The sequence below is a fragment of the Bacillus sp. BML-BC051 genome, from assembly GCF_019656175.1.
Classification (GTDB): domain Bacteria; phylum Bacillota; class Bacilli; order Bacillales; family Bacillaceae_G; genus Bacillus_A; species Bacillus_A mobilis.
The window spans coordinates 230,686-287,383 of sequence record NZ_BPLI01000018.1 but is presented as its reverse complement, the minus strand read 5'-3'; the positions used below and the strand labels follow the sequence as shown (position 1 = coordinate 287,383).

The 56,698-nt window shown below is 35.6% G+C and carries 65 protein-coding genes (1 of these 65 cut by a window edge); 46 read left to right on the top strand and 19 right to left on the bottom strand.

What is annotated here, in order from left to right:
- The 5 genes from K5S59_RS11005 to K5S59_RS10985 form a co-directional block, all read left to right on the top strand.
- Positions 1-727 carry the 3' portion of a transcriptional regulator CcpC gene (locus tag K5S59_RS11005; RefSeq protein WP_002072868.1) on the top strand. 158 nt of this gene lie to the left of the window's left edge, so the window shows 727 of its 885 coding nt (coding positions 159-885); its start codon lies beyond the left edge, outside the window; the stop codon is at positions 725-727.
- A gap of 71 nt (positions 728-798) precedes the next feature.
- Positions 799-1,521, top strand: coding sequence for a 2,3,4,5-tetrahydropyridine-2,6-dicarboxylate N-acetyltransferase (gene dapD, locus K5S59_RS11000; protein WP_000783251.1), 723 nt, complete (start codon positions 799-801; stop codon positions 1,519-1,521).
- Positions 1,522-1,582: 61 nt separating this feature from the next.
- Positions 1,583-2,713: an N-acetyldiaminopimelate deacetylase gene (locus K5S59_RS10995; RefSeq protein WP_120450833.1), complete on the top strand. Its 1,131-nt coding sequence runs from the start codon at positions 1,583-1,585 to the stop codon at positions 2,711-2,713.
- 254 nt (positions 2,714-2,967) lie between these two features.
- Entirely contained in the window at positions 2,968-3,834 is an 867-nt protein-coding gene (locus K5S59_RS10990; RefSeq protein ID WP_001167331.1) for a hypothetical protein, read from the top strand.
- Between the two features lie 83 nt (positions 3,835-3,917).
- Complete coding sequence (locus tag K5S59_RS10985) at positions 3,918-4,583, top strand: potassium channel family protein (RefSeq protein ID WP_000504032.1); 666 nt, start codon at positions 3,918-3,920, stop codon at positions 4,581-4,583.
- Between the two features lie 38 nt (positions 4,584-4,621).
- Here the strand turns inward: K5S59_RS10985 and rnjA are convergent, their stop codons facing one another.
- A complete protein-coding gene (gene rnjA, locus K5S59_RS10980; RefSeq protein WP_000670371.1) occupies positions 4,622-6,289 on the bottom strand; it encodes a ribonuclease J1 in 1,668 nt (555 codons plus the stop codon).
- A 4-nt stretch (positions 6,290-6,293) separates the two neighbouring features.
- A complete protein-coding gene (locus K5S59_RS10975) occupies positions 6,294-6,506 on the bottom strand; it encodes a DNA-dependent RNA polymerase subunit epsilon (protein WP_000576434.1) in 213 nt (70 codons plus the stop codon).
- 547 nt (positions 6,507-7,053) lie between these two features.
- Between K5S59_RS10975 and K5S59_RS10970 the strand changes: the two genes are divergently transcribed.
- Positions 7,054-7,827: a Cof-type HAD-IIB family hydrolase gene (locus tag K5S59_RS10970; protein WP_000998282.1), complete on the top strand. Its 774-nt coding sequence runs from the start codon at positions 7,054-7,056 to the stop codon at positions 7,825-7,827.
- Positions 7,828-7,883: 56 nt separating this feature from the next.
- Here K5S59_RS10970 and def read toward each other — a convergent pair whose 3' ends face one another.
- Entirely contained in the window at positions 7,884-8,438 is a 555-nt protein-coding gene (def, locus tag K5S59_RS10965) for a peptide deformylase (protein WP_000957053.1), read from the bottom strand.
- A gap of 150 nt (positions 8,439-8,588) precedes the next feature.
- Positions 8,589-8,735 (bottom strand): YjcZ family sporulation protein, encoded by a 147-nt coding sequence (locus K5S59_RS10960; protein WP_000274562.1) that lies wholly within the window; start codon positions 8,733-8,735, stop codon positions 8,589-8,591.
- Positions 8,736-9,248: 513 nt separating this feature from the next.
- Here K5S59_RS10960 and pdhA point away from each other — a divergent pair.
- From pdhA to lpdA, 4 genes are all read left to right on the top strand, one after another.
- Complete coding sequence (pdhA, locus tag K5S59_RS10955; protein WP_000536893.1) at positions 9,249-10,364, top strand: pyruvate dehydrogenase E1 component subunit alpha; 1,116 nt, start codon at positions 9,249-9,251, stop codon at positions 10,362-10,364.
- Between the two features lie 3 nt (positions 10,365-10,367).
- Positions 10,368-11,345, top strand: coding sequence for a pyruvate dehydrogenase complex E1 component subunit beta (gene pdhB / locus K5S59_RS10950; RefSeq protein WP_000068162.1), 978 nt, complete (start codon positions 10,368-10,370; stop codon positions 11,343-11,345).
- Between the two features lie 93 nt (positions 11,346-11,438).
- Positions 11,439-12,728 carry a pyruvate dehydrogenase complex dihydrolipoyllysine-residue acetyltransferase gene (gene pdhC, locus K5S59_RS10945; RefSeq protein WP_220784051.1) on the top strand — a complete coding sequence of 430 codons (1,290 nt, stop codon included), beginning with the start codon at positions 11,439-11,441 and terminating at the stop codon, positions 12,726-12,728.
- Positions 12,729-12,733: 5 nt separating this feature from the next.
- Positions 12,734-14,146: a dihydrolipoyl dehydrogenase gene (gene lpdA / locus K5S59_RS10940; RefSeq protein WP_000260106.1), complete on the top strand. Its 1,413-nt coding sequence runs from the start codon at positions 12,734-12,736 to the stop codon at positions 14,144-14,146.
- 94 nt (positions 14,147-14,240) lie between these two features.
- On the opposite strand, the gene K5S59_RS10935 is transcribed toward lpdA, so the two are convergent.
- Both K5S59_RS10935 and K5S59_RS10930 read right to left on the bottom strand, forming a co-directional pair.
- The gene (locus K5S59_RS10935; protein ID WP_097844178.1) at positions 14,241-15,458 is read right to left on the bottom strand and encodes a DHHW family protein; all 1,218 of its coding nucleotides are present in this window, start codon (positions 15,456-15,458) and stop codon (positions 14,241-14,243) included.
- 13 nt (positions 15,459-15,471) lie between these two features.
- Positions 15,472-16,866 (bottom strand): MBOAT family O-acyltransferase, encoded by a 1,395-nt coding sequence (locus tag K5S59_RS10930; RefSeq protein ID WP_000232070.1) that lies wholly within the window; start codon positions 16,864-16,866, stop codon positions 15,472-15,474.
- Positions 16,867-17,114: 248 nt separating this feature from the next.
- On the opposite strand from K5S59_RS10930, the gene K5S59_RS10925 reads away from it, so the two are divergent.
- Positions 17,115-17,342 (top strand): hypothetical protein, encoded by a 228-nt coding sequence (locus tag K5S59_RS10925; RefSeq protein ID WP_000705128.1) that lies wholly within the window; start codon positions 17,115-17,117, stop codon positions 17,340-17,342.
- 1 nt (position 17,343) lies between these two features.
- Here K5S59_RS10925 and K5S59_RS10920 read toward each other — a convergent pair whose 3' ends face one another.
- The gene (locus K5S59_RS10920) at positions 17,344-17,736 is read right to left on the bottom strand and encodes a DUF1885 family protein (protein ID WP_001163312.1); all 393 of its coding nucleotides are present in this window, start codon (positions 17,734-17,736) and stop codon (positions 17,344-17,346) included.
- Positions 17,737-17,863: 127 nt separating this feature from the next.
- Between K5S59_RS10920 and K5S59_RS10915 the strand changes: the two genes are divergently transcribed.
- From K5S59_RS10915 to K5S59_RS10900, 4 genes are all read left to right on the top strand, one after another.
- A complete protein-coding gene (locus tag K5S59_RS10915; protein WP_033656384.1) occupies positions 17,864-18,160 on the top strand; it encodes a DUF3055 domain-containing protein in 297 nt (98 codons plus the stop codon).
- Positions 18,161-18,354: 194 nt separating this feature from the next.
- Positions 18,355-18,483 (top strand): GapA-binding peptide SR1P, encoded by a 129-nt coding sequence (locus K5S59_RS10910; RefSeq protein ID WP_000536778.1) that lies wholly within the window; start codon positions 18,355-18,357, stop codon positions 18,481-18,483.
- 59 nt (positions 18,484-18,542) lie between these two features.
- Positions 18,543-18,671, top strand: coding sequence for a GapA-binding peptide SR1P (locus K5S59_RS10905; RefSeq protein ID WP_000536800.1), 129 nt, complete (start codon positions 18,543-18,545; stop codon positions 18,669-18,671).
- A 45-nt stretch (positions 18,672-18,716) separates the two neighbouring features.
- The gene (locus tag K5S59_RS10900; protein ID WP_000536796.1) at positions 18,717-18,845 is read left to right on the top strand and encodes a GapA-binding peptide SR1P; all 129 of its coding nucleotides are present in this window, start codon (positions 18,717-18,719) and stop codon (positions 18,843-18,845) included.
- Between the two features lie 40 nt (positions 18,846-18,885).
- Here K5S59_RS10900 and K5S59_RS10895 read toward each other — a convergent pair whose 3' ends face one another.
- Positions 18,886-19,716, bottom strand: a complete 831-nt coding sequence (locus K5S59_RS10895) for a protein-glutamine gamma-glutamyltransferase (protein WP_000635326.1) — start codon at positions 19,714-19,716, stop codon at positions 18,886-18,888.
- A 75-nt stretch (positions 19,717-19,791) separates the two neighbouring features.
- Positions 19,792-21,264 (bottom strand): arginine decarboxylase, encoded by a 1,473-nt coding sequence (gene speA / locus K5S59_RS10890; protein ID WP_000084900.1) that lies wholly within the window; start codon positions 21,262-21,264, stop codon positions 19,792-19,794.
- 367 nt (positions 21,265-21,631) lie between these two features.
- Here speA and K5S59_RS10885 point away from each other — a divergent pair, with 367 nt between their 5' ends.
- Entirely contained in the window at positions 21,632-21,901 is a 270-nt protein-coding gene (locus tag K5S59_RS10885; RefSeq protein ID WP_000456541.1) for a UPF0223 family protein, read from the top strand.
- A gap of 80 nt (positions 21,902-21,981) precedes the next feature.
- Here K5S59_RS10885 and K5S59_RS10880 read toward each other — a convergent pair whose 3' ends face one another.
- A complete protein-coding gene (locus tag K5S59_RS10880) occupies positions 21,982-22,608 on the bottom strand; it encodes a YktB family protein (protein WP_000175088.1) in 627 nt (208 codons plus the stop codon).
- A 207-nt stretch (positions 22,609-22,815) separates the two neighbouring features.
- Here K5S59_RS10880 and K5S59_RS10875 point away from each other — a divergent pair, with 207 nt between their 5' ends.
- Both K5S59_RS10875 and K5S59_RS10870 read left to right on the top strand, forming a co-directional pair.
- The gene (locus tag K5S59_RS10875; RefSeq protein ID WP_001250166.1) at positions 22,816-23,004 is read left to right on the top strand and encodes a hypothetical protein; all 189 of its coding nucleotides are present in this window, start codon (positions 22,816-22,818) and stop codon (positions 23,002-23,004) included.
- An 88-nt stretch (positions 23,005-23,092) separates the two neighbouring features.
- Positions 23,093-23,884, top strand: coding sequence for an inositol monophosphatase family protein (locus K5S59_RS10870; protein WP_073516258.1), 792 nt, complete (start codon positions 23,093-23,095; stop codon positions 23,882-23,884).
- 44 nt (positions 23,885-23,928) lie between these two features.
- Here K5S59_RS10870 and K5S59_RS10865 read toward each other — a convergent pair whose 3' ends face one another.
- Positions 23,929-24,108 (bottom strand): DUF5325 family protein, encoded by a 180-nt coding sequence (locus tag K5S59_RS10865; protein ID WP_000400130.1) that lies wholly within the window; start codon positions 24,106-24,108, stop codon positions 23,929-23,931.
- A 140-nt stretch (positions 24,109-24,248) separates the two neighbouring features.
- Between K5S59_RS10865 and typA the strand changes: the two genes are divergently transcribed.
- From typA to K5S59_RS10850, 3 genes are all read left to right on the top strand, one after another.
- Positions 24,249-26,093, top strand: coding sequence for a translational GTPase TypA (gene typA / locus K5S59_RS10860; protein ID WP_000914755.1), 1,845 nt, complete (start codon positions 24,249-24,251; stop codon positions 26,091-26,093).
- A gap of 155 nt (positions 26,094-26,248) precedes the next feature.
- Complete coding sequence (locus K5S59_RS10855) at positions 26,249-26,551, top strand: YlaH-like family protein (RefSeq protein ID WP_000893660.1); 303 nt, start codon at positions 26,249-26,251, stop codon at positions 26,549-26,551.
- A 13-nt stretch (positions 26,552-26,564) separates the two neighbouring features.
- Positions 26,565-26,840, top strand: coding sequence for a hypothetical protein (locus tag K5S59_RS10850; RefSeq protein ID WP_098872132.1), 276 nt, complete (start codon positions 26,565-26,567; stop codon positions 26,838-26,840).
- Positions 26,841-26,875: 35 nt separating this feature from the next.
- On the opposite strand, the gene K5S59_RS10845 is transcribed toward K5S59_RS10850, so the two are convergent.
- Positions 26,876-27,076 (bottom strand): YlaI family protein, encoded by a 201-nt coding sequence (locus K5S59_RS10845; protein WP_001995040.1) that lies wholly within the window; start codon positions 27,074-27,076, stop codon positions 26,876-26,878.
- Positions 27,077-27,221: 145 nt separating this feature from the next.
- Between K5S59_RS10845 and K5S59_RS10840 the strand changes: the two genes are divergently transcribed.
- Together K5S59_RS10840 and K5S59_RS10835 are read left to right on the top strand one after the other, a co-directional pair.
- On the top strand, positions 27,222-27,677 hold the full coding sequence (locus K5S59_RS10840; protein ID WP_098258193.1) for a pyridoxamine 5'-phosphate oxidase family protein: 456 nt from the start codon (positions 27,222-27,224) through the stop codon (positions 27,675-27,677).
- A 246-nt stretch (positions 27,678-27,923) separates the two neighbouring features.
- Positions 27,924-29,252 (top strand): PhoH family protein, encoded by a 1,329-nt coding sequence (locus K5S59_RS10835; protein WP_000358079.1) that lies wholly within the window; start codon positions 27,924-27,926, stop codon positions 29,250-29,252.
- 45 nt (positions 29,253-29,297) lie between these two features.
- Here K5S59_RS10835 and K5S59_RS10830 read toward each other — a convergent pair whose 3' ends face one another.
- Positions 29,298-29,795: a hypothetical protein gene (locus tag K5S59_RS10830; RefSeq protein WP_001289798.1), complete on the bottom strand. Its 498-nt coding sequence runs from the start codon at positions 29,793-29,795 to the stop codon at positions 29,298-29,300.
- 150 nt (positions 29,796-29,945) lie between these two features.
- On the opposite strand from K5S59_RS10830, the gene K5S59_RS10825 reads away from it, so the two are divergent.
- The 3 genes from K5S59_RS10825 to pyc all read left to right on the top strand — a co-directional run bounded on the left by K5S59_RS10825 (position 29,946) and on the right by pyc (position 35,322).
- Positions 29,946-30,233 (top strand): Fpa/YlaN family protein, encoded by a 288-nt coding sequence (locus K5S59_RS10825; protein WP_000135698.1) that lies wholly within the window; start codon positions 29,946-29,948, stop codon positions 30,231-30,233.
- A gap of 125 nt (positions 30,234-30,358) precedes the next feature.
- Complete coding sequence (locus K5S59_RS10820) at positions 30,359-31,540, top strand: FtsW/RodA/SpoVE family cell cycle protein (protein WP_000832784.1); 1,182 nt, start codon at positions 30,359-30,361, stop codon at positions 31,538-31,540.
- Between the two features lie 335 nt (positions 31,541-31,875).
- Positions 31,876-35,322 carry a pyruvate carboxylase gene (pyc, locus tag K5S59_RS10815; protein WP_098258678.1) on the top strand — a complete coding sequence of 1,149 codons (3,447 nt, stop codon included), beginning with the start codon at positions 31,876-31,878 and terminating at the stop codon, positions 35,320-35,322.
- A 134-nt stretch (positions 35,323-35,456) separates the two neighbouring features.
- Here pyc and ctaA read toward each other — a convergent pair whose 3' ends face one another.
- Complete coding sequence (gene ctaA / locus K5S59_RS10810; RefSeq protein ID WP_001188731.1) at positions 35,457-36,392, bottom strand: heme A synthase; 936 nt, start codon at positions 36,390-36,392, stop codon at positions 35,457-35,459.
- A gap of 497 nt (positions 36,393-36,889) precedes the next feature.
- Between ctaA and ctaB the strand changes: the two genes are divergently transcribed.
- From ctaB to ctaG, 6 genes are all read left to right on the top strand, one after another.
- Positions 36,890-37,813: a protoheme IX farnesyltransferase gene (ctaB, locus tag K5S59_RS10805; RefSeq protein ID WP_001015057.1), complete on the top strand. Its 924-nt coding sequence runs from the start codon at positions 36,890-36,892 to the stop codon at positions 37,811-37,813.
- A gap of 93 nt (positions 37,814-37,906) precedes the next feature.
- Positions 37,907-38,956, top strand: a complete 1,050-nt coding sequence (coxB, locus tag K5S59_RS10800) for a cytochrome c oxidase subunit II (protein WP_000745278.1) — start codon at positions 37,907-37,909, stop codon at positions 38,954-38,956.
- Positions 38,957-39,016: 60 nt separating this feature from the next.
- Positions 39,017-40,852 (top strand): cytochrome c oxidase subunit I, encoded by a 1,836-nt coding sequence (gene ctaD / locus K5S59_RS10795; RefSeq protein WP_170955056.1) that lies wholly within the window; start codon positions 39,017-39,019, stop codon positions 40,850-40,852.
- Positions 40,852-41,475, top strand: a complete 624-nt coding sequence (gene ctaE / locus K5S59_RS10790) for a cytochrome c oxidase subunit III (protein ID WP_000557861.1) — start codon at positions 40,852-40,854, stop codon at positions 41,473-41,475. The genes ctaD and ctaE overlap by 1 nt, the downstream gene beginning before the upstream one ends.
- A gap of 3 nt (positions 41,476-41,478) precedes the next feature.
- Complete coding sequence (ctaF, locus tag K5S59_RS10785) at positions 41,479-41,811, top strand: cytochrome c oxidase subunit IVB (RefSeq protein WP_000985699.1); 333 nt, start codon at positions 41,479-41,481, stop codon at positions 41,809-41,811.
- An 85-nt stretch (positions 41,812-41,896) separates the two neighbouring features.
- Positions 41,897-42,802, top strand: a complete 906-nt coding sequence (ctaG, locus tag K5S59_RS10780) for a cytochrome c oxidase assembly factor CtaG (RefSeq protein ID WP_000069034.1) — start codon at positions 41,897-41,899, stop codon at positions 42,800-42,802.
- Between the two features lie 36 nt (positions 42,803-42,838).
- Here the strand turns inward: ctaG and K5S59_RS10775 are convergent, their stop codons facing one another.
- On the bottom strand, positions 42,839-43,204 hold the full coding sequence (locus K5S59_RS10775) for a YugN family protein (protein ID WP_120450832.1): 366 nt from the start codon (positions 43,202-43,204) through the stop codon (positions 42,839-42,841).
- 206 nt (positions 43,205-43,410) lie between these two features.
- Between K5S59_RS10775 and K5S59_RS10770 the strand changes: the two genes are divergently transcribed.
- The 6 genes from K5S59_RS10770 to K5S59_RS10745 all read left to right on the top strand — a co-directional run bounded on the left by K5S59_RS10770 (position 43,411) and on the right by K5S59_RS10745 (position 46,940).
- Positions 43,411-44,445 (top strand): CAP domain-containing protein, encoded by a 1,035-nt coding sequence (locus K5S59_RS10770; RefSeq protein ID WP_120450831.1) that lies wholly within the window; start codon positions 43,411-43,413, stop codon positions 44,443-44,445.
- Positions 44,446-44,631: 186 nt separating this feature from the next.
- On the top strand, positions 44,632-45,069 hold the full coding sequence (ylbD, locus tag K5S59_RS10765; RefSeq protein ID WP_001143347.1) for a YlbD family protein: 438 nt from the start codon (positions 44,632-44,634) through the stop codon (positions 45,067-45,069).
- An 11-nt stretch (positions 45,070-45,080) separates the two neighbouring features.
- Positions 45,081-45,326 carry a YlbE-like family protein gene (locus K5S59_RS10760; protein ID WP_001200989.1) on the top strand — a complete coding sequence of 82 codons (246 nt, stop codon included), beginning with the start codon at positions 45,081-45,083 and terminating at the stop codon, positions 45,324-45,326.
- An 82-nt stretch (positions 45,327-45,408) separates the two neighbouring features.
- The gene (locus tag K5S59_RS10755) at positions 45,409-45,981 is read left to right on the top strand and encodes a histidine phosphatase family protein (RefSeq protein ID WP_002072779.1); all 573 of its coding nucleotides are present in this window, start codon (positions 45,409-45,411) and stop codon (positions 45,979-45,981) included.
- Between the two features lie 116 nt (positions 45,982-46,097).
- The gene (locus K5S59_RS10750; protein WP_097816891.1) at positions 46,098-46,547 is read left to right on the top strand and encodes a YlbF/YmcA family competence regulator; all 450 of its coding nucleotides are present in this window, start codon (positions 46,098-46,100) and stop codon (positions 46,545-46,547) included.
- A gap of 126 nt (positions 46,548-46,673) precedes the next feature.
- Positions 46,674-46,940: a YlbG family protein gene (locus tag K5S59_RS10745; protein WP_002080814.1), complete on the top strand. Its 267-nt coding sequence runs from the start codon at positions 46,674-46,676 to the stop codon at positions 46,938-46,940.
- A gap of 54 nt (positions 46,941-46,994) precedes the next feature.
- On the opposite strand, the gene K5S59_RS10740 is transcribed toward K5S59_RS10745, so the two are convergent.
- On the bottom strand, positions 46,995-47,384 hold the full coding sequence (locus K5S59_RS10740) for a DUF7147 family protein (protein ID WP_000616014.1): 390 nt from the start codon (positions 47,382-47,384) through the stop codon (positions 46,995-46,997).
- 507 nt (positions 47,385-47,891) lie between these two features.
- On the opposite strand from K5S59_RS10740, the gene rsmD reads away from it, so the two are divergent.
- Complete coding sequence (gene rsmD, locus K5S59_RS10735) at positions 47,892-48,458, top strand: 16S rRNA (guanine(966)-N(2))-methyltransferase RsmD (protein WP_001266982.1); 567 nt, start codon at positions 47,892-47,894, stop codon at positions 48,456-48,458.
- Complete coding sequence (gene coaD / locus K5S59_RS10730) at positions 48,455-48,946, top strand: pantetheine-phosphate adenylyltransferase (protein WP_000200597.1); 492 nt, start codon at positions 48,455-48,457, stop codon at positions 48,944-48,946. Before rsmD ends, coaD begins: the two co-directional genes overlap by 4 nt.
- Here the strand turns inward: coaD and ylbJ are convergent.
- The gene (gene ylbJ, locus K5S59_RS10725) at positions 48,938-50,164 is read right to left on the bottom strand and encodes a sporulation integral membrane protein YlbJ (protein WP_120450830.1); all 1,227 of its coding nucleotides are present in this window, start codon (positions 50,162-50,164) and stop codon (positions 48,938-48,940) included. The two genes, coaD and ylbJ, sit on opposite strands and share 9 nt — an antisense overlap.
- Before the next feature lie 114 nt (positions 50,165-50,278).
- Between ylbJ and K5S59_RS10720 the strand changes: the two genes are divergently transcribed.
- Entirely contained in the window at positions 50,279-51,070 is a 792-nt protein-coding gene (locus K5S59_RS10720; RefSeq protein WP_000662601.1) for a patatin-like phospholipase family protein, read from the top strand.
- The gene (locus K5S59_RS10715; RefSeq protein ID WP_000476313.1) at positions 51,063-52,088 is read left to right on the top strand and encodes a SepM family pheromone-processing serine protease; all 1,026 of its coding nucleotides are present in this window, start codon (positions 51,063-51,065) and stop codon (positions 52,086-52,088) included. The genes K5S59_RS10720 and K5S59_RS10715 overlap by 8 nt, the downstream gene beginning before the upstream one ends.
- 25 nt (positions 52,089-52,113) lie before the next feature.
- Here the strand turns inward: K5S59_RS10715 and K5S59_RS10710 are convergent, their stop codons facing one another.
- Positions 52,114-53,355 carry a nucleotidyltransferase gene (locus tag K5S59_RS10710; protein ID WP_162937155.1) on the bottom strand — a complete coding sequence of 414 codons (1,242 nt, stop codon included), beginning with the start codon at positions 53,353-53,355 and terminating at the stop codon, positions 52,114-52,116.
- 153 nt (positions 53,356-53,508) lie between these two features.
- Between K5S59_RS10710 and K5S59_RS10705 the strand changes: the two genes are divergently transcribed.
- From K5S59_RS10705 to K5S59_RS10695, 3 genes are all read left to right on the top strand, one after another.
- A complete protein-coding gene (locus K5S59_RS10705) occupies positions 53,509-54,009 on the top strand; it encodes a YceD family protein (RefSeq protein WP_000872150.1) in 501 nt (166 codons plus the stop codon).
- A gap of 61 nt (positions 54,010-54,070) precedes the next feature.
- Positions 54,071-54,244, top strand: coding sequence for a 50S ribosomal protein L32 (rpmF, locus tag K5S59_RS10700; RefSeq protein ID WP_001984764.1), 174 nt, complete (start codon positions 54,071-54,073; stop codon positions 54,242-54,244).
- Positions 54,245-54,372: 128 nt separating this feature from the next.
- Positions 54,373-54,879 carry an RsfA family transcriptional regulator gene (locus K5S59_RS10695; RefSeq protein ID WP_000246462.1) on the top strand — a complete coding sequence of 169 codons (507 nt, stop codon included), beginning with the start codon at positions 54,373-54,375 and terminating at the stop codon, positions 54,877-54,879.
- A gap of 34 nt (positions 54,880-54,913) precedes the next feature.
- Here K5S59_RS10695 and K5S59_RS10690 read toward each other — a convergent pair whose 3' ends face one another.
- Positions 54,914-55,387 carry an N-acetyltransferase gene (locus tag K5S59_RS10690; RefSeq protein ID WP_000506704.1) on the bottom strand — a complete coding sequence of 158 codons (474 nt, stop codon included), beginning with the start codon at positions 55,385-55,387 and terminating at the stop codon, positions 54,914-54,916.
- Between the two features lie 381 nt (positions 55,388-55,768).
- Between K5S59_RS10690 and panE the strand changes: the two genes are divergently transcribed.
- Positions 55,769-56,653, top strand: a complete 885-nt coding sequence (gene panE / locus K5S59_RS10685) for a 2-dehydropantoate 2-reductase (RefSeq protein ID WP_033656386.1) — start codon at positions 55,769-55,771, stop codon at positions 56,651-56,653.
- Positions 56,654-56,698 lie beyond the last annotated feature (45 nt).

Genomic DNA, 56,698 nt, shown 5'->3' with positions numbered 1-56,698 from the left:
AATGAAGTTTTTTATTCGCTCACAAAAAGGATTGACAATTACACCTGAAGGGGAAAAAGTCGCAAATTATGCAAAAGAGATGTTACAAAAAGAAGAGGATATTAAAAGTGAGCTAGCTATTTTTAGAACAGAAACTCACGGAACGTTAAAAATAGCTGTTGCATCAGTTATTGGTCAATATTGGCTTCCTCCTGTTTTGAAGAAGTTTGTACATAAATACCCTTCTGTGAAAATATCGCTGTTTACTGGCTGGAGTAGTGAAGTACAAAAGCAATTTTATGAAGGAGACGTTCATGTTGCTATATTGAGAGGCACACAAGAATATAAAGGTCAGAAACAACAATTATTTGAAGATGAACTTTATTTAGTGGATAAAGAAATAAAAGATATTTCGATGTTAAAAGAAACAAATAGACCATTTATTCAATTTAAAAGTGATTCGACTTATTATGGACAAATACAAAATTGGTGGTATGGTTTATTTTCTAATCCGCCTAAGAGAACAATTGTGGTTGATCAAATTGAGACTTGCAAACAACTCGTTTTAAATGGTATAGGTTATGCTCTGTTACCTTCTACTGTTTTAAAAGAAGTACAGGAAAATATGTATAAAACACCTGTTCAATTAACGAGAGAGACATGGTTATTGACGAGTGAATCGGCCAGACAATTAAAGCAAGTACGGGCATTTTTAGAAATTATAGAAGAAATTCAAATGGAAAAATAGGATTATTATCTTGCTACTCGCTCTATCGTTTGGTAGAGTAACATTATAAATGGATTTAGGAGGCAACAAGAATGAAAATGATGGACGCTAACGAAATTATTTCGTTTATTCAAAAAAGTGAAAAGAAAACTCCTGTAAAGGTATACATAAAAGGGGATTTAAAAGAAGTAACATTCCCTGAAACGGTACAAGCATTTGTAAATAAAAAGTCTGGTGTATTATTTGGAGAATGGTCTGAAATTAAGACAATTCTTGGTGAAAATAGCAAGCACATTGTTGATTACGTTGTTGAAAATGACCGTCGTAATTCTGCAATTCCAATGCTTGATTTAAAAGGTATTAAAGCTCGTATTGAGCCAGGCGCGATTATTCGTGATCACGTTGAAATCGGCGACAACGCTGTTATTATGATGAATGCGACAATTAATATCGGTGCTGTAATTGGTGAAGGTTCTATGATCGACATGAACGCGGTACTTGGTGGACGTGCAACTGTTGGTAAGAACTGTCACGTAGGTGCAGGTGCAGTACTTGCAGGTGTTATTGAGCCGCCTTCAGCAAAACCAGTTATCGTTGAAGATGATGTTGTAATTGGTGCTAACGTAGTTGTGTTAGAGGGAGTTACAGTAGGTAAAGGTGCAGTTGTAGCAGCAGGAGCTGTTGTAACAGAAGATGTACCTCCATATACAGTTGTTGCGGGTACTCCAGCACGTGTAATTAAAGAGATTGATGAGAAGACAAAAGCAAAAACTGAAATTAAACAAGAGCTTCGTCAATTAAACCCAGAGAAATAAAAACAAAAAAAGCGTAAGGGCATAACAGGCTCTTACGCTTTTTATAGATAGAGGTGCAAAAATGGAAGTAAGCAAATTCGTTCAAATTCGTAGAGACTTACACAAAATACCGGAAATTGGATTTAAAGAGTGGAAAACACAACAGTATATTTTAGATTACATAGGAACGCTTTCGAATGAATATGTGGAAGTGAAAGTATGGAAAACAGGTGTCATTGTTAAAGTAAATGGGAAAAATCCAGAAAAAATTATCGGTTATCGCGCAGATATAGACGGTTTACCAATTACCGAAGAAACTGGATATGAGTTTGCTTCTACTCATGAAGGAATGATGCATGCATGTGGACACGATTTGCATACAACCATCGGTTTAGGCCTTCTAACAGCAGCTGTAACAGAAAGAATAGATGATGACCTTGTGTTTCTATTCCAACCAGCTGAAGAAGGTCCAGGAGGGGCTCTTCCTATGTTAGAGAGTGAAGAGTTAAAAGAATGGAAGCCGAATATAATTTTGGGTCTTCATATTGCACCTGAATACGCTGTAGGAACAATTGCAACCAAAGAGGGGCTATTATTTGCGAATACATCAGAGTTATATGTTGATTTAAAAGGGAAAGGTGGACATGCAGCCTACCCGCATACTGCAAATGATATGGTTGTTGCAGCAAGTTACCTTGTTACACAACTTCAATCGGTTATTAGTCGTAATGTGAATCCCCTTGATAGTGCTGTAATTACAATCGGAAAAATAACAGGTGGTACGGTTCAAAATATCATAGCAGAAAAGTCTCGGTTAGAAGGAACAATCCGAACGTTATCAGTGGAATCAATGAGTCGTGTTAAAAGTAGGATTGAGGCAATTGTTGCAGGTATAGAAGCTTCCTTTCAATGTGAAGCGGTCATTGACTACGGAGCGATGTATCATCAAGTATATAACCATGAAGTATTAACGAGAGAGTTTATGCAGTTTGTTAGTGAACAAACTGATATGAATGTAATTACATGTACTGAGGCAATGACAGGGGAAGATTTTGGTTATATGCTTCAAGAGATTCCTGGATTTATGTTTTGGCTTGGGGTAAATTCAGAATATGGTTTACACCACGCAAAATTAAAACCAGATGAAGAGGCTATTGAGAAAGCTATCGCATTTTTAGATCAATATGTGAAGTGGAAAGGAACTAGAAAGTAAACTTGCTCGCCAAATTTGCAAAACTTTAAAGTGAGTACTTGTTAGTTCTAAGACGAAAACATCTTTCATATTTGTTTTGGATAGACATCGGCATACAAATGGATAAAGTAATGAGCAGTGGTTTTGAGCCGCTGCTCATTATTCATTATCACTTATTGAGAAGATGATTAGTTAACTAGCTTATATATGTTTACATTTCGTGTAGAAAGTGTGTAAAATCAATGTGAAACATAGAAAAAAGGGTGGGGAATTACGTGCAAATTAGCAGTGCAATGTTGTGTTTCGTCTTATATGCGTATGTTATTATTGCGGCGGTGTATTTTGGGATAAGTTTTTATGCCTACCGTTTAGTAGATAATCATGAATATGACGAAACATATAAATGGGTGAAGAGATATTTATCACCTGTATTAGAAATTATGAATGGGTTTGTGCTCTTTTTATTTATTGGATTGATTGCTTTCTCAACGAGTTTAGTAGGGAATAAAACGACATTATTTGTACTAGGTATCATTATTTTTATGTTGTTAGGGATACGGATTGGTAACACGGTGTTTTGGAATGAAAGAAAGGTAGATGGTTGGACTGGGATGCTAATCCCGTGTATGTTAGCGGCTATCGTGACAAACATAGAGCATGAGTATTATCAATTACATTTTTGGCTTATTATCGTTTTAACAATTCTTTCAGTTTTGTATATAAGTACGGTAGTACTAACATACATTGCGCATGAAAAAGGTGACGTTAAAGGAACTCTCTTCTTTAGAGGACGAGCATTATTTTGGAGTGTGCCAACGATGGCGGTTATAGGAATTATTGCGATATTAGTAAATGGATATCAATTTAATAATTGGCAACTATTTTTAGAAAATTGGTGGATTTTCATCATTTCGTTTATCGCTTTTTTAGGGGCAACACACTATTTATTCCATCAACATCATTATATATTGGCATTGCTATTCGCATTTACACAACTATTATTTGCTTTCTTTGGACAAGAAACGTTATTATTCGTTTTTGAAACATTTAGTTCATTTGGAAATATATTTGTATTTGGTATGTTAATTTTCAGTATCGCATTTTATTTACAACAGTATTTTTATATGCAAAAACAAAAATAAGAATGATATACAGGTTTTTGTAGCAAATCTAAAGTATGTTACAATAAAAATACATAGTATTCGATGTTATTGGAGGAATTCCTGTGGGTGAAAAAGAGAAAGAATTTGCTGTCATTGGGCTTGGACGTTTTGGTGGAAGTATTTGCCGGGAACTCGCTCAATTAGGTATGGAAGTAATGGCAATTGATTCAGATGAGGATAAAATTAATGAGTTTGCAAATATAGCTTCGCATGCTGTAATTGCAGATTCGACAGATGAGATGGTATTAAAAAGTCTTGGTATTCGTAATTTTGACCATGTAGTCGTTGCTATTGGAGACAATTTAAATTCAAGTATTTTAACAACATTAATTCTGAAAGAGTTAGGTGTAAAAAATATTACTGTAAAAGCTCAAAATGATTACCATGAAAAAGTGTTAAGTAAAATAGGGGCAGATCACATTGTACACCCAGAGCGTGATATGGGAAAAAGGATTGCTAATAATATTGCATCAAGTAATGTATTAGACTATCTTGAGCTTTCAGATGAGCATAGTATTGTAGAGATTATTGCAAATAAAAAAATTGATGGTCATTCTTTAATCGAATTAGATATTCGTGCGAAGTTTGGATTGAATATTGTAGCGATTAAACGTGGTAAAGAAGTTATTGTATCTCCTCGAGCTACGGAAAATATTCAAGCGGGAGATATATTAATTGTAATTGGTCATGACGATGAAGTAGATCGTTTTAAACACTTTTTAAGATAAGAGAAAAGGACAATACCATGAAGGTATTGTCCTTTTTCTTATATTTCCATAATGATTGGTAAAATCATTGGGCGACGTTTTGTTTTTTCATATAGAAATGGTGCTAATGTGTCTGTAATTTCATTTTTAATTTCAGACCATTGTGTTGTTTTACGCTCCATTACTTTTTCTAAATGAGATGTAATTAATGTTTGAGCATCATTAATTAAATCACTACTTTCGCGCATATACACGAAACCACGTGAGATAATATCAGGTCCTGCTGCAACTTTAAACTCTTTCATATCAATGCTTACAACTACAATAACAAGTCCTTCTTCAGAAAGAATACGACGATCGCGTAATACGATATTACCGATATCTCCAATACCATTTCCGTCAATATAGACAGATCCGGATGGTATTTTACCAGCTACGCTTGCTTCATCTGAACGAAGAGCGAGAACATCTCCATTATCCATGATGAAACAGTTTTCTTCTGGAATACCACAATCATTTGCTAACTTCATATGCATACGTTGCATGCGATATTCACCATGAATTGGCATGAAATATTTCGGTTTAATTAGACGAAGCATTAGTTTTTGTTCTTCTTGTCCACCGTGTCCACTCGTATGAATGTTTGACAGTTTTCCGTGGATTACATCAGCACCAGCACGATATAACATGTTAATTGTACGGCTTACACTAATTGTATTACCAGGGATTGGTGAAGAAGAGAAGACAACTGTGTCGCCAGGAATGATTTGAATTTGACGATGAGTACCATTAGCAATACGTGAAAGTGCTGCCATTGGTTCACCTTGACTACCTGTACATAAAATAACAACTTTATTAGCCGGTAGGCGGTTTAGTTGAGATGTATCTATGAATGTATCTTTCGGACAGCGAATATAACCGAGGTTTTGTCCGATTTCAATTGCTGCTTCCATACTGCGACCGAACACAGCAACTTTACGATTGTTTTCAACAGCCGCTTCAACAACTTGTTGTAGACGATGGATATTTGATGCAAAGGTAGCGAAGATAATACGACCTTCTACTTTGCGGAAAATATCTTGAATACTATCACCAACACGGCGCTCAGACATTGTAAAGTTTGGAACTTCACTGTTTGTACTGTCAGATAAGAGACAAAGTACACCGTCTTTTCCGATTTCAGCCATTTTTGTTAAGTCAGCTGGTTCACCGACTGGTGTGAAATCAAATTTGAAATCCCCAGTATGAACAACTTGTCCTTGAGGTGTTTTCACAACAACTCCGTATGAATCTGGGATACTGTGAGTCGTACGGAAGAAGGAAACAGATGTCTTTTTAAATTTAATAACATCATCTTCTTGAATTTCATAAAGTTTTGCTTTACGAAGTAATCCGTGCTCTTCTAATTTGTTTTTGATTAGCGCAATTGCTAATTTCCCGCCATAAATCGGGATGTTTACTTGACGTAATAAGTAAGGAATTCCACCGATATGATCTTCGTGACCATGTGTAATGAATAATCCTTTAATTTTATCTTCGTTTCGCACAAAATAAGTGTAATCTGGTATTACATAATCGATTCCGAGGAGTTCGTCTTCTGGAAATTTAATTCCAGCATCAATAATAATAATTTCATCTTGAAATTGAACAGCATATGTATTTTTACCGATTTCACCAAGTCCACCTAAAGCAAAAACGGCAGCCTGATCATTCTTTAGAAATTTCATATGACTATACGATTTCCGCTAATGTTAAATCAGCGTTTTCTTTTTCATATTCAAGATGAGCACCAGTAACAGACTGAACGAACTCGATATTATATGCGAACTTATTTAATTTCTTACGAACATCCTTTTCAGACGTAGCCTCTAAATATAAAACTTTTGTATTTTCACGTACTGGAACCTCAGTCATTTTGTCTTGATAAAATACTTTAAAAATCATTTGGAAAACCTCTCCTTGTCTATGTTTTGCATTATCTGTTACTTATTATAAAGCAAACAGTCACGATTTTCATGTTTTTTCGAATGAGAATGAAGAAAAAGCCCGAAATGGGCACAATTTAAGCGATTGTCTTTTTACGGACTAAATCTTTTAAATAACGCTTGAGCTTTTTCTTCAGCTTCTTCAGCATGATTACTCCTTCCTTTCCTTATTTAAAACATGCATAGTACTAGTGAAAACTCCGTCTCTGATATAAGAAAGAAGACAAAAGTGAATGTTGAATCTTGTCCTTTCTCATACAGGGAAAGTTATTCTATAGTAACGATTAGTAGCCGTTAGTTATAGGTATAGTATGAGAAAGAATAGAAAAGAAAATTCATACGAACAAGTATCCACATTTTTTACTAATATATATATGCAGGTTTCATAAATAAGGTCAGAAAGTGAACGCTTTCTTCACAGATGTTTAATATGTTATACTTTTTTTTAGAATTTGAAAAGCGATAATCAAAATAGGAATATAGAGTAACGGAAAGGATTTTGACAAATGAATGATAAAATTGTCTTTTTTGATATTGACGGAACATTATTAGATCACGATAAGAAGATTCCACAATCTACACGAGATGCAGTAAGACATTTACAAGAAAAAGGTGTGCATGTAGCAATTGCGACAGGACGTGCGCCGTTTATGTTTGAAGATATTCGTGAGGAACTCAATATACATAATTATGTTAGTTTTAATGGACAGTACGTTGTATTTGAAGATGAGGTAATATTTAATAACCCGTTACATCCAGCTGCCTTACATAAGTTTACTCAGTTTGCAAAACAAGAAGGATATCCACTTGTATATCTGGATCATCAAGAAATGAGAGCATCAGTAGAATATCATGATTATGTGAAAGAAGGTTTTGGGAGTTTAAACTTTGAACATCCGGCATATGAACCTGATTTTTATGAGAAGCGTAATATTTATCAAACTCTGCTTTTCTGTGAAGTGAATGAAGAAGAAAAGTTTATTAATCAGTATCCAGACTTTCATTTCATTCGTTGGCATGCATATTCAATGGATATTATTCCAAATGGTGGTTCAAAGGCGAAAGGAATTGAGAAATTCATTGAAAAATTAGGATTTAACCGTGAACAAGTGTATGCATTTGGAGATGGCTTAAATGATTTAGAAATGATTGAGGCGGTTGGGACAGGTATTGTGATGGGGAATGGTCATGAAGACTTGAAAAAACTTGCAAATCATGTGACAAAGGATGTTAGTGAAGATGGCATATATCATGGCTTAAAATGGGCTGGATTGCTATAAGTGAATATGGAAACCATTTCATATAAAAAGGCGGAAGATTAACTCCCGCCTTTTTATTATCGCTCTAGAGGTTTTGAATCGTCAGGAGCAGCAAATGGATTTTCTTTATTAATGTGGTCATAGAACATAACACCATTTAAATGGTCAATCTCATGCTGAAATACAATTGCTGGTAAACCTTTTAAACGTAATTTTACTTCCTCGCCGTTGATAGATGTTGCTTTCACTGTAATTCTTGTGTAACGAGGGACATAACCAGGTACTTCGCGGTCTACTGATAGACAGCCTTCCCCGCTTTGTAAATATGTACGTTCAACAGAATGACTAATGATTTTTGGGTTGAATAATGCATGACTATATAACGTGCCATCCGTATCAGTTACATGAACCGCAATCATTTTCTTTGAAATACCGATTTGTGGAGCCGCTAATCCAATTCCAGGGCGTAAACTATATTTTTCAGCCATTTCAGGATCTTGGCTATTGATTACAAATTCAATCATTTCTTTAAGGGCAGTTGTATCTTCTTCGCTCGCCGGCATTGATACCTCTTCTGCAACGTTTCGCAAAATAGGATCTCCTTCGCGAATGACATCTTTCATTGTAAGCATATGTAATCTCTCCTTTCTCTTTTAGTCTACCAAAGGAGCTGAAAAAAGTCATCGACAAGTAGGGGAAGCGTTTTGCTATAGAATATGTATGTAATTAAAAGAAAAGACGGCAAAGCCGTCTGTTTCTTTCCATAGTTGTTTCATTTTACATTAGCGAATGCAAGCAGCACCAACGATAATTAAAAGAATAAACAACACAACGATTAAGGCGAAGCCGCGTCCAGACCCGCCACAAGAACCGCCATAACCGTAGGAAGGATATGAACAAGTTGGATAGCAATATGAGTATCCGTACATGAGATGACCTCCTTTATCATTTCCCGCTAATACTGCGGTTACTATAATGTATGGAGGGAAGAGTAGAAATGTATGGGTAATTACCTATAAAAGGAAGAAGAGTTTGTATATTTTTGCTAAGAAGAGAGAAAAACTAAAGAGAATTAAATCGTTTACATATTATTCTAAGAGAAAAAATAAGTTGAAAAGGGAATAATATAACAGTAGGTTAATGCTTACTAATACAGATGTGAAAAATAAAAACACGTTTGTGTAGAAGAAACCTGCAGATTATTTATAAAAAAACGTAACCAAAGTAATTGACATCGTAATTAGAATAGTTGTAAACTAAAAAACGTGATCAAGATTGTATTAATATGTTTCTGAAAAAACATTAGTACAGATTGTTAGGTACACAAAATTATTCTCAACCGACAGATAAATTTGTTGGTTTACATTGTTGCGTTTTCAGTCTAGCTACTAGATAGTGAAAGCGTTTCAGAATATGGTTCAAGAGAGGAAGAGGTGAACGGAATGGGTACTAAAACAAAAAAGACCCTATTTAATGTTGATGAGCAAATGAAAGCTATCGCAGCTCAATTTGAGACATTACAAATTTTAAATGAAAAAGGCGAAGTTGTGAATGAAGCAGCTATGCCTGAATTATCTGATGATCAATTAAAAGAATTAATGCGCCGTATGGTGTATACTCGCGTACTAGATCAACGTTCTATTTCTTTAAACCGTCAAGGGCGTTTAGGTTTCTACGCACCAACAGCTGGACAAGAGGCTTCTCAATTAGCAAGTCATTTCGCACTTGAAGCAGAAGATTTCATCTTACCAGGATATCGTGATGTGCCACAATTAGTATGGCACGGTTTACCATTATACCAAGCGTTCTTATTCTCTCGTGGACATTTCATGGGTAACCAAATGCCTGAGAATGTAAATGCACTTGCTCCACAAATCATTATCGGTGCGCAAATCATCCAAACTGCTGGTGTTGCGTTAGGTATGAAACTACGTGGTAAAAAATCTGTTGCAATTACTTACACTGGTGACGGTGGTGCTTCACAAGGTGACTTCTACGAAGGTATGAACTTTGCGGGTGCATTCAAAGCTCCAGCAATCTTCGTTGTACAAAACAACCGTTATGCAATCTCTACTCCAGTAGAAAAGCAATCTGCAGCTAAAACTGTAGCACAAAAAGCAGTAGCAGCAGGTATTTACGGAATTCAAGTAGACGGTATGGATCCATTAGCTGTATACGCAGCAACTGCTTTCGCTCGTGAGCGTGCAGTAAACGGCGAAGGCCCTACTTTAATCGAGACTTTAACATTCCGTTACGGTCCACATACAATGGCTGGTGATGACCCAACTCGTTACCGTACAAAAGATATCGAGAACGAATGGGAACAAAAAGATCCAATCGTACGCTTCCGTGCATTCTTAGAAAACAAAGGCCTATGGTCTCAAGAAGTTGAAGAGAAAGTAATCGAAGAAGCAAAAGAAGATATCAAACAAGCAATTGCTAAGGCTGACCAAGCTCCAAAACAAAAAGTTACTGATTTAATGGAAATCATGTACGAAAAAATGCCTTACAACTTAGCTGAACAATATGAAATTTACAAAGAAAAGGAGTCGAAGTAAGCCATGGCTCAAATGACAATGATTCAAGCAATCACTGATGCTTTACGCGTTGAAATGAAAAATGACCCTAACGTACTTGTGTTTGGTGAAGACGTTGGTGTAAACGGCGGTGTATTCCGTGCTACTGAAGGTTTACAAGCTGAATTCGGTGAAGATCGTGTAATGGATACTCCACTTGCAGAGTCTGGTATTGGTGGACTTGCAGTTGGACTTGCATTAGAAGGCTTCCGTCCAGTTCCAGAAATCCAATTCTTCGGTTTCATTTATGAAGTAATGGATTCAGTTTCTGGTCAATTAGCTCGTATGCGTTACCGTTCTGGTGGACGTTGGACTGCTCCAGTAACAATTCGTTCTCCATTCGGTGGCGGTGTTCATACTCCTGAACTACATGCTGATAGCTTAGAAGGATTAGTGGCTCAACAACCTGGTCTAAAAGTTGTTATTCCATCTACTCCATACGATGCAAAAGGTCTTTTAATCTCTGCGATTCGTGACAACGATCCAGTTATCTACTTAGAGCATATGAAATTGTACCGTTCATTCCGTCAAGATGTACCAGAAGGCGATTACACAATTGATTTAGGTAAAGCTGATATCAAACGTGAAGGTACAGATGTATCTGTTATCGCTTACGGTGCTATGGTTCATGCTGCATTAAAAGCTGCTGAAGAACTTGAAAAAGAAGGTATCTCTTTAGAGGTAGTTGACTTACGTACAGTTCAACCATTAGATATCGAAACAATCATCGCTTCTGTTGAAAAAACAGGCCGCGTAGTTGTAGTTCAAGAAGCACAAAAACAAGCTGGTATTGCAGCTAACGTTGTAGCGGAAATTAACGACCGTGCAATCTTAAACTTAGAAGCTCCAGTTGTACGTGTTGCAGCTGCTGATACAGTATTCCCATTCTCTCAAGCTGAGAGCGTATGGTTACCAAACCATAAAGATATTGTTGAAGCTGTTAACAAAGTAATGAACTTCTAATTTTTAGCTTTTCATGTGCAAAAGAAATCAGCACATGCTGGTTTCTTTTGTACATATTCCATAATAATGAAATGAATCAGGGGGCTGAATTCCGTGGCATTTGAATTTAAACTACCAGATATCGGTGAAGGTATCCACGAAGGTGAAATCGTAAAATGGTTTATTAAACCAGGCGATGAAGTAAACGAAGACGATGTACTTCTTGAAGTACAAAATGATAAAGCAGTAGTAGAAATCCCTTCTCCTGTTAAAGGTAAAGTACTTGAAGTACTTGTAGAAGAAGGAACAGTTGCAATTGTAGGAGATACATTAATTAAATTTGATGCTCCTGGATACGAAAACCTTAAATTTAAAGGTGACGATCATGATGCAGCTCCAAAAGCTGAAGAAGCAGCAGTAGAAGCTCCAGCAGCGGAAGCTACTCCAGCAGCAACTGCAGAAGTAGTAAATGAGCGCGTAATCGCTATGCCATCTGTTCGTAAATATGCTCGTGAAAACGGCGTAGACATTCATAAAGTAGCTGGTTCTGGTAAGAACGGTCGTATCGTAAAAGCTGACATCGATGCATTTGCAAATGGTGGACAAGCAGTAGCAGCAACTGAGGCTCCAGCAGCAGTAGAAGCTACTCCAGCAGCAGCGAAAGAAGAAGCACCAAAAGCACAACCAATCCCAGCTGGTGAATATCCAGAAACTCGTGAGAAAATGAGTGGTATCCGTAAAGTGATTGCTAAAGCAATGGTTAACTCTAAGCATACAGCTCCTCACGTAACATTAATGGATGAAGTAGATGTAACAGAACTTGTTGCGCACCGTAAGAAGTTCAAAGCTGTTGCAGCTGACAAAGGTATTAAATTAACTTACCTTCCATACGTTGTTAAAGCTTTAACATCTGCATTACGTGAATACCCAATGTTAAACACTTCTTTAGATGATGCTTCTCAAGAAGTAGTTCATAAACATTACTTCAACATCGGTATCGCAGCTGATACAGACAAAGGTCTATTAGTACCAGTTGTTAAAGATACAGATCGCAAGTCTATCTTCACTATTTCTAACGAGATCAATGATCTTGCTGGTAAAGCACGTGATGGTCGTTTAGCTCCGGCTGAAATGAAAGGTGCTTCTTGCACAATCACAAACATTGGTTCTGCAGGTGGACAATGGTTCACTCCAGTTATCAACCACCCAGAAGTAGCAATCCTTGGTATCGGCCGTATCGCTGAGAAGCCAGTTGTGAAAAACGGTGAAATCGTTGCAGCTCCAGTATTAGCATTATCTCTAAGCTTTGACCATCGTTTAATTGACGGCGCAACTGCTCAAAAAGCATTAAACCAAATTAAACGTCTATTGAATGACCCACAATTATTAGTAATGGAGGCGTAATAACAATGGTAGTAGGAGATTTCCCAATTGAATTAGATACAGTCGTTGTTGGTGCAGGTCCTGGTGGATACGTTGCGGCAATTCGTGCAGCACAATTAGGTCAAAAGGTAGCAATTATCGAAAAAGCTAACCTTGGTGGCGTATGCTTAAACGTTGGATGTATTCCTTCAAAAGCGTTAATCAATGCAGGTCATCGTTATGAGAATGCAATGCATTCTGATGACATGGGTATCACTGCAGAGAACGTAAAAGTTGACTTTACAAAAGTTCAAGAATGGAAAAACGGCGTAGTTAAGAAATTAACTGGCGGTGTTGAAGGCCTTCTTAAAGGTAACAAAGTTGAAATCATTCGCGGTGAAGCTTACTTCGTAGATGCTAACACATTACGCGTAATGACTGAAGATGCAGCTCAAACGTATACGTTTAAAAATGCTGTTCTTGCAACTGGTTCTACACCAATCGAAATTCCAGGATTCAAATACTCTAAACGTGTTATCAACTCTACAGGCGCTTTAAGCTTACCTGAAATTCCTAAAAAACTTGTTGTAATCGGCGGCGGTTACATCGGTATGGAATTAGGAACTGCATATGCTAACTTCGGTACAGAAGTTACTGTAGTAGAAGCTGGTGACGAAATCTTAGCTGGTTTCGAAAAAGCTATGAGCTCTGTTGTTAAACGTGCTCTTCAAAAGAAAGGTAACGTAAATATCCATACAAAAGCTATGGCTAAAGGCGTTGAAGAAACAGAAACTGGCGTAAAAGTTAGCTTTGAAGTTAAAGGTGAAATCCAAACTGTAGAAGCAGATTACGTATTAGTAACTGTAGGTCGTCGTCCAAACACTCAAGAAATCGGTCTTGAGCAAGTTGGAGTTAAAATGACTGACCGCGGCATCATCGAAATCGATGAGCAATGTCGTACAAACGTATCAAACATCTATGCAATCGGTGATATCGTTCCTGGACCACCATTAGCTCACAAAGCTTCTTACGAAGGTAAAGTAGCTGTTGAAGCAATTAGTGGCCATGCATCAGCAATCGATTACATCGGAATTCCTGCAGTATGCTTCACTGATCCAGAATTAGCATCTGTTGGTTACACTAAGAAACAAGCAGAAGAAGCAGGAATGACAGTAGCTGTATCTAAGTTCCCATTCGCTGCAAACGGTCGTGCGTTATCATTAAACAGCACTGACGGTTTCCTACAACTTGTAACACGTAAAGAAGACGGTCTTCTTGTAGGTGCTCAAGTTGCAGGTGCAGGCGCTTCTGATATTATCTCTGAGATTGGTTTAGCTATCGAAGCTGGAATGACAGCAGAAGATATCGCTCAAACAATCCACGCTCACCCAACATTAGGTGAGATCACAATGGAAGCAGCTGAAGTTGCTCTTGGAATGCCAATTCACATTGTAAAATAATTATAAAAAAACGTCTTCTAAATTTAGAAGACGTTTTTTTATGTTATATGCATAGAAAAACAAGAGGTGAATCTCTTCGATTCACCTCTTGTTTTTATTCTTTATTTTCAAATTGATACATTTCTTTATTTGTACTAGTGTCATTATAAAGGAATAACACGATATCAGCATTTAGTTTTTCGAGGTCTTGTTTTACATTTTTACTTGCCGCAAATCGTGGATCAATAAATGTTGTTTGTTCAAACTCTTGTGCAAATAAAGGATAAGTCGCATCTGCATAAGAATCTTTAATGATGACAGCATGTAGCTTGTTTTTTGCATCTGGATTTAAGATATTTATCTGTGCATAGTCTGTTTGGTAAACAGAACTATAGTCTGGTGAAAGCTTCTTTTTGTCCACTGCAAAGAATTCCTTCATTGGCATTTGCATCGATTCTTCTGATTTTGGACCGAGATACACAGTGTAATTATCCCACATATTTGGGTTTTGCTTTAATTGTACATATGGGATTGTTTCAGGTGTTTTTATTAAATTATACAGTTGTTTATTCCAACTACCGATAAATTGTCCATTCGGTTTTTCTGTAGTTATTTTATAATCATCTCGATTAACAGCATTACCTTTAACTATTTTAGATTCATTAGTAATGTGATTCATTGTTTGTTCGTATGCATAAAATGCACCTTTCATATTCCAATGGTGATCTGTTTTAAAGTATAGATCTTCTAATTGTTCATGAGTAAATTCTTTTTGAAAAGTAGGAAGAACATCAATAACAGGGAAATTTATTTTCTGTAACTCTTGTACAAAATAATCGCGATGCTTTTGATCGTACCCACGATCTACATATGGCGGGTATTTATACGAAAATGCCGTTAGTTTACTTGGAGCTAACAAGAAATAAAATTCTGTTTTTGGAAATTGAGTTTGTAAGTTTTCTAATTCATTAACAGATTGTTTAATTTGATTACGCATATCTATTTTGGTAGGTGCAGATAAAATGAAACCGTCATCTGCAACATAATTGTTATTTACGAAAGTTCGATTGAATTTCATTTGTAACTTTGTGTATGTTTCAATAAATCTGTCTCGTGCTGCAATGTGATCTGTAAAATGTAATTCAGTATCTTTGAAATATTTTCCGGATTTTATAGTATCAATAGTTAGGACTGGATTCAAAGCTAATTCTCTATTTTCAAAATCAGAAAAACTTTTTTTGTCCCAATATATTATTTTTCCGGTCCATATACACATTCCAAAAATAATAGCGAGAAATCCTGTAATTAATATACGATTAGTGAAATTTTTCATAGTTAGCCCTCCTTTAGAAGCGGAAGTAAATAAATGGATTGTAAGTTGCATTTGTTAAATACATCATAGTTATAATTAAAACACTCAAGTAATAAAGTGGAGATAAAATGACTACCTTTTTATTTGCTAATAGATTCTTAATCCAAGAGAAAATTGGAGCTGATGTAATAATAGCAAGTATAAAGATTCCCCAATAATTCATTACATAGAAATAACTCGTAATGTCAGTTAACGATCCATTTAATCCGAACATTGCTTGTAAAAATTTTGAGCAGTAGCTAAAATTATCAGCGCGGAAGAAAACCCAACCAATAATCACTAAAAACATAACGTATACGTGTTGAATCGGCCACCATAATTTTTGTAATATTTTTTCGAAACCAGCCTTTTCTAAAGCAATTAAACATCCGTAATAAATACCCCAAATCATAAATGTCCAACTAGCTCCATGCCAAAATCCGGTTAACGCCCATACAATGAAGAGATTACGATAGATTTTCCAAGTAGATACGCGATTCCCGCCTAATGGAATATAAACATAATCACGGAACCAAGAACCAAGTGAAATGTGCCAACGACGCCAAAATTCAGAGATAGATTTTGAAATATATGGATAATTGAAATTCTCTAAGAAATCAAATCCGAACATTTTTCCTAATCCAATTGCCATATCACTGTAACCTGAAAAGTCGAAATAAATTTGTAATGTGTAAGCGATTGCGCCAATCCAAGCGGTAGATACGCTCATTGTTGCTGGGTCCATTGCAAATATTTCATCAGCAATAGCTCCCAATTGATTCGCAATTAAAACCTTTTTTCCCAATCCAATGATGAAACGACGAATTCCTTCTGAAAACTTATCAGCAGTAACTGTTCTAACATGTAATTGATGAGCGATTGTATTATATCGAACAATTGGTCCTGCTACTAATTGCGGGAAAATAGTAAAGTATAGTGCGAGATCAAATAGATTTCGCTGAGCTTCTACTTTCTTCTTATAAATATCGATAATATAACTCATTGCATGGAAAGTGAAAAATGAAATTCCAATGGGCAAGGGGATTTTTTCGAGTACAATGTTTGTATGGAAAATTCCATTTATATTATCTACTAAGAAATTAGCATATTTAAAATATCCTAGTATAGCAATATTGACAACGATTGCTATAGTAAGAATGACTTTTCTATTTGCACTAGACAGTTGGTCCTTATTAAGCCAAATTCCGAACCAATAGTTTATGAAAATAGAAAAAAGCATTAGGAAGACATATATTGGTTCTCCCCAAGCATAAAATAATAAACTAAACAATAGTAGAACTATGTTTTGTAATTCTTTCCGTACTGAGTAGTAAACGAAAAGAATTGCAGGTAAAAAAAGGCATAAGAAAAACAAATTGCTAAATACCATGTATCATTATTTCCTTTCTATCTTTTCTCTTTAAGGAGTATACCATGCGATAAATGAATAATCTATCTTATAGGAGATATGAGAGGATTTATTGTTAAAAACGAGGGATATTCGTATGTGAATAGTTGAGGAATTAAAAAAACAGAAAAATTTAACAGTAGATTAGGTGGAATTTGGAAAAGTTTACTTTCAAAATGTTAAGAGGGAAGAGCTGAAGCATATAATAGGAAGAAGAAGGGGGGAACGCTATGAAAATTACGCTAGCTTCATTTTTTCATCTAGTTTTATGGAGTGGATTTTCAGCAGTGTTATTATTGTCAAGTCGTGATAAATTACATTATAAAATTTTTCTTTTTCTTATATTTTTGTACTTAGCGTATGTAATAGCGTATGTCATACTAAGTGCAAGGAGAAAAGCAATACTTCTTACTTGCACAAATAGTATGATCTTTCTAATCATTTATTTTTGTTTTTAAATTAACGTTTATAGAAATACATTGTTCTTCCATTAAATAATTGTAATTCTCCTTCTAATTTCTTCGCTAGAAAACGGCAAAATTCATTTGCTTTTCCTTTATCACCAAATGTTGCATTAGGTGGTAAAGAAATCTGAATAAAAGATTGTTCCTTTTCTATACCGATACCAACATAAATGGAGTCATATCGATCGTGAGTAGATTGTAGTTTTAATGTTGTTGCTGATGTTTCTAAAATTTCATAAGGAAAAGCGGTATTTGTATAAGCGTAATTAATTTGAACACCAGTTTTGGAAGTAACTGTTTGATAGTAAAGAAAAAGTTGTTTTATATCATCTATTGAAACAGATTGTTGATTGGATTTAGGTACAAGCGTAATAAAGGCATGTTGCATATAAGTTCCCCCTAACTTAGTAGAATAATATCATTCTACATCCTACTGAATTTTTTGACAATTAAAAGGAGTATTCCTTTTTTTGTTTAATATACTAATGAAAGGTGATGTAGAAAGGTGGAAACCGATGTTTGAAAAATTGTATGATGAGCATGAAAGTGTGAAGGTACGATTTTTGGGGTTTATGACACATGATACTCGTTATGATTTTGGTGTTATTTATACAAATATGTTTTTTGGAAAGCCACTCATTGTTTGCATGCAAACAGGAAGATCTACTTTACTTGGACGAGATGATGTAGAGAATGTGCAACATATACAGGAAGTTTTTAAATTAGGATCAGAAGAGGAAGCGGCGGAGTTAGCTCAATTCTTTAAATTTTTAGTCCCATCTACTTCTTTGCATGCGGAATATGAAGAATAATTAATGTAAAACAGTCGTACGTATAAATATGGCTGTTTTTTTGTTTTAATATCGCATACTAATTTAAATTAAAAATATTTAATGTGTTATACTAAAAACCTATTGACGTAAAAAGTATAACATATTAAAATAAAGACAGAAAGTTAAGCGGTTACAAAAGTTTTTGGGATTATAAACTTAGGGGGAAATGAAAAATGGGAACGATCGTATGTCAAGATTGTGAAGGTACAATTGCACACTTCGAGGATGAGAAAGTAACGGTACTTTACGGGAAATGTGGATCTTGCGGATGTGATCACACAGAGCATACAAAAGCCCAATAATTGATAGGAAATGGACAGCTAAAAGTTTTTAGGACCATAAACTTAGGGGGAAATGAAAAATGGGAACAATCGTATGCCAAGTATGTGAAGGAACAATCGGTCATTTTGAAGATGAAAAAACGACTGTGCTTTACGGAAAATGTGGTACAAATTGTGACTGTGCTAATAAAGACAAAGCGAAAGCTTAATTATAAATAAGTAGATTATTATTAAAACTCAGGGGGAAATGAAAAATGGGAACAATCGTATGCCAAGTATGTGAAGGAACAATCGGACATTTTGAAGATGAAAAATCAACAGTACTATACGGGAAATGTGGATCTCACTGCGAATGTGACCATAAAGAACATACAAAAGCTTAAATAAGAAGAAGCGCCTACATATACATATGTAGGCGCTTTTTTAATAAATTGTAGTTGTATGGCCAACTGTTGCAACGATTGCATCATCTCTAATGGGAATAAATCCTATCGATGTCTGTGGAGTGCTAGGAGAGGCGTAGTGGCTCATGAGACGGCTATCAATACGGGTAATAGTATCGGTCAAGAAAGCTGAAATAAAAGCGTAGGGGACTCGTCGTTCATTTAAAGAGTATATAATTTCCTCTTTTGTTTTTACACCTACGCCATGTCCGTAAAAAAAGAAATTTCCTAGATAGATTGTATTTTCTCCTTGCCACTCGATTGTAGCTGGATTCACTTGTGGATTTTTAAAATAAACGAGATCGCCGGGAACTAGATCGCCACCCGTTTTTGTTATGAGCTTTAAATCTTGATCGTAGTCCCACGTATAAAGTAAAAGGTTTGCAAAGAGACGGTTGAATGTTTCTTCCTCATACAAGGATAGTAAAGCTTTGTAAAAAATAATGATCATAGCGGTGGCACATTCAGTTCCATATAGTTTTCCGTTTTTGAAAATATCTTGTATGGCAATGGAAGGGGGTATGTTTGGAAGGAGCTCGAATCCCCCAAGTGACGTTCTTTTCCAATATTGGGGGTTGCAAAAGGACTGTTGAAATGTGCGAAACTGAAATCCACTTTGAAAAAGTTCTAATGCAGAAGTAATAATATTCACTCGCAAATTTAGATCAAAGCTGAGTTCATCAGATGTTCGGAAGGAATAAATTTCTTGATTTCCTGCCATTATCGATAAAATTTGTTGTTTCTCAGCTGCAAATGGCTCATATTCATTTGTGATATAAGGATGTACAATAGAACGGCCTATTACAATCATAATAGTATCCCCACCTATACGTTACATTACTTCATATCGTATGAGAAAAGGAAAAAAGGGTGAAAGAAAAGCCTATCAACTGATAGGCTTGTACTCTTTAATCACACGTAATGTTTGTAATGTCATATCTTCAGGACCTTGTACAGGTAAACCCGCTTCTAAGTTTTTACGAATATACTCTAAGTTATCTTGTGTAATAATTTCCCCCGGAGTAAAGATTGGAATCCCTGGCGGATAAACCATAACGAAATCAGCTATAATACGACCTGCTGCATTTTCAAACGGAATGACTTCTGTTTCCGAATAAAAAGCATCTCGAGGAGAAAGTGCTAGCACTGGTATTTCTGGGATTTCTACTTGTATTTGAACACCTTTATCGGCTTGATTTCTAAATGTTGCTGCTAAATCTTGTAATGCTGCAATAAGTGTATTTGTCTCACTTTCTGTATCTCCGAAAGTGACAAGACATAGTATGTTGTATAAATCTGAGAGTTCTACTTCAATGTTATATTGCTCTCTAAGCCATACTTCAGCCTGATGGCCTGTAATACCTAAATCTTTTACAGATACAATTATCTTTGTAGGATCATAGTTAAAAGTAGCATCCGTACCTAGCATTTCTTTTCCAGGACAGTAAAGATCCTCAATAGCATTAATAGCATCACGAACTTGTTCCGCTAATTGTATAGTTTGTTCTATGAGTGCTGTTCCTTCTGTAGCAAGACGTTTTCTAGCAACATCTAGGGATGCTAACAAGATGTAAGAAGTTGATGTCGTCGTAAGCATGCTAATAATAGATTGAACATGTTTTACGTTCACAAGGCCTTCCTTCACGTTAAGAATAGAACTTTGCGTTAAAGATCCTCCTAATTTGTGAACACTTGTTGCTGCCATATCTGCACCGGCTTGCATCGCTGACATCGGCAATTCATCGTGAAAATGAATGTGAACACCATGGGCCTCATCAACGAGTACAGGGATATCGTAAGAATGTGCTAATTGGACAATCTGTTCTAAGTCTGCAGCAAAGCCAAAGTATGTTGGGTTAATAACAAGTAAGCCTTTCGCATCTGAATGCTCTTCAAGTGCCTTTTTGACAGATTGAATTGTAATTCCATGCGAAATACCAAGTTTTGGATCGATTTCAGGATGCATGAAAATCGGTTTTGCACCTGAGAAAATAATAGCTGACATTACTGATTTATGCACGTTTCGTGGCACTAGGATTTTGTCACCAGGACCGCAAACGCTCATCACCATTGTCATTATTGCACCACTTGTACCTTGAATAGAAAAGAAAGTATGATCTGCACCAAATGCAGCGGCTGCTAAATCTTGTGCTTCTTTAATCATACCTTTTGGATGATGTAAATCATCGAGCGGCGCAATATTAATTAAATCAATTGCTAATGCATTATGCCCAATAAATTCGCGAAATGTAGGATCCATACCCTGTCCTTTTTTATGACCAGGAATATGGAATTGAATTGGATTTCGCTTACTGTGCTCAACTAAAGCGGTAAACAATGGTGTTTCGTATTGGGACAATCTATACACCCCTTCTTCTTCGTAATATTTAGTATTATTTGTTTTATATAATCCTGTTCTAAAAAAGTTAAGTTCTTTTTTAGTATGAGGCTTGTTTTTCTGCCATTCACAAAAGTGTTTTTGAGATGGTAGGTTCACTTTGTTTTCTATAAAACAAAAGCATTATATCACCAATAATTATAGATGTATAGAAAAAAATATTTTTACAGTGAGTATGTTAAATAGTTATTTCCAATTACCTTATAGAGGAAGACAATTCCATCATAAGGAATAAATAGTGTATAATGCAAAGTGGCTATAGTGAAGAAGAAAAAATTCCTTTAAGATAGCATATTGAAATAAGAAGAAATGATAAATGAGGTGCAAAATGGAATATCAATATCCGCTAGATTATGATTGGTCAAATGAGGAAATGGTTGCAATTGTGAAGTTTTATGAAGCAATTGAGAAAGCATACGAAAAAGGAATTATAAGAGAAGAATTAATGGGATTATATCGTCGTTTTAAAGAGATTGTTCCATCTAAAGCAGAAGAGAAGAAAATTGATAAGGAGTTTCAAGAAGTAAGTGGATATTCTATATATCGTGCGATTCAAAGGGCAAAAGAAACTGAAGAACAAAAGCTTGTGAAAATGTAAAAATATTTTGAAAAATGAAAACTGAAGTGATATAATGTGATAACAACTAAAAACGGACAATATAAATTGTCCGTTTTCTACTATCGATTACAAAGTGCATATAAAGGAAGGAGTGATTGCATCGTAGATTCAATCTTAGCAAGGAATTGTTCGTTGGTCATTGCTGAAAACTCCTCTGGTGATATATGAATACCAACTAATAATTCTGCTTTTTTCACAGTAGCTAGACGTTCAATCATCTTTTGTAAGTCTTCTGTTTCAAGTGTTCTATGTAATTTTACACTTGGTTTAGTATGGTCAATGGACCAAACGAAGTCATTTGGAATATTTGTTTTTAAATCATTTAAATGTTCTAAGAAGGCGTGAGCCGTCTCCACTTTTTGTGGACACTCATAGATTAAACCAAAGTATATGAAGGCATGAGTACCCCATAATCCAATTTGGAAATGTGGTAGCATTTTATATCCGCGTTTATTTGTTGAAAAAGCAACCCAAGTATCGTTTGGTGGATTGACTTTGCGACGTGCATGTTTTGCTACATGATAAAAAAAGTTCTCATCAGTTTGTTTGGATAAATACGTTGCAAACTGTTCCCCTAAAGCTTCAAGTTTAGGATGAATGTTCGTTTTAATTGCACTCATTCGTTCTTCGAGACCATCAACTGTAAAGACCTCAAAATCAGTTGACTTGAATGTTTGTAGTGTCATGATTGTTCCTCCAACTCCTATTTTGCTTTTATTTTAGCATAGCTTGTACTATTCATAAAAAAAACAGCACAAAAAAAATTTAAATAAAAAAATATAATTTTGTTGCATAGATGATTTATCCAACATAGTATAGTATAAAACAAAAAATCAGAAAATTTAATTAATTCTAGTCCGAGGGCAGACGAATATTGGGAGGAGGCAAATAATATGAGACAGGTGATTAATGCGTTAAAGAGAACAGATGCTGAAAAGAGAATACCGGTGCTACGTTTGGAGCTAGATTATGAATTAGCAACTTTATATGATGCGATGATGGAAAATGATAAACTGAAAAAAGAAGAGTGTGTACAAAAGTTAGAAGTGTTAAGACTTGAAATGATTCGTTTAGAGGCGTAATAATAGTATATGTATAAAAAATTAGTTGGTGCGAACCTTATAAAGGGTTCGTTTTTTCTGTGAACAGTATAGATCGGAGTGTTTAAACATGCAAGAAGTATGGAAAGACATCGATGCACACGCCAAACAGTGGATTCGAGATGCAGGAGAGTTTTTAATGGCATCAATGGAAAAAGCACTTATTATAGAAACGAAATCCAATGCAGCTGATTTAGTAACAAATATGGACCGAGAAATAGAACAGTTTTTAATTGGGAAAATTAAAGAAACATTCCCGAACCATAATATTTTAGGAGAAGAAGGTTATGGAGATGAGGTAACTTCTTCTGATGGGGTTGTTTGGTTAATTGATCCAATTGATGGCACGATGAACTTTGTTCATCAAAAAAGAAATTTCGCAATTTCAATTGGAATTTATGAGAACGGTATCGGAAAGGTTGGACTCATTTATGATCCAGTTCATGATGAATTATACCATGCGGTAAAGGGAGCTGGAGCATTTTGTAATGAAGTACCAATACCTTTATTGGAAAAAGGAACTGTAGAGCAAGGAATTGTAGCTTTAAATGCGATATGGCTTACCGATAATCCATTGCTGAATAAGGAAAGTATGATGGCGCTGGTTAAGAAAGCAAGAGGCACGAGATCATATGGCTGTGCAGCGTTAGAGATGGTATACGTTGCAACAGGAAGAATAGATGCATATGTAACGCCGAGATTATCACCATGGGATTTTGGTGGGGGACAGATAATTGTAGAGGAAGTTGGAGGCAAGGCGACAACATTTTCTGGATCCCCGCTTTCAATCGTAGAGAAGAGCAGCGTATTAGTTGCAAAACCTGGAGTGTATGAAGAGGTGTTACGATTTATAGCGGAGTAACAAAAAAAGTAAGAGGCTGTATAAGCGCTTCTTACTTTTTGACGTTATTGCGATTTACGCATTTTTCTTTTTGTTACAAAACCGTATCCAACTGTAACAAATGTGCCGATAATGCAAATGATAACACCGATGGGACTATTTTCAGCAACCATAATACCGATACCGATTAAGAAAATAACACCGATAATTGCAGTTAATAAAAAGCGATATTGAATGTGTTCCATTTCTTCACCCTCCAATTTTATTTTACTTTCACAAAAGTAAGAATACAACTATATTTTCATTCTTGATTTTATTTTGATTGCCATTGTATCCCCTTCGCTCTTATAATAGAGAAGGATTAAAAAGACATTAGGAGTTGGACATGTTGAAAAAACGACAAGATTTACGAAATATAGCAATTATTGCCCACGTTGACCATGGTAAAACAACACTTGTTGACCAGTTATTACGTCAAGCGGGGACGTTCCGTGCGAATGAACATATTGAAGAACGCGCAATGGACTCAAACGATCTAGAAAGAGAACGTGGTATTACAATTTTAGCGAAGAATACTGCGATTCACTATGAAGATAAAAGAATTAACATTTTAGATACACCTGGTCACGCTGACTTCGGTGGAGAAGTAGAACGTATCATGAAAATGGTTGATGGTGTTCTACTTGTTGTTGATGCATATGAAGGTTGTATGCCACAAACACGATTTGTTTTAAAGAAAGCTCTTGAGCAAAACTTAACTCCAATCGTTGTTGTAAACAAAATTGACCGTGACTTCGCTCGCCCTGATGAAGTAGTTGATGAAGTAGTTGACTTATTCATCGAACTTGGTGCAAACGAAGATCAATTAGAGTTCCCAGTTGTATTTGCATCAGCAATGAACGGAACAGCAAGCTTAGATTCAAATCCAGCAAATCAAGAAGAGAATATGAAATCATTGTTTGACACAATTATTGAACATATTCCAGCACCAGTTGATAACAGCGAAGAGCCACTTCAATTCCAAGTAGCACTTCTTGATTACAATGACTATGTTGGTCGTATCGGGGTTGGACGCGTATTCCGTGGTACAATGAAAGTAGGACAACAAGTTGCATTAATGAAAGTTGACGGAACTGTAAAACAATTCCGTGTAACGAAATTATTTGGTTACATTGGATTAAAACGTCAAGAAATTGAAGAAGCAAAAGCTGGAGATTTAGTAGCTGTTTCAGGTATGGAAGACATTAACGTAGGTGAAACTGTATGTCCGGTTGAGCATGAAGAGGCTTTACCATTATTACGTATTGATGAGCCAACACTACAAATGACATTCCTTGTAAATAACAGCCCATTTGCAGGTCGTGAAGGTAAATTCATTACATCTCGTAAAATTGAAGAGCGTCTTCGTTCACAATTAGAAACAGATGTAAGTTTACGTGTAGATAATACAGATTCTCCTGATGCGTGGATCGTATCTGGACGTGGGGAATTACATTTATCTATCCTAATTGAAAACATGCGTCGTGAAGGTTATGAGCTACAAGTATCTAAGCCTGAAGTAATTATTAAAGAAGTTGATGGCGTAAGATGTGAGCCTGTAGAGCGCGTGCAAATCGATGTACCTGAAGAATACACTGGTTCTATTATGGAATCTATGGGTGCACGTAAAGGTGAAATGTTAGATATGGTGAATAACGGAAACGGTCAAGTTCGCCTTACTTTCATGGTTCCAGCACGTGGTTTAATTGGTTACACAACAGAATTCTTAACATTAACTCGTGGTTACGGTATTTTAAACCATACATTCGATTGCTACCAACCAGTACACGCTGGACAAGTTGGTGGACGTCGCCAAGGTGTTCTAGTTTCACTTGAAACAGGAAAAGCATCACAATACGGTATTATGCAAGTTGAAGACCGTGGTGTAATCTTCGTTGAACCAGGTACAGAAGTATATGCTGGTATGATTGTCGGAGAACACACTCGTGAGAACGACTTAACAGTTAACGTTGTGAAAATGAAACAACAAACTAACATTCGTTCTGCGACGAAAGATCAAACTTCAACAATGAAAAAACCACGCTTAATGACTTTAGAAGAGTCATTAGAGTACTTAAACGATGATGAGTTCTGTGAAGTAACTCCAGAATCAATTCGTTTACGTAAAAAGATTCTTGATAAGAGTGAGCGTGAAAGAGCTGCTAAGAAAAAGAAATCTGTAGAAGCGTAAAATAATAGAACAGCTACCTTTGAGGGGTAGCTGTTTTTTATTGTATTTATTTTTGGAATATTTACTCTTTTTTGTGGACAGTATTTTTTTTGCAGGTTACTCTTGTATTAAGTACATAAATAAAATTTGTTTTTTGTGAGAAAGGGGGATGAATGATGTTAGAAAGAATGTCGTTTTTTGCGAAATTATGTAAAGTTGATGAAAATCCAGAACTAGGGATGTGGTTACTATATGGAACCATTATTATATTAAGCGCACTTGTGTATAATTTAGGTTTTGCAAGAAAACTATCAATAATAAAAAATATAGTGATATATATATCGTTAGCGATTGGGTGTACAGTTTTAACTTTCTTTGCAGTTTTTTTACCTGTTGGAGAGGGGCTTGTTGTAGCGGCGATTGTACTTGGGATTTATAGGTTGCGTTTACGTCAAGCAAGACAACAAAAAGCAGGGTGAGGGGCGGGTTTTTATGCGTTCAGTACAAGATGCACTATATAATTGGTTAACAATTAAAACAGTTGCCGAAGCACGTCCAGATGATCGTGCTGCAAAAGAAACGTATTTGTTATTTCAAAATATGATATATGAAGAATATAAATTAACGGATGTGGAAGTTAAAAAGAACGAAGAAATGTATTTGATTACATATGAAATGAATGGAGAAAAAAAATCTGCCAGGTTTCCATTAGAAGCTATTGATTGCTTTTTGGATCAAATGAATCGTGAACCTGAAAAATATAAATAAGTCCTTATCTATATGATTAAGGACTTATTTACATTTTACCAATCGTCTTCGACTTTTTTATCACGATATAATCGGAAATTACCACTTGCATGACGTTCCATCGTACGTTCTGCAATTCGTTCCGAACATTCCATGCACATATATGTATGAATAGGGCGGTTACGCAGTTTTTTTGCCATAGGATTTTCATCATCTAACATATCTTTTTTATCACAAATCATACATTTGACTCTCATTTCGTCACCTCAATACGAATTCTATCAGTATAAGTATATCATGGAAGTATAATGTTTTTGAATAATAGCGGGAAAAAATAATATTTTCGCAATTCGAAAAATAAGTTATGATAAGGATATATTAAGTATATTTGGGGGTGGAAATATGGCGAATGTAGTAGAGCCTACATTAACAGATGATTTAGTACAAACGTTACGTAAAGAATGTATTGTTATGGTGGCAACAACAGACTTCGAAAAACAAGTTCCTAACGTAAGTGCTATTTCTTGGGTGTATGCAGTTAGTGAAACTAGTATTCGATTTGCAGTAGATCAGCGTTCACGTATTGTGGAAAATATACGGCATAGTACTGGGGTGGTATTGACTATAATGGCGAATGAATCCGTATTTTCCATAAGTGGTGCAGGTGAAATTTTGACTGATAGAATGGAAGGCATTCCTCTAAAATTAACTGTAATAGAAGTAAATGTACAAGAAGTACGTGATGTTATGTTTTATGGAGCGAAACTTGCAACTGTACCAACATATGAAAAAACATATGATATTCGCGCAGCGAAGAAGCTGGATAACCAAGTGTTAGTAGGAATAAAAGAATTATAAATGTGATAAATAAGAAAGTCAGTTGTTAACTTTTGTAATCAGTTATTGTGATTTTATGTTAATAATTATAATTAAAAGTAATATATTGAATAGAAATGAATAAAAAATAAATAAAAGGTTTAATGGCTATGGATTTCGATTCTACCTCGTTTATACGGTACATATAATTATAACAATGGTTCGTCCATATTGTATGGATGAAACCCTTGTTCTACAAATTTAAAAGTGGAGTCAGGGGGTAACAGGTTGGATAAAATTTATGTGTTAGATACGAATGTACTTTTGCAGGATCCTTTATCTATTTTTTCATTTGAAACCAATGAAGTAGTGATTCCAGCAGTTGTATTAGAAGAGGTTGATTCGAAAAAACGTTATATGGATGAAGTAGGACGAAATGCTCGTTATGTATCTAAGTTAATAGACAAATTTCGTGAGATAGGAAAGCTGCATGAAAGTATTCCGCTAGAAAACGGCGGTACATTTCGTATTGAATTAAATCATCGTTCATTTGTTCAACTACAAGATATTTTTGTAGAAAAAACAAATGATAATCGAATTTTAGCTGTAGCAAAAAATTTATCTTTAGAAGAGCAAGAAAAAGAGGACGGGAAGTCTGTTATTTTAGTAAGTAAAGACGTGCTCGTAAGGGTAAAAGCTGATGCAATTGGTTTGAAGGCGGAAGATTATTTAAGTGATCGTGTAATTGAAGTAGATAATATATATTCAGGATTTTTGGAAGGGTATATATCAAAAGAGCAATTGGATTATTTTTATGAAAAAGGTGAATTGCCTTTATCCGAAATTGCAAACCATCCTTTTTATCCAAATCAATTTGTAGTAATGAAAGATGCATTAGGGGGATCTAGTTCAGCACTTGGTATTGTGGATCACTTAGGTAAGAAGGTAAAGAAACTTATTTTTCACAATGAACAAGTATGGGGGATACGACCACGAAATGTGCAGCAAATTATGGGATTAGAATTGTTGCTTCGTGAAGATATTCCGCTAGTAACGTTAACAGGGAAAGCTGGTACAGGAAAAACATTACTAGCCTTAGCTTCAGGGCTTATGCAAACTGAAGATTTAGGGTTATATAAAAAACTACTCGTTGCAAGGCCAATTGTTCCAGTCGGAAAAGATATCGGTTATTTACCAGGAGAAAAAGAAGAAAAGTTAAGACCGTGGATGCAGCCGATTTTTGATAATCTAGAGTATTTATTTAATACGAAAAAGCCAGGAGAGTTAGATGCTATTTTAGCTGGAATGGGTTCGATTGAAGTAGAAGCTCTTACCTATATACGTGGGAGAAGTATTCCGGATCAGTTCATTATAATTGACGAAGCACAAAATTTAACGAAACATGAAGTGAAAACGATACTGACAAGAGTAGGAGAAAAAAGTAAAATCGTATTAATGGGAGATCCTCAGCAAATTGATCATCCGTATTTGGATGAGTATAATAACGGTTTAACATATGTTGTAGAGAAGTTTAAAGAGCAACGTATTAGTGGTCATGTAAAGTTTGTTAAAGGTGAGCGATCGAATTTAGCTCAACTAGCAGCAGATTTATTATAAAAGGAGTGGGCTGAGGCTCACTCCTTTTTCTTCCAAGTATACATTTTAAATAATTGTAAATTTACGGATGTTACGGATTGGATTTTGTCTATTAGATCCATCATTGTAATATAGATAAACAGGTCCATCCTCTTTTAATGGCTTTCCTTCTTTTGAAAAACCAAGTATAGCATTTTCTACAGTTTCTAATGGAAGTATTATTGTTTGATCTACTGTTTCAATTTTGACTTGCGTAGCGTCATCTGAAATTTCGGCGTTAGCAAGAAATGGATGAAATGGTATACCGAACGTTCCAGTAATTAGCTGTTCTTTTTTATATTTCTTTACACTTTGTTGTATCGGTGGAAACGCAGCACCATCACGGATTTCGCGATCCCAATGTTCTGAAGTGTTTTTCAAATAAGCTTCTAGTTCTGATGTGTTTTCTCTTGTTTCATCAAAGTAAGTTGTCAAATCTACTTTTCGATCATCAAAGATCCAAACAGTTGGATCGATAGTGATTGGAAAACGAACTTTTCCATTAATAAATAAAATTTCGCTCATTGTTGTTCCCCCATTTGTGTTATACTCCCACTTTTCAGTATAATAGCATTAGACATGGTTGTCACAAAAAATGTTTCTATTGCAATTTACTAAAACTATCGCTAATATTAATAGATAGGAGAGAGTAGGACGGAAACGGAGGGAATCAATTTGGCGTCTGAGACAGTATCAAATCATCAGGAAAAGGCACTAGCCCTTCTACAAGCGGATGCGGAGAAGATTTTAAGACTTATTAAGGTGCAAATGGACAACCTTACAATGCCGCAATGTCCATTATATGAAGAAGTGTTAGACACACAAATGTTTGGACTATCCCGCGAGGTCGATTTTGCAGTTCGCCTTGGTCTTATTGCAGAAGAACAAGGGAAAGCAATGTTAGGAGAGCTTGAACGTGAGTTATCTGCACTTCATGAAGCATTTACAAACAAACAACAATAACGGGTTCAAATAGGGGGGCTCAAACTGAAAAAGTTTGGGCTTTTTATTTGTATAATAAAGCAGGAAGAATCAATGTACATATGGAATACAACAATAATTAAATTGAAACAGAGAGAGGAAATGAAATGAAAAGAGTATGGAAATCAATGGATTATTCATTGTTACTTCCTCTTGTTATCTTATGTGTGTTGGGAGTTATAATGGTATATAGTTCTAGTTCCATTGTCGCGATTTCGTCGAAATATAACTGGCCAGCAAATTACTTTTTTAAAAAACAATTAGTTGCTCTTGCTATTGGAACGGTAATGCTTGTGATTGTCGTTATAATCCCTTACAAATTTTGGAGGAAAAAAATAGTTCTTACAGCGATGGGGTTAGGGAGTATTGGGTTACTAACAGCAGCTTTCCTTTTCGGTAAGGTAATCAATGGTGCAAAAGGATGGATACTAGGTATACAACCAGCTGAGTTTGTAAAAATAGTAGTTATTATTACGCTAGCAAGTTTTTTTGCTAAGAAACAAGAGAGGAAAACCCCTTTTTTACAAGGGATAATACCTCCTATATTTATTGTCGGTGGATCGATGGTATTAATTTTATTACAAAATGACTTAGGGACTGACATATTAATAGGTGGAACAGTGTTAATTATGTTCTTCTGTTCAGGAGTTAATGTTAACTTGTGGATAAAAAGATTTTTATTAACATCTATCGTGTGGATTCCGGCGTTGTATTTTATCGGAAATTATAAATTAAGTAACTACCAAAAAGCTCGATTTTCAGTTTTTCTTGATCCATTTAGTGATCCGCAAAAGGATGGATTTCAACTAATAAATTCATTTATTGGAATTGCCTCAGGTGGATTAGGTGGTAGAGGATTAGGGAATAGTATACAAAAGTATGGCTATTTACCAGAGCCACAAACGGATTTTATTATGGCAATTATATCTGAAGAACTAGGTTTTATAGGTGTAGCTATCATTTTAATCTGTTTACTACTTATTATCATTCGTTCGTTTAGAGTGGCACAAAAATGTAAAGATCCATTTGGAAGTTTAATTGCAATAGGAATTGCAAGTTTAATTGGAATACAAACATTTGTTAATGTTGGTGGTATGTCTGGATTAATACCGCTTACAGGGGTACCTTTACCGTTTATTAGTTATGGTGGTAGTTCTTTGTTGGCTAATCTAATCTCGATGGGTATATTATTAAATGTTGCTAGTCATGTAAAACGACAAGAGAAACAGCAAAATGAGATAATGAAAGAAAGAGAACAAGATGGACCACGTCTTGTAGTTGTGAAATAAAAAACACATTGTGCTTTAGAGCGCGAGGTGTTTTTTTTATTTTTAAGAAATATTAAATATGATGCATTAATTGTGATATATACTAAAAAATATATCACATTATATTAAATATGACATACAATTAAGTTGTTAGAAAAGGAAGAGGTATGCTATACTATTTTTGTGAAACAAATTGATCAGAAAACTTATCATTTGTTAAAAAATAAGGTATGATGGATAAAAATAAAGTGAAGCTTTCTAAGTATAATATAATGTAGAAAGTGAAGAACTTCACGCTCTTTATGGTGTGTATATATTTTATCTCTAGAGTGGTAGGAAAGTAGAGGGGGAAAATCATGACAAAGCTGCAACGTATTCAAAAAGTATTGGTAGCTAACCGTGGAGAGATTGCAATTCGTGTGTTTCGAGCTTGTTCGGAACTTGGATTAAAAACAGTTGCAATCTATTCTAAAGAGGATAGTGGTTCTTATCATCGTTATAAAGCCGATGAGTCCTATTTAGTTGGGGAAGGGAAAAAGCCAATTGATGCTTATCTAGATATTGAGGGCATTATTGAGATTGCGAAAAGTAATCATGTAGATGCAATCCACCCTGGATATGGTTTCTTGTCAGAAAATATTCAATTCGCAAAACGTTGTGAAGAAGAAGGAATTATCTTTATCGGTCCAAAGAGTAAGCATTTAGATATGTTTGGAGATAAAGTGAAAGCAAGAACACAAGCGCAGCTAGCACAAATTCCAGTTATTCCTGGTAGTGATGGGCCAGTAAATTCAATAGAAGAAGTTGGAGAATTTGCTGAAAAGTATGATTACCCGATTATTATTAAAGCTTCCCTTGGCGGTGGTGGTCGTGGTATGCGTATTGTACGTACTAGTGAAGAATTAAGAGAATCGTATAATCGAGCGAAGTCAGAAGCGAAAGCAGCCTTTGGTAATGATGAAGTGTACGTTGAAAAATTCGTTGAAAAACCTAAACATATAGAAGTTCAAATTTTAGCAGATGAAGAGGGCAATGTTGTTCATTTATACGAGCGAGACTGTTCTGTACAACGTCGTCATCAAAAAGTTGTAGAAATTGCACCTAGTGTGTCACTTTCAGATGATTTGCGTCAGCGTATTTGTGATGCTGCTGTTAAATTAACGAAAAATGTAAATTATTTAAACGCAGGAACAGTAGAATTTCTTGTAAAAGGTGATGAGTTTTACTTCATAGAAGTAAATCCACGTGTTCAAGTTGAACATACGATTACAGAAATGATTACAGGAGTAGATATCGTTCAATCGCAAATTTTAATAGCTGATGGACATGCATTACATAGTAAAATGGTAGGTGTTCCGAAGCAAGAGGAAGTAGTTGTACATGGATTTGCAATACAATCTCGTGTAACGACTGAAGACCCATTAAATAATTTTATGCCGGATACAGGGAAAATTATGGCGTACCGATCAGGTGGTGGTTTCGGTGTTCGTCTTGATACAGGTAATAGTTTCCAAGGTGCTGTTATTACACCGTACTATGATTCTTTACTTGTAAAAGTTACAACATGGGCACTTACTTTTGAACAAGCTGCTGCGAAAATGGAACGTAACTTAAAAGAATTCCGTATTCGTGGTATTAAAACAAATATTCCATTCCTAGAGAATGTAGTAAAACATAAAAACTTCTTATCAGGAGAATATGACACTTCATTTATTGATGCGTCACCTGAACTATTCTTGTTCCCGAAACGTAAAGACCGCGGAACAAAAATGTTAAATTACATTGGGACAGTAACAGTAAATGGCTTCCCAGGAGTAGGGAAAAAAGAGAAACCAATTTTCCCGGATGCTCGTATACCGAATGTATTACACTCAGAGCCGATCCAAAATGGAACGAAACAAATTTTGGATGAGCGTGGAGCAGACGGATTAGTAAAGTGGGTACAAGATCAAAACCGTGTACTTTTAACGGATACAACATTCCGTGATGCGCATCAGTCATTACTTGCGACGCGTATTCGTACAAAAGATTTACATCAAATTGCAGAGCCGACAGCGAGAATGTTACCGAACCTATTCTCAGCGGAAATGTGGGGTGGTGCAACGTTTGATGTTGCATATCGTTTCTTAAAGGAAGATCCATGGGAACGATTACTAGATCTTCGTGAAAAAATGCCAAACGTTTTATTCCAAATGTTACTGCGTTCTTCAAACGCAGTTGGTTACAAAAACTATCCGGATAATTTAATTCAAAAATTTGTGGAATGTTCTGCTCAAGCTGGAATTGATGTGTTCCGTATTTTTGATAGCTTAAACTGGGTAGAAGGTATGAGAGTTGCGATTGATGCTGTACGAGACACTGGTAAAATTGCAGAAGCAACAATGTGCTACACAGGAGATATTCATGATCCGTTACGTAGTAAATATGATTTAAATTACTATAAAAATTTAGCAAAAGAGTTAGAAGCATCAGGAGCACATATATTAGGAATTAAAGATATGGCAGGCTTATTAAAACCTAATGCGGCATATGATTTAGTTTCTGCATTAAAAGAGACGGTATCGATTCCGATTCACTTGCATACACACGATACGAGTGGAAATGGTATATTAACGTATACAAAGGCAATTGAAGCAGGTGTTGACATTGTCGATGTAGCAGTAAGTTCTATGGCTGGTCAAACGTCACAACCAAGTGCGAACACGCTATACTATGCATTAGGTGGAAACGAAAGACAGCCGGACGTTAATATAGATTCATTAGAAAAATTATCTCATTACTGGGAAGATGTACGTAAATACTACGCACCGTTTGAAAGTGGTATGAATGCACCCCATACAGAGGTATACATGCACGAAATGCCAGGCGGACAGTATAGTAATCTACAACAACAAGCGAAAGCCGTTGGTTTAGGAGATCGCTTCGATGAAGTGAAAGTAATGTATCGCCGTGTGAATGACATGTTTGGCGATATTGTTAAAGTAACGCCATCATCTAAAGTTGTCGGTGATATGGCATTATTTATGGTTCAAAACCACTTAACAGAACAAGATGTTTTAGAGCGAGGGCATTCTATGGACTTCCCAGGATCTGTTGTTGAAATGTTCTCAGGAGATTTAGGACAACCATACGGTGGTTTCCCGAAACAATTACAAGAGATTATTTTAAAAGGGAAAGAGCCATTAACAGTAAGACCGGGTGAATTATTAGAGCCAGTAGATTTTGATGCGTTAAAAGAAGAGCTATTCCATAAACTTGGACGCGAAGTGACGATTTTTGATGTCGTTGCATATGCATTATATCCAAAAGTATTTATGGATTACGAAAAAGTTGCTGAGCTTTATGGAAGTGTATCTGTGCTTGATACACCGACATTCTTCTATGGTATGAGACTTGGTGAAGAAATCAATGTGGAAATCGAACAAGGTAAAACATTGATGGTTAAACTAGTATCAATCGGAGAGCCTCAACCAGATGGAAATCGTGTTCTTTATTTGGAGTTTAACGGACAACCACGTGAGATTGTTGTGAAAGACGAAAGTGTGAAAGCAACAGTGGCACAACGTGTGAAAGGAAACCGTGAAAATCCAAACCACATTAGTGCAACAATGCCAGGAACGGTAATTAAAGTAGTTGTAAAAGAAGGCGATGAAGTGAAAAAAGGCGATTCTATGGCAATTACAGAAGCAATGAAAATGGAAACGACGGTTCAAGCGCCGTTCAATGGTAAAGTGAAAAAAGTATATGTTAACGATGGAGATGCAATTCAAACGGGTGATTTACTTATTGAATTAGATCACTAAAATAGAAAAGAGCTGTGTACATGCAGCTCTTTTTCTTTATCCCGCATAAATGGGCAGTAAGACCCCCACTGATTAAAGTTTCACTTTATCGCAAAAAATACCTTGCCAATTCGGCAAGGTATTTTAATGTGAATTTATTTTGTTTGTTTAGAAGTTGATCCAGCTTCTTTTGCATTCGCTTTACTTCTTGTACCTAACATAACTAAATAGCATAGTACAGCAAACAAGCAAGAAATGAATAGTGAATGTAATAATGCCATTGCTAAACTAGCATTTGTAAATACAACTAAAATTCCTACGATAGCTTGAAGTGTAACAAGGATAAATGAAATGATCCATCCCCAGTATACGACAGGCTGCTGTTTGTAATGGCGAATAGCCAGAATCATCGCGTATAGTATCCAAGCGAAAATTAACATCGCTGCAACTCTATGTCCCATTTGAACCCATTCGTGGAGTTGAGTTGGCATAGGTCTATTTTTGCTACATAAAGGGAAGTCTGGACAGGCTAAGCTAGCTCGTTCGTGACGTACTAGAGCCCCTGTGTAGACAACGAGATAACAGTAAATTGTTACACCATAAATATGAAATTTCATTTTTTTGTCCATAATAAGTGAACGTGCATCAAATTTTTGGTCGATTTCAAAGATAAGACACGTTAATAAAATAACAGAAGCAAATGAAATTAAGGAAATACCGAAATGGATAGCAAGTACAGCTGGCATTTGTCCCCAAACAACTGCTGCAGCTCCCATTAATGCTTGTGCAACTAAAAATACGAAGGATAAAATTGCTAACGTTTTTGTTTCGCGCACATGTTTATAATATTTCCAGGACAAAATACAAAGGAGAGTGACAAGAATTCCTGCTGATCCTGATGTAAGGCGATGACTTAGTTCAATAATAGTTTCCATTGATAAATTAGATGGAACAAATTCACCGTTACAAAGTGGCCATGATTTACCGCAGCCTTGGCCAGAACCTGTTTTTGTAACTAAGGCGCCTCCTAATAAAACTATTAATAAATCAAGACTCGTAATGACTGCTAACCATTTAATAAAGCGTTGCAATCTCTTTCACCATCTTTCTGCTATGAAGTTATTGCGAAATATTTTCATTCCATTATGTATAGAATAAAACGCGCTAGTTCCTATGATATATAAAAAATAATAAAATAGCAAAGAAATGGCGGGGGAAAACAGGGGAGAGAAAATGGGTGTAGAAATAGGATATATAAGGAAAATTTTAGGGGGAAAATAGGCTATTTTGAAAAGAAATGGGGAGAATACGTGTTAAATATGACAAAAAAGTTTATGATAGAAGGTAACATCATGTTATGATAAGGACAAGTAAGAATTAAGTTTTTTATGTTCGACACAAAAAGTTCATGTTTTCTTCACAAAATGTTCGGGAAATATGATTTAATATATTGGAGTATGGGCGTAGATTAGTAGTAGAATGGGTTAACAATGTTTCTACTGTAATAATATTGCTATATAGAAGCGAAATATTTCATTTGAAATAGGCGCAAAAAGAAAGATGAAAGTTTTAAGAGGGGGTTAAAGTGATGAACCATGCAACAAGTGAGCTGCATGATGAGTCTGCTGTTACAAGTGTACCGGAAACAACTCGGTTACAAGATTTAAAAGCACTCGTTAAAATGGGGATTGTAAACTCAAATACACTTACTGTATTTACAGGATTTTGGTTGGCATTACACTTTAATGGATTAAGTGTGATGGATAATCTGGATAAGTTATTTTTTACAATCGTTGGTTCTGGATTAGTTATGGCAGGGGTATGTTGTTTAAACAACTACATTGATCGAGACATCGATCCATTAATGGAAAGAACAAAGACCCGTCCAACGGTTACTGGAAAGTATAAACCAGGATTTGCACTTACATTTGGATTAGTTATATTACTTCTTGGGTTTGTATTTTTATTATTAACAACACCAATGGCAGTGTTAATGGGGTTTATTGGTGCTTTCACATATGTTGTTCTATATAGTTTGTGGACAAAGAGAAAGTATACACTAAATACTGTTGTAGGTAGTATCTCTGGTGCAGTTCCACCTTTAATTGGATGGGCAGCAATCGATCCATCTTTAGGTCATCCAATTGCTTGGATGCTATTTTTGATTATGTTTATTTGGCAAATCCCACATTTCCTTGCATTAGCAATGAAACGTGTTGATGAATATCGAAATGCAGGAATCCCAATGCTTCCTGTAGTTCATGGATTTGAAATTACGAAACGCCAAATTATGATTTGGACAGTATGTTTATTGCCACTACCATTTTATATGAGTGGACTAGGGATAACATTTATGGTAATTGCAACTTTGCTTAACATCGGATGGATCATTTTAGGATTTTATGGCTTCCGTAAGCAAGATGACATCAAATGGTCCGTACAAATGTTTGTTTATTCCCTAAATTATTTAACAATCTTATTTGTATCAATGATTGTAGTTACATTCTTCTAAGACAACGACATAATTGGATTTCTTTACGTTGAGATTTACTTTACTTAACTATAAAGTACAATCTAATTCACAAGGAAAGTGGGGGTTGTTTGTATGAAGAAACAGTGGCGACTGCTTTCGTTCGTTTCACTGCTGGCTTTACTGTTAGGGGGATGCGGTAAAGCCTTTCAATCTACTTTAATTCCGCAAGGAGAAGTAGCAAAAATGCAATATGATTTGCTCTTACTAGCAACTGCGATTATGGTAGGAGTAGTACTAGTTGTTACTATTATTTTCTTATATGTAATTGTGCGTTTCCGACAAAAGAAGGGTCAGGAAGATTATATTCCGGAGCAAGTTGAAGGGAATCACAAACTAGAAATTATATGGACAGTTATTCCGATTATTCTTTTGTTAATCTTAGCTGTTCCGACGGTTACATATACATTCAAACTTGCTGATGTAAGTGCGATGGAGAAAAAGAATATTGATAAAGATACTATCGTTGTTGATGTAACAGCGAATCTTTATTGGTGGGAATTTTCTTACAAATCAGAAAAGATAGTAACTTCTCAAGATTTAGTCATCCCCACAGGTAAGAAAGTGTATTTGAATTTGAAGGGTGCCGATATTAAACATTCATTTTGGGTTCCATCTTTAGCTGGGAAAATGGATACAAATACAGATAATGTGAACAAAATGTGGTTAAAGGCAGACAAATCGGGCACTTATAATGGTTTTTGTACAGAATTTTGCGGCCCATCACATTCTTTAATGCAATTCAAAGTGAAAGCTTTAGATGAAAGCGAGTACAAAAAGTGGCTTGCTGATATGAAAAAGATTGATGGGAAGAAAGAAGTAGCTTCAACAAAGGCGCAAGAGGGCCAAGAAATATTTAATAAAAGCTGTATTGGTTGTCACGCAGTTGGATCTAATGATAGTAGACCACCTTCCGCTCGTATCGCACCAAACTTAGCAAACTTTGCGGATCGCGATATGGTTGCCGGTATTGCCGAAAACAATGAAGAAAACTTAAAAAAATGGCTGAAAGATCCTGAAAATATGAAACCAGGAAATAAAATGACTGGTAAATATGGCAACTTAACGGATGATCAAATTGATGCATTAAATGCATACTTACAAACGTTAAAAGTTGAAAAGTAAAGAGGGATTATTCGCGAAGGGGAGGTTGAAAACGTGAGTTCTGTAGCAAAAAAACAGGGGATGGGTGCTGTCATATGGGATTATTTAACGACAGTAGACCATAAAAAGATTGCCATTCTCTATTTAATTGCAGGTGGATTGTTTTTTGTAATAGGCGGAATAGAAGCTCTATTTATTCGCCTTCAATTAGCGATTCCTAACAACGCTTTTCTTGTTGGGGATGCTTATAATCAAGTATTAACGATGCACGGTACAACAATGATTTTCCTCGCAGCTATGCCACTCGTGTTTGCATTTATGAACGCCGCTGTACCACTTCAAATTGGTGCACGCGATGTAGCGTTCCCGTTTTTGAATTCACTCGGATTTTGGTTGTTTTTCTTTGGTGGAGTATTTTTAAATTTAAGTTGGTTTTTAGGTGGAGCACCTGATGCAGGATGGACATCTTATGCATCTTTAGCTTTAGCCTCTAAAGGCCATGGTGTTGATTTTTATGTACTCGGCTTGCAAATCTCCGGTATTGGTACATTAATTGGAGGTATTAACTTCCTTGTAACCATTATTAATATGCGTGCGCCAGGAATGACGTATATGCGTATGCCGATGTTTACATGGACGACATTTGTAACATCTTCGCTAATATTATTCGCCTTTCCGCCGTTAACTGTAGGATTAGGACTTTTAATGTTAGATCGTTTATTTGGAACAAGTTTCTTTAATCCAGCGTTGGGTGGGAATACAATTATATGGGAGCATTTATTCTGGATTTTCGGTCATCCAGAAGTATACATTCTTATACTCCCAGCTTTCGGAATATTCTCAGAAATCTTCGCGACATTTTCGAAAAAGCGATTATTTGGTTATTCATCGATGGTGTTTGCGACAGTATTAATTGGATTCTTAGGATTTATGGTATGGGCGCATCATATGTTTACTGTTGGGCTTGGTCCAGTTGCAAATGCTATTTTCTCAGTTGCAACAATGGCGATTGCGGTTCCGACCGGTATTAAAATATTCAACTGGCTCTTTACAATGTGGGGCGGAAGTATTCGTTTTACGACACCGATGATGTGGGCAGTAGCTTTCATTCCATCATTCGTAATGGGTGGAGTTACAGGTGTTATGTTAGCATCTGCACCAGCTGATTATCAATTTCATGATAACTATTTCGTAGTAGCACACTTTCATTATGTAATCGTTGGCGGTGTTGTATTTGGTTTACTTGCAGGGGCTCATTATTATTGGCCACTAATGTTTAATAAAGTACTGAATGAAACGTTAGGGAAGATAACGTTTTGGCTATTCTTTATCGGTTTCCATTTAACGTTCTTTATTCAGCATTTCCTAGGATTAATTGGTATGCCACGTCGTTACTACACATATCTTGAAGGGCAAGGATTGGAAATGGGGAATATGATTAGTTCTATTGGAGCGGTATTTATGGCTCTTGGAACGATTGTTCTTCTATTTAATGTAATTAAAACAACAGTATCAAAAGAAAAGGCTGGTCGTGATCCATGGGATGCACGTACGTTAGAATGGACAATGCCAGCACCTACACCGGAATATAACTTTAAACAATTACCATTTGTTCGCGGATTAGATCCGTTTTGGATTGAAAAACGTGAAGGGAATAAAGAGATGACAGCTGCGGAACCAGTTGGTGATATTCATATGCCAAATCCATCATTTTCACCATTTATCATTTCGTTAGGGTTGTTTATAGCGGCATTTGGTGCAATGTATATGCAGGGTGGAAAAGATAAGTTTTGGTTATTAGTAGCAATTATTGGTTTAATCATTACATTTGGCACAATGTTCCTACGTTCAGTAATCGATGATCATGGATATCATATTCATAAGGAAGATTTAGAAGATAAGGGGGGCAAGGCATAATGCATGTAGATGAAAAATTAACGAATGAAACATTTCCAGCAGAGCCTGAAAAAGCAACCCTTGAGGGGAAAAATAAGTTTGTCGGTTTTTGGTTATTTCTTGGAGGCGAAACAGTATTGTTCGCTTCCTTGTTTGGCACATATTTAGCGTTAAAGAATTCTACAAATGGTGGACCGACATCTCAAGAGATGTTTCAAATGCCACTCGTTTTCATTATGACGATGCTTTTATTAACAAGTAGCTTAACGAGCGTATATGCGATGTATCATATGAAAAACTTTAACTTTAAAAAAATGCAACTTTGGCTACTAGTAACAGTGTTGCTAGGTTTAGGATTTTTAGGGTTTGAGATATATGAGTTTTATCATTATACGCATGAATTTAAGCATACTATGAGAAGTAGTGCGTTTGGTTCCGCGTTTTATGCTCTTGTTGGTACACATGGACTCCACGTATTGTTTGGATTGTGTTGGATTTTAACATTAATCTTTAGAAACGCGAAGAGAGGTCTGAATCTATACAATGCACCGAAGTTTTATGTTGCATCGATTTATTGGCACTTTATTGACGTAGTTTGGGTGTTTATTTTCACTGTAGTATATTTGATGGGAATGGTGGGATAAACAATGGCGATAAAGCAAACGAATAATCCTAAAGTTGATCTTGTTTATCGGAAGAGAAAAAGTGCGGAGGAAATGAAGCATCAAGTTATTACATTTGCATTAATGATTTTTTTAACATTAGTAGCATTTGCAGCAGTAGCATATCCAAAAACTTTTAGTCCGACTTTCTCAGTACCATTTATTTTACTATTAGCAGTGGTACAAGTAATTTTTCAATTGTATTATTTTATGCATATGAGTCATAAAGGGCATGAAGCGGCAAGTTTCTTTCTTTATTCTGGTCTGTTAATTGGGTTAATTACAATTTTAGCTTTTATGACAATTGTGTGGATTTGAAAAGTGAAAAATAAGGGAGCTTGTGTTATCACAGCTCCCTCTTCATATTATGTGAAAGGGTAACCTTAAGAAGGTGGGTGTGACAATGAGTAACTTGTGGATATTTGGTTTTCAAGCTCTATGGAGTCCAATCTTTTTATCATTTATGCTTTCGATTCTTATAGGGTACTTTTTAATTATTGGGCCATATAGAACGCGATTTGAAAATGCGACGAAGGTAAGTAAGAAGCAAATTTTTTATTTTACGACTGGGATTGTTCTTTTGTACTTTGTAAAGGGAGGGCCTATTGATTTAATTGGTCATATTATATTTAGTGCACATATGTTTGAAATGGCAGTCATGTATATTGCAGTTCCGCCGTTATTGTTGCTTGGTATACCGGTTTGGTTATATCGTTATATTACTTCTTTTAAGTTCGTTCAAATTATATTAAAGATATTTGCTAAGCCGCTTATTGCATTGTTTGTATTTAATGGCCTGTTTTCTTTTTATCATTTACCAGTTGTTTTTGATACAGTAAAACAAAATCAAATTGCTCATCCTATTTGTCTCGCTATATTGTTCTTTACGGCAATCGTGATGTGGTGGCCGATGCTAAATCCATTACCAGAATATCAAACATTAAGTGATATAAAGAAACTTGGTTATATGTTTGCTAACGGTATATTATTAACGCCAGCTTGCGCGTTAATCATTTTTGCGACTGCACCGTTATTCGCAACGTATACGGATACGGCTGCTTGGATGAAGGCGATGGAACTTTGTGTACCAGCGGGAACTTTATCAGATTTAAATATAACAGGACCAGAATTTTTACACTGGATGCCAGTCGTACAAGACCAACAAACAGGCGGCATCATTATGAAAATTGTCCAGGAAATAGTGTATGGCACAATTATCGGCTATGTATTTTTTCGATGGGCGCGTCGAGAGCGTGAAAAGGATAAAGAGCAGTTGCAACAATTGCCGCCGTATTTACAAACGAAATAAAAGTGAGTGCATCCTATTGATGCACTCACTTTTATTTTATTCAATGATTTGGAATTCTTTTAACTCTTTTTCGACATTTTGTAGGAGTTGTTCGCTTTTTTGAAGTACATTCGTTGGGAAAGTTTCACCATCACCATACTCAACGCCGTGAGGATAATAATGTTTACCTAATAAGGGAGGAAGTAGTTTTATTTCAGCATGCCTACTACCAATGTCACCTTCAACAGCTAAACCTTGTACGCGTAAATAATAAACATCGTTTAATATTTCGAATTTATAATCGTATGTAACTCGTTCATAATCCCACTGTCCAGCAAGTACAAAATGATTTTTTTCCATAATCTCTGTTAATAGTGCTAAATCAACGACTGCACCATTAAATTTCGTATTTTTAAATTGCATATAATACCTCCTCTTTTAATGTTATATCATTATTTTTATAATAGTATGAATAATAAGAAAGTGCAATTCATATTGAGAGAAAAGGGATAATACAGACTTTTTTTACGAAAATATGATATAGTGAAAAGAGTACGGTACACACAAAAAAGGAAAGAAAAGGATTTGTGTATATCTCAATTTTATGTTTTGTGCAGGAGGTATATCGAGTGAAGAAATTATTGCGTATCGTAATGATTACATTTTTAATTTTAGCTATTGATTTATACGGGAAATTACTCGTTTCACAATATATATTAACCCCATCTCAATCAAAGCAAGAAAATAAAATTGTGAAAAAGAAAAAACAAGTAAATGAAGACTCTTCCGATACTGTTTTAAATATGATTGGTGGGGACTCTGAAAATTTATTAGCAAAATGGGGCGAGCCATCTCGAATAGAGCCATCTGCTTACGGATATGAATGGTGGGTATACAATCAAGATTTAACTCAGTATGTGCAATTTGGAGTTGCGGAACGAAAAGTTGTAACGGCGTATGTTGCTGGAGAGCAAGTTAAGGTGCCGCCTTATTATATAAATGAAAAATATGAAGAAGTGTATAAAAAGAATCCACTCTCGCATGAGATTTCGTTAAAAAGAGGGAAAAATAGTTATCAATTTGAGCTATCTGACACGGAAGTGATGGAACAACCATTAATATCTGTAGAAGATGGCTGGGCACAATTATATTTTGATCATTTTACACATGAGCTTGTTGGTATTCGTTATATGGATGATGAAACATTATTACGTCAAAGACCGTATCAGCTTGTTTATTCAGGTGAATTATTAGCTGAACAATCATTGACTCCAGAAAAAATGAAACAAATAGAGAATGGGAATATGCAACAAATTTTTGATTTAACAAATATTATCCGAAGTCGTCATGAGTTGCCGTTGTTAACATGGGATCAACAAACGGCAGATGTGGCTATTGGTCATAGTAAAGACATGAAGGATAATAATTACTTTTCACACGATTCACCTACACTAGGTACGTTAGGAGATCGTTTACAGCGCGGGAAAGTAGGATTTCAACTTGCTGGTGAGAACATAGCGGCGCAACATAGTGATGGAATTGCGGCGGTGCAAGGTTGGTTAAATAGTGAAGGGCATAGAAAGAATGTATTAAATGAACAATTTACAGGATTAGGTGTTGGGGTATACGATAAGTTTTATACACAAAACTTTATTCGGAAATAAAGTGAAATTTTAAGTTGTGTAGGGGACACCTCACGTTTAAGTACTTCGTATTCACTGAATTGTAGGTCGGAATCTTACCGTATGCAAATAGCAGGATAAAAAGGTGCATGAATCGTCTAAAAATAGGCGAACCATGCGCCTTTTTTTTCTTATTATATAGTAGATATACATGAAGAGGTGAGGATTATGCCGACAACAAAAGGACCGTTACATCCATCGGTTCAACAGTTTAAAGAGTTTGTAAACCATCACCCTAAAATGGTTCATGAAGTTAGAAGTGGTCATAAAACTTGGCAACAGTTTTATGAAGAATGGTACTTACTTGGTGAGGAAGATCCGATATGGGAAACTTTTAGAGCTGATGGAGCGCCTGCTTATACTTCGGTAAAAGAAAATAAAAAAGAAAAAGATAATCGAACTGAAGAGGAAAAAACTGCTGATGTGATGGGACAAATGCTTTCTTTCTTTAAAAAGCTAGATGTGGAACAAATGCAACACCATTTAGCCAATGTGACGAGTGCTATTGGAAGTGTGCAACAAGTTTTTCAACAATTTCAAGGGAAGCCCGCGCGGCAAGAAGAGAGTACTTCCGAAAATAATCCATTTTTCTTTCAGAAGGATTAGGGGGAAAGCGGATGAGAGCAGAAATTATGGAGTTTATAAAGGCTGATGAGGATTTATCTCGTTATATTAGGGAGCAACCGTACTGGTATAGAAAACTAACGCGAAACCCTGAAGAAAAAGAGGCGTTTGAGTTAGCAGCTCTGCAACATTTCAAAAAAACGATACCGGATAAAGTTGAGAAATTTCAAAATCAATTGGCAGTTGCTTCCATTATGATTGATATGTTTCAGTATATGAAGCAGCAAAATACAACATAATTGGAAGGGAAAACTATGTCCGTCATGCAGAACTTTTGATACAATAGAAGCGGATTATTTAAAAAGGAGTTGCAGCATGAGCATGACGGAAATTTGTTTAGTACGACATGGACAAACTGATTGGAATTTTCAAGAGATTATTCAGGGACGTGAAGATATTCCACTTAATGAAGTAGGGAAGAAGCAAGCAAATCAAAGTGCAGCTGCTTTGCAAGCAGGAGCATGGGATATTATTATAAGTAGCCCATTAATTAGAGCACACGAAACAGCTAAGGAAATTGCAGTTGCTACTGGATTACAATCGATTTTATTAGATGAGCGATTTGTTGAACGTAATTTTGGTGAAGCTTCTGGGAAACCCGTTGCGACTGTTAGGGAGTTAATTGCAGAAGGTAAAGTAGTTGGTATGGAGCAAGATGAAGAGATTGTAGCTCGTTGTTTTGCTGCTGTAAAAGATGTTGCAGAAACTCATTCTGGCAAACGTATTATCATTGTGGCTCATTCACATGCGATAAAAGCAATTTTACATGCAATTGCACCGGAAGATATTTCATTTAAGACCCCATTAAAAAATGCATGTATTAGTTATGTGAAAGAAAATAATGGGAAATGGGATGTTTTGAAATATAATATTGCGGAACATATTAATGTATAAGTATGATCTGGAATTATATAGAAAATATTTTGAGTGATATCTTTCTGTTTAGTGAGACACTTCAATTAGTAGTTCTATTCTAAATGTGGTATGATGAATACTCGGAGGTGTCTCTCATGATTGTAGCGACGCTAGAAAGCGTATTGATATTAGATAAGGCAGAGCAGCTTGCAAAAGCGATCATCTGTTCAGATATAGCAGAAGATTATCGTAAGTGTTATAAAGAATTGCATGAAGATATGGAAGTTCAGACGTTAATTCAGCAATTTACAGCGATGAAAGAACGATATGAAGAAGTGCAACGTTTCGGTAAATACCATCCTGATTATACTTTCGTTTCGACGAAAATGAGGGAGTTAAAGCGTTCTATAGACTTACATGATAAGATTGCAGCTTTTAAACGAGTAGAAACAGCTTTGCAAAAGTTGTTAGATGAAGTTAGTGTCGCAATCGGTTCGGAGGTGTCTTCTTCCATCAAAGTTCCAACAGGAAATCCATTTTTTGATGCTGGTGGCTGTGGCGGAGGTTGTGGTACCGGCGGAGGTTGTGGCTGTAAAACGGGGTAAATCACCCCGTTTTTTAGAAGATAGAAGAAAACGTATACAGAGTTTGTCCTGTAATGTCATAAATTTCTGATTGGTTTTCATAAAATATAAAATATATGTTTTTAAAAGGAGAAGATGGAGAAGATTATGTTCGGGCAACGACAAAGTATGATTGTTTATTTACATTCATTGAAACATGCCAAGATTTTAAGGAAATATGGTAACATACATTACATATCAAAACGCTTAAAATACGCAGTAGTATATTGTGATATGGAACAAATTGAGCATATGATGCAAAAGTTGAACAAACTTCCTTTTGTGAAAAAGATAGAACAGTCGTACCGCCCGTATTTAAAAACGGAATTTGAAAATTCACGTCCTGATCGGGCAAAAGAATACGATTATAGCTAATAAAAAAATCCCTTGCTAATTTTAGCGGGGGATTTTTTTATTTGAAATAAAGTATTATTTCATTGGAGGAATGAAATTATTCATTCGTAAAATACCAATTAGATGATTGAAGAACAGTTCTTTTTCTGGGAAAGTTGTGGATGGCTTTACCGTAAAGGTAGTCACTTTTTTTCCTAGTTGTTCTGCGGTTTCTTCAAATAAAATGACGCGTTTGCTTTTTTTATTTTCAAGTACAGGAATGCCTTCACGACATATGTATAATGGTTGGAAATCACCAGTAGTAGTCGGTTTTAATATTACAACAAGTGAGCACACTTTTTTTTCGTTTTTAATCGTTTCAAATTGTAACATATGTGTTATACGTTCTTGATTTGATTTGGCAATTTCAAGTAATTCATATAAATCAGAGTAGCCTTCTCCGAGTTCTATAAAGCGTTGAATCATATTTTTTCCTCCTCTTTCTTTTACTTACTGTACCATCTCACTTTTTAAATGAAAAGTAGACAAAGAAAAAAAACCCTGCAAAGCAGGGCCCTTCTTATACTAGCTTGTACTAGTAAGAAGGCAAAGGGAGAGGAGAAACCGGAGGAAGAACTTATGGGGAAACGTAAGTCTTCTCCGCGGTTGGCAACAACATCGAAGGTGATGTTGTTATAATTATTTATGTCCAATCTAAATGAAGATATACATCATGAAATTAAATTTTATGTTTGGCTTTTTATTTTTCTTTTTTTTATTTTATGATAGGATAAAAAAGGTAAAGTGAAATGAATAGTTCGTGTTAGCGAATAGTGAGATGAATACATAAAAATGCTGAGCGGTTATTTTAAGCTAAGTCCTTCTAGTGTTCGTTGAAAGATGAATGGAATCGTATAGTTTGGTAGCGGTTACTGAATGGAGAAGGGTTTTCTATAATTGCTCGATAGATTGAAATAAAGGTAGTGACAACAGATGAGAGTAGTTTCAGGAAAATGTAAAGGGCATCCACTTAAAGCGGTGCCAGGTAATACAACACGTCCAACGACAGATAAAGTAAAAGAATCAATTTTTAATATGATAGGTCCTTATTTTGATGGCGGTACCGCTCTTGATTTATTTGGCGGTAGTGGTGGTCTTGGAATCGAGGCTATAAGTAGAGGGATTGATAAAGCGATATTTGTTGATCGAGATAATAAAGCGATAAAGGTAATCCATCAAAATTTAGAAAGTTGTCGAATCCAGGAACAAGCTGAAGTATATCGAAATGATGCAGAACGTGCGGTAAAGGCTCTTATAAAACGTGAAATATCATTCGACCTTATATTAATTGACCCTCCATATAAAGATCAAAAAATTGTATCTTTAATTAGTGTGATGGATCAACATGGATTGTTACATCGAGATGGATTAATTATGTCAGAGCATGGTAATGATGTGGTTTTACCTGAGTCTATAGGGAGACTTGTAAAAGTAAGAGCTGAAAATTATGGGATTACAGCAATATCGATTTATAAGTATGAAGGTGAGGGGACGGAATGACTAGTATAGCTATTTCTTCGGGAAGTTTTGATCCAATTACCCTTGGGCATCTGGATATTATAAAAAGGGGAGCAAAAGTATTTGATGAGGTATACGTAGTAGTTTTAAACAACTCGTCAAAAAAACCGTTCTTTTCAGTTGAAGAGCGCTTAGATTTAATTCGAGAAGCAACAAAGGATATCCCGAATGTAAAAGTAGATTCACATAGTGGACTATTAGTGGAGTATGCGAAAATGCGTAATGCAAACGCGATTTTACGTGGGTTACGAGCGGTTTCTGATTTTGAATATGAGATGCAAATTACTTCTATGAATCGAAAATTAGATGAAAATATTGAAACCTTTTTTATTATGACAAACAATCAATATTCATTTTTAAGCTCGAGCATTGTGAAAGAAGTTGCGAGATATGGGGGAAGCGTAGTAGATCTTGTACCTCCTATTGTAGAACGTGCTTTAAAAGAAAAGTTTCAAACCCCGTTAAAGTGAACGGGGTTTTTCTTTGTTGCTACGAAAAAATAATAAGATAACATATACATATAAACAAAATAATGTAAATATCGGCCCATAGTGTACAAAAGATGTCCAAATTTCATGCAGTATAGAAGAATGATTCGATAAAAATACGGGGATATCTTTTTGCATAGGTGAAAAAGAGGTTACTTTTTCATAAAATGGTTTCCAAAATATAAAAGTAAAAATAGGAGCAAGAATACTTTGAATAATTCGTGCGAAAAAATAGGGCTTAAATCGGATGTCTGTTTCAGCTAATATGCTAGCAACTTGTGCCTGAATAGAAAGGCCGCTAAACGCTAAAATAAAGCTTGTTACCATAGCTTGTTGCAGGAGGGGTGTTTCATTTATTTGACTAATCATTTGGCTACCGAGTGTCATTTCAAAAATGCCTGATAAGATTGGAATACTAAATTCTGTAGTTAGTTGGAAGAATGATAAAATATGTTGCATAATAAAAGAAAGTGCCGCTGTAATATGAAATACAGTAATCATTTTATTTAAAACAGAGAATAAAATAATAAATCCACCAATCATAAGTAACGTTTGAATAGAAGAAACGATAGCGTCCCCAAGTAATTTTCCTAGTGGTCTTTTCTCTTGCATGCGTGTCTCGTGTAGGATTGAAAAAGGGTTTTGAAAAGGACGTTTTTTAGTAGTTTGTTTATCATTCGTGGAGATGTTGTTGCCGTAAAAACGCATCAATAACCCGACGGCAAAGTTACTTAAATAATGTGCAGCAGCTAATACGATTCCTAATTTCGGATTATTGAAAAAACCGATAGAAACAGCTCCAAAAATAAAAAGTGGATTAGATGAGTTTGTAAAAGATACGAGGCGCTCTGCTTCGATTTGTGTTAGCTGATTACTTTTACGCAGTCTAGCGCTTAATTTGGCGCCAGCAGGGAATCCTGAAGCCATTCCCATTGCCCAAACAAATCCGCCTATCCCTGGAACGCGAAAAAGTGGTCGCATGAGTGGTTCTAATATAACACCTATAAATTTTACAACACCAATACTAATTAGAAGTTCCGCAATGATGAAAAACGGTAAAAGTGAAGGGAATACAACTTCCCACCATATATTTAACCCTCGAACGGAAGCTTGCAAAGCAGCTTGGGGGTGGAGTACAAGAGAAAAGGTTAAAAACAGTGTTGATATGGTAAGGAAAGCCGTTTTCCATTTTTCATACATGTAAGTAAATCCCCCTTTGTCCCAAAAAACGTTCATTTCAGTATACGTGGATACGTGGTGAATTTAGACCATAAGTATGAAAAAAGGAATGAAAAAAAATAAAGGGTGAGAAAAATGAAAGAACCGAAAATTGGTTTAGCTCTTGGATCTGGGGGCGCAAAAGGATTTGCTCATATTGGTGTTATAAAAGTTTTAAGAGAAAATGGTATACCGATTCATATGATTGCGGGAAGTAGTATGGGGGCTTTAGTAGGTACATTTTATGCAGCTAGCTCAAACATTGAAAGGCTGTATAAACTGGCAAATGTTTTTAAACGGAAATATTATTTAGATTTTACTGTTCCGAAAATGGGATTTATTGCTGGAAAACGTGTCAAAGATATGATTAAAATGTTTACATATAATAAAAATTTAGAAGAGTTAGATATCCCGACGGCTGTTGTGGCTACTGACATCTTGAAGGGGGAAAAAGTAGTTTTTACAAGTGGTCCTGTTGCAGAGGCGGTGAGAGCTAGCATATCTGTACCTGGAGTGTTTGTACCAGAAAAAATAGATGGACGATTATTGGTGGATGGCGGAGTGATTGATCGCATTCCAGTATCGGTTGTGAAAGAGTTAGGTGCTGATATTGTTATTGCTGTTGATGTATCCCCGATTAAAGTGAATGGAGAGGTTACGTCTATTTATGATGTAATTATGCAGAGTATTGAAATTATGCAACATGAGCTTGTGATGAATCGACAAATTGCATCGGATTTAATGATGCGACCAGCTGTAGAGCAATTTAGTTCACGTGCTTTTACAAATATTGAAGACATTATTCGAGTTGGAGAAGTAGAAGCGGAAAAACATGTTGCAAATATTTTTTTATTAATTGAGCAGTGGAAGGAGAAACATAATGTTTAAGCGTTTTCGGTTTATATATGCAATTTTAATAGGGGTTATATTGGCGATGTTACTTGTTTACGTACGTTTACCGTATTATGTAACAAAACCAGGAATGGCGGCCAAATTAGAGCCTTACGTTCAAGTTGAGGGTGGAACGAAAGAATCTGGTGATTTTATGCTTGTTACGGTTTCAATGGGACCAGCAAATGTGGTGAATTTAATAGCGGCACAGTTTAATAAATATACACATATTTCGAAAGCGGAAGAAATATTGCAAAAAGGTGAAAGTGATGAAGAATATCAATTTCGTCAAAATTATGCGATGAAAGATTCGCAAAATGCAGCAATCTATAATGCTTATAAACGTGCAAATCGTACTGTTTCTTTTGAAAATAAAGGTGTATTGGTTGCTGGTGTAGCGAAAGGGATGCCGTCAGAAGGCAAGCTTAAACTTGGAGATGTCATCGTAGCTGTCGATGGAAAAACATTTGAAAAGACGGAGCAATTTATTGAATATATGACAGGAAAAAAAGAAGGGGATGCAGTAAATATTGAGTATAAGAGGAATGGAAAACAGTTAAAAGAAAATTTAAATGTAAAGACCATTCCGAATGGAAATGGGCGTGTTGGTATAGGAGTTTCTATCGTTACGGAAAGAGAATTAGTGGTAGATCCGAAAGTGAAAATTGATTCTCATGAAATAGGCGGACCATCGGCAGGCCTAATGTTTACATTAGAAATATATAATCAACTTGTGGAAGATGATTTGACAAGAGGGCATGAAATAGCTGGAACAGGGACGATTAATGAAAAGGGAGAAATTGGCCCGATTGGTGGTATTCAGCAAAAAGTGGTCGCTGCAAGTGATGCTGGTGCGGAAGTGTTCTTTGCGCCAAATGAAAAAGGTGCGGAGAAATCGAATTATAAAGATGCACTTGAGGCTGCGAAAGATATTAAAACAAAAATGAAAGTTGTACCAGTTGATACGCTGGATGATGCATTATTGTACTTGGAAAAAATGGGAAATAAAAAATGAACCTCTCTGAAAAAGAGAGGTTTTTTTATAGGAATTTTGCAGTTGATTCATCATAACGAATTGGATGGTGTGTTGCATCTTGTTTTAGTAGTTGTGTTCGTAATGGTTCTTGCATGATGGAGAAATATACAGAATTGGCTTTTCGCTCTATATGTAAAGTAGGATGGTCAAATGTCTTTGTATGGGTAAGGATGGGAAGTTCTATTTTTTTCTTGTTTTTTGAAAGGTAAGTTTGTCCTTTTTGTGACATGCCTAGTAGACGAATGTACGGTGCATGCTGCTCTATATTTGCGCTATGTATTTCTTCTTTTGTTGTATTTGTTAAAATGTGTGTACAAGCTCTTTGTAATCTAGTCCACGTATAACGCTTCGTTTTTAATGTTTCCATGAATGAATGGAAGGAGGAACTGGTTTGTATTTTTGATAAAATACGATGCTCTAAACCTTCTTCTATTTCATATATATGTCGTAAGTCTTCTGGAGACATCGTCATGAGTTTGTATTTGAAAAATGAAAAGTATTGTTCCCAATTATGTAAAATCCCGTAGTTTTGTTTGTAACTTGCTAAAAGAGAAGCAGTCGCTTTTGGGATAAAAGGTTCAATTTCTGCAAAAGAACTATTTTCGCTAAAAAGTTGTTTACGAATACTAGTTGCGCTTGCAATATGTTGGTCGCTAAATGTTTCATCATGATAATGAGATGCGAATCTTTTTATCGTTTGTGCTTGCATAGAACTATTTTGTAAGAAAATTGATTTCATGTATTGGAATCCTAATATGTTATTCGGTTGTGACATGTCTATGTTTTTTTCGGATGGTAAAATGTGTAGGAAGGCTTCAGATGTAGCTTTTGCGTAACTGTTACCTGCATTCATAAATTGCTTTACAAGACGATTAAAAGTATCTTCTTCATTTTTTTGCACAGAGATGGTGTTATGAAAATTTTCAATCTGTCCATCCTCACTACCAAAACAAATTTCAGAAACACGCAGGGCGTTTAAAATAGAAATAGCACCATTTGCAAAGGTTTCAGCCTTTTGTGTTGAAAAGGCGTATGGAAGCTCTACAACAAGGTCTACACCGCATGATAAGGCCATTTTGGTACGATACCATTTGGATATGAGTGCTGGCTCACCACGCTGTAAAAAAGGGCCACTCATAACAGCGATTGTAATATCAGCGTGTGTTAACTTTTTTGTTTGTTGCACATGATAATCATGACCGTTATGAAAAGGGTTATATTCAACAACAATACCACTGGCTTTTATGGTAATCTCTCCTTTCGATGTAGCATCTTTTTGAAAAACGTGATACTCTATATATTATTTACTATGATGACTTCATTATAGTGTAAAGAAAAAACATTGACAAATATAAAATGGCTAGCTATAATTTTGTTTGTTGCCTTGAGGTGATATGATATGAAATGGTCCATCCATCAATTGAATAAATTGAGAAATAAAGGATTGACATTGGATGAGATGGTAGATGTAAGTGAGCTACAAGAGGTCGAGAAAGATATTCGTGAAATTAATCCTGCTCATGTAACAGGAAGAGTTGATTTTGGCTCCGGTAAGTTTACGTTCCATCTACATATAACTGGAAGCATGGTTTTACCATGTTCTCGCTCTTTAGTAGATGTGACATTACCATTTGACATTAAAACAACTGAGGTGTTCCAAACTTCACAAGAAGAATTTGAAACTGAAGCTGAAATTCATTGTTTAGAAGGAGAAGTACTTGACTTACTGCCCGTAATCAAGGAAAATATACTTTTGGAGATTCCAATGCAAATTTTCAGTGATGATGTTTCTGGTGGAGCACCGATGCAAGGTCAAGACTGGCAAGTGATTTCGGAAGAAAACAAAGAAAAGACTGTTGATCCACGATTAGCAGGACTTGCGAAGTTTTTTGACAAATAATCGGAAGACTGGTTTAGGCCTTCATATGAAAATAACTATTTCTTTTAAGGAGGTGGGAAGAATGGCTGTACCTTTTAGAAGAACTTCTAAAACAGTAAAAAGAAAGCGTCGTACGCATTTCAAATTATCAGTACCTGGTATGGTAGAGTGCCCAAGCTGTGGTGAAGCGAAATTAGCTCACCGTGTATGTAAAGCATGCGGTACTTACAAAGGTAAAGAAGTAATCAGCAAGTAATTGCGGGAAATAAACGTAGAAGATATCTTCTACGTTTATTTTTTTTGTCTTATTCTTTATTTGTTGTATTCTATCTTTTCTAGTAACTGCATATGCTTAATAAAAAATGCATAGGGAGGACTAGAGAGATGGCGACAACAAGACAAGATGCTTGGACTGATGATGAAGATTTGCTTCTGGCAGAAGTAGTACTCCGGCATATTCAAGAAGGTGGAACGCAATTATCTGCCTTTAAAGAAGTGGGAAGACATTTATCTCGTACACCAGCAGCATGTGGCTTTAGATGGAATTCTTACGTTAGAAAGCAATACAAAGAACGTATTGAAGAAGCGAAGCAACTACGTAAAGTAGAAAATTATGAAGTGAAAGAGACGAAGGTATTAGAGCCTACGTCAATTACATTGAATGATGTTATTCATTTCTTGCAAAATTATAAAGATGAAAACTCCTTAATGGTGTTGCAACAGCAAATTGAATCGTTACAAACAGAGAGAGAGAGTCTTTTGGAGCGATTATCAGTATATGAGGAAGAATATAGAACATTGCTTGATTATATCGACCAAAAAAGAAGTGTAATGGTAGCAGAAAGAAATAGTGCTCGTTCGAATGGGAAATTAGAAAAGTTAAAGAAATAAAAAAACAGCTGCTATGTAGCTGTTTTTTTATTTCTTATGCAGATTCTTCATTTGTAACCGTATTCAAATTTGTTTCTGGGTTCCAAACATAAAAATCACCATCAGGTACTGATACAGGCTGGAAATTTAATTTATCCCAAAAACCAGCTGAATGGATACGTGCGATTGTTTTAATTGGGAACTGTAGCCCCTTCGCATAATTTACAAGCATTTCTCCGAATCCTTGTTTTTGGAAAGTTGGTAACACTTCAAGTTTATAGAGTTCTAGGTAAGTACCTGTAATTTCGAATGGTTCCCCGCCGTTCCTTTTCATATATAGACTCATACGTGCGATTAGTGATCCGCCATAATAAATACCATAAAATGGAGATTCACTATCGTTTTCAATAATATTTGCCTGTAATTCTTCTAACATGGATAGTTCTTGAGCTCCGCAACCTTTAAATTTTTTAAATTCGTCTAATGTTTTATAATTGATGAGCAAGCGCTCAACTTTTGGGAATCCCATAACATCACATCCTTTTCATATCTCGTTGAATGCAGAAAAGTAAAAATATTTATAATAATATTATAACTCATTTTTTTATTTTTATGAAGATGATAGTATATTTCTTTTATTATTTTTTTGAGGATTTGCTAAACTAAGAGTAGAAGCATATTAATAGGTAGTATATACATATTGAAAGAAGAGGTTGCATTTGTTTGTCAAAGAGCAATGAAATTGAAAATGGTATTCATGTAATTGAGGAAGATAAAGTGAAACTGTAATCGGTGGGATTTGTTCACCTGTAGTTAATTATGATTCCGCACCAATCAGGTTTTTGCGGGATGAAAAGGGGGAGGGAAAAGGGACTTATGTATCGTGTTCATATGAGTTCCTTGTGTGAAAATGAAAATTGGAATTGTAGGACCGGGAGCTATCGGTCTATTGTATGCATTTTATTTACAAAAAAGTAGGCAAGATGTTACGTTGTTTACAAGGACAGCTAAACAGGCTGAGGAATTGAATGTAACGGGTGTAACTTGTATGAGGGGTGGAAAAAGTGAAACGGTATTCCCGCTTGTTTTACCAATAGAAAGTATGCTAGATCAGAAGCTAGACTATATATTTATTGCTGTTAAGCAATATCATATAACTGACATACTGCCTTTTGTGCGAGGGGAATCCTCATTAATCTTTTTGCAAAACGGAATGTCACACCTTCATACTATGCAGAAAATAGGGAATGAAAATATTGCAGTTGGGATTGTAGAGCATGGTGCGAAAAAAGAAGAAAGACATACCGTTTATCATACGGGGATAGGTGTAACAAAGTTTGGGATCGTGCACGGCCAGTCTATACATTTTGAAAAAATATTAAACTGCTTTCCTTTTCCTCATTTTCCGATTCAAATAGAAGATGATTGGAAGGATGTTATGCACAAAAAATTAGTAGTTAATGTATGTATCAATCCATTGACAGCATTATTACAAGTTCAGAACGGAGAGTTGATTACGAACCCGTTTTTTTATCAGATGATGGAACAAGTATTTCAGGAAGTTGTTTTTCTCGTTAAAGAAGAAAAAGAAATGGTATGGGAAATGGTACGCCGCGTATGTGAAAGGACGTCTCATAATACATCATCTATGCTGGCAGATGTGAGGGCGAGTAGACAAACGGAAATTGGTGCGATTGTTGGATATGTATTAGAAGAAGCTAAGAAACAGCAACAATCTGTTCCGACACTTCAATTTTTGTTCGATGCAATAAAAGGATTGGAAGTAAAAGTATAAGTGTAATTCTTTGCTTTTACGTGAAACATTGACTACAATGTGGAT

Bases quoted from the DNA above. Each gene is read 5' to 3' on its own strand.
- ctaE (WP_000557861.1), top strand. From the start codon at position 40,852: ATGCATGTAGATGAAAAATTAACGAATGAAACATTTCCAGCAGAGCCT.
- K5S59_RS10875 (WP_001250166.1), top strand. From the start codon at position 22,816: ATGAGACAGGTGATTAATGCGTTAAAGAGAACAGATGCTGAAAAGAGA.
- ctaG (WP_000069034.1), top strand. From the start codon at position 41,897: ATGAGTAACTTGTGGATATTTGGTTTTCAAGCTCTATGGAGTCCAATC.
- K5S59_RS10740 (WP_000616014.1), bottom strand. From the start codon at position 47,384: ATGATTCAACGCTTTATAGAACTCGGAGAAGGCTACTCTGATTTATAT.
- K5S59_RS10715 (WP_000476313.1), top strand. From the start codon at position 51,063: ATGTTTAAGCGTTTTCGGTTTATATATGCAATTTTAATAGGGGTTATA.
- K5S59_RS10760 (WP_001200989.1), top strand. From the start codon at position 45,081: ATGAGAGCAGAAATTATGGAGTTTATAAAGGCTGATGAGGATTTATCT.
- K5S59_RS10870 (WP_073516258.1), top strand. From the start codon at position 23,093: ATGCAAGAAGTATGGAAAGACATCGATGCACACGCCAAACAGTGGATT.
- K5S59_RS10690 (WP_000506704.1), bottom strand. From the start codon at position 55,387: ATGGGATTCCCAAAAGTTGAGCGCTTGCTCATCAATTATAAAACATTA.
- pyc (WP_098258678.1), top strand. From the start codon at position 31,876: ATGACAAAGCTGCAACGTATTCAAAAAGTATTGGTAGCTAACCGTGGA.
- ylbJ (WP_120450830.1), bottom strand. From the start codon at position 50,164: ATGTATGAAAAATGGAAAACGGCTTTCCTTACCATATCAACACTGTTT.
- ctaD (WP_170955056.1), top strand. From the start codon at position 39,017: ATGGGTGCTGTCATATGGGATTATTTAACGACAGTAGACCATAAAAAG.
- typA (WP_000914755.1), top strand. From the start codon at position 24,249: ATGTTGAAAAAACGACAAGATTTACGAAATATAGCAATTATTGCCCAC.
- K5S59_RS10910 (WP_000536778.1), top strand. From the start codon at position 18,355: ATGGGAACGATCGTATGTCAAGATTGTGAAGGTACAATTGCACACTTC.
- K5S59_RS10920 (WP_001163312.1), bottom strand. From the start codon at position 17,736: ATGCAACATGCCTTTATTACGCTTGTACCTAAATCCAATCAACAATCT.
- K5S59_RS10745 (WP_002080814.1), top strand. From the start codon at position 46,674: ATGTTCGGGCAACGACAAAGTATGATTGTTTATTTACATTCATTGAAA.
- K5S59_RS10845 (WP_001995040.1), bottom strand. From the start codon at position 27,076: ATGAGAGTCAAATGTATGATTTGTGATAAAAAAGATATGTTAGATGAT.
- K5S59_RS10930 (WP_000232070.1), bottom strand. From the start codon at position 16,866: ATGGTATTTAGCAATTTGTTTTTCTTATGCCTTTTTTTACCTGCAATT.
- K5S59_RS10775 (WP_120450832.1), bottom strand. From the start codon at position 43,204: ATGCAATTTAAAAATACGAAATTTAATGGTGCAGTCGTTGATTTAGCA.
- pdhA (WP_000536893.1), top strand. From the start codon at position 9,249: ATGGGTACTAAAACAAAAAAGACCCTATTTAATGTTGATGAGCAAATG.
- ctaB (WP_001015057.1), top strand. From the start codon at position 36,890: ATGAACCATGCAACAAGTGAGCTGCATGATGAGTCTGCTGTTACAAGT.
- K5S59_RS10720 (WP_000662601.1), top strand. From the start codon at position 50,279: ATGAAAGAACCGAAAATTGGTTTAGCTCTTGGATCTGGGGGCGCAAAA.
- K5S59_RS10925 (WP_000705128.1), top strand. From the start codon at position 17,115: ATGAAAATTACGCTAGCTTCATTTTTTCATCTAGTTTTATGGAGTGGA.
- K5S59_RS10755 (WP_002072779.1), top strand. From the start codon at position 45,409: ATGACGGAAATTTGTTTAGTACGACATGGACAAACTGATTGGAATTTT.
- rsmD (WP_001266982.1), top strand. From the start codon at position 47,892: ATGAGAGTAGTTTCAGGAAAATGTAAAGGGCATCCACTTAAAGCGGTG.
- K5S59_RS10750 (WP_097816891.1), top strand. From the start codon at position 46,098: ATGATTGTAGCGACGCTAGAAAGCGTATTGATATTAGATAAGGCAGAG.
- K5S59_RS10905 (WP_000536800.1), top strand. From the start codon at position 18,543: ATGGGAACAATCGTATGCCAAGTATGTGAAGGAACAATCGGTCATTTT.
- K5S59_RS10995 (WP_120450833.1), top strand. From the start codon at position 1,583: ATGGAAGTAAGCAAATTCGTTCAAATTCGTAGAGACTTACACAAAATA.
- K5S59_RS10895 (WP_000635326.1), bottom strand. From the start codon at position 19,716: ATGATTGTAATAGGCCGTTCTATTGTACATCCTTATATCACAAATGAA.
- K5S59_RS10855 (WP_000893660.1), top strand. From the start codon at position 26,249: ATGTTAGAAAGAATGTCGTTTTTTGCGAAATTATGTAAAGTTGATGAA.
- K5S59_RS10695 (WP_000246462.1), top strand. From the start codon at position 54,373: ATGGCGACAACAAGACAAGATGCTTGGACTGATGATGAAGATTTGCTT.
- dapD (WP_000783251.1), top strand. From the start codon at position 799: ATGAAAATGATGGACGCTAACGAAATTATTTCGTTTATTCAAAAAAGT.
- K5S59_RS10830 (WP_001289798.1), bottom strand. From the start codon at position 29,795: ATGAGCGAAATTTTATTTATTAATGGAAAAGTTCGTTTTCCAATCACT.
- K5S59_RS10960 (WP_000274562.1), bottom strand. From the start codon at position 8,735: ATGTACGGATACTCATATTGCTATCCAACTTGTTCATATCCTTCCTAC.
- K5S59_RS10935 (WP_097844178.1), bottom strand. From the start codon at position 15,458: ATGAAAAATTTCACTAATCGTATATTAATTACAGGATTTCTCGCTATT.
- K5S59_RS10705 (WP_000872150.1), top strand. From the start codon at position 53,509: ATGAAATGGTCCATCCATCAATTGAATAAATTGAGAAATAAAGGATTG.
- K5S59_RS10880 (WP_000175088.1), bottom strand. From the start codon at position 22,608: ATGACACTACAAACATTCAAGTCAACTGATTTTGAGGTCTTTACAGTT.
- K5S59_RS10885 (WP_000456541.1), top strand. From the start codon at position 21,632: ATGGAATATCAATATCCGCTAGATTATGATTGGTCAAATGAGGAAATG.
- K5S59_RS10820 (WP_000832784.1), top strand. From the start codon at position 30,359: ATGAAAAGAGTATGGAAATCAATGGATTATTCATTGTTACTTCCTCTT.
- panE (WP_033656386.1), top strand. From the start codon at position 55,769: ATGAAAATTGGAATTGTAGGACCGGGAGCTATCGGTCTATTGTATGCA.
- def (WP_000957053.1), bottom strand. From the start codon at position 8,438: ATGCTTACAATGAAAGATGTCATTCGCGAAGGAGATCCTATTTTGCGA.
- K5S59_RS10970 (WP_000998282.1), top strand. From the start codon at position 7,054: ATGAATGATAAAATTGTCTTTTTTGATATTGACGGAACATTATTAGAT.
- rnjA (WP_000670371.1), bottom strand. From the start codon at position 6,289: ATGAAATTTCTAAAGAATGATCAGGCTGCCGTTTTTGCTTTAGGTGGA.
- ctaF (WP_000985699.1), top strand. From the start codon at position 41,479: ATGGCGATAAAGCAAACGAATAATCCTAAAGTTGATCTTGTTTATCGG.
- K5S59_RS10840 (WP_098258193.1), top strand. From the start codon at position 27,222: ATGGCGAATGTAGTAGAGCCTACATTAACAGATGATTTAGTACAAACG.
- coxB (WP_000745278.1), top strand. From the start codon at position 37,907: ATGAAGAAACAGTGGCGACTGCTTTCGTTCGTTTCACTGCTGGCTTTA.
- rpmF (WP_001984764.1), top strand. From the start codon at position 54,071: ATGGCTGTACCTTTTAGAAGAACTTCTAAAACAGTAAAAAGAAAGCGT.
- pdhB (WP_000068162.1), top strand. From the start codon at position 10,368: ATGGCTCAAATGACAATGATTCAAGCAATCACTGATGCTTTACGCGTT.
- K5S59_RS10975 (WP_000576434.1), bottom strand. From the start codon at position 6,506: ATGATTTTTAAAGTATTTTATCAAGACAAAATGACTGAGGTTCCAGTA.
- lpdA (WP_000260106.1), top strand. From the start codon at position 12,734: ATGGTAGTAGGAGATTTCCCAATTGAATTAGATACAGTCGTTGTTGGT.
- K5S59_RS10900 (WP_000536796.1), top strand. From the start codon at position 18,717: ATGGGAACAATCGTATGCCAAGTATGTGAAGGAACAATCGGACATTTT.
- K5S59_RS10850 (WP_098872132.1), top strand. From the start codon at position 26,565: ATGCGTTCAGTACAAGATGCACTATATAATTGGTTAACAATTAAAACA.
- ylbD (WP_001143347.1), top strand. From the start codon at position 44,632: ATGCCGACAACAAAAGGACCGTTACATCCATCGGTTCAACAGTTTAAA.
- coaD (WP_000200597.1), top strand. From the start codon at position 48,455: ATGACTAGTATAGCTATTTCTTCGGGAAGTTTTGATCCAATTACCCTT.
- K5S59_RS10865 (WP_000400130.1), bottom strand. From the start codon at position 24,108: ATGGAACACATTCAATATCGCTTTTTATTAACTGCAATTATCGGTGTT.
- K5S59_RS10915 (WP_033656384.1), top strand. From the start codon at position 17,864: ATGTTTGAAAAATTGTATGATGAGCATGAAAGTGTGAAGGTACGATTT.